Origin of the sequence: Blastococcus saxobsidens (assembly GCF_002938435.1) — a bacterium.
In the GTDB taxonomy this organism is placed as follows: Bacteria; Actinomycetota; Actinomycetes; order Mycobacteriales; family Geodermatophilaceae; genus Blastococcus; species Blastococcus saxobsidens.
Genome location: NZ_POQT01000012.1, coordinates 1 through 57671, shown reverse-complemented (window position 1 = coordinate 57671; position 57671 = coordinate 1). Strand labels below are relative to the sequence as shown.

At 73.7% G+C, this 57671-nt stretch carries 46 protein-coding genes (1 of these 46 running past the window's edge); 27 read left to right on the top strand and 19 right to left on the bottom strand.

What is annotated here, in order from left to right; genetic code table 11:
* Positions 1-1096: the 3' portion of a 3-hydroxyacyl-CoA dehydrogenase family protein gene (locus C5507_RS09630; protein ID WP_104528304.1), read on the top strand. 686 nt of this gene lie to the left of the window's left edge; only the last 1096 of its 1782 coding nucleotides appear in the window; its start codon lies beyond the left edge, outside the window; the stop codon is at positions 1094-1096.
* A gap of 99 nt (positions 1097-1195) precedes the next feature.
* The gene (locus C5507_RS09625; RefSeq protein ID WP_242611130.1) at positions 1196-1405 is read left to right on the top strand and encodes a hypothetical protein; all 210 of its coding nucleotides are present in this window, start codon (positions 1196-1198) and stop codon (positions 1403-1405) included.
* 57 nt (positions 1406-1462) lie between these two features.
* Here C5507_RS09625 and C5507_RS09620 read toward each other — a convergent pair whose 3' ends face one another.
* The 6 genes from C5507_RS09620 to mce form a co-directional block, all read right to left on the bottom strand.
* A complete protein-coding gene (locus tag C5507_RS09620) occupies positions 1463-2104 on the bottom strand; it encodes a class F sortase (RefSeq protein ID WP_104528302.1) in 642 nt (213 codons plus the stop codon).
* Between the two features lie 10 nt (positions 2105-2114).
* Positions 2115-2954 (bottom strand): DUF4397 domain-containing protein, encoded by an 840-nt coding sequence (locus tag C5507_RS09615; RefSeq protein WP_242611378.1) that lies wholly within the window; start codon positions 2952-2954, stop codon positions 2115-2117.
* 103 nt (positions 2955-3057) lie between these two features.
* Complete coding sequence (locus C5507_RS09610) at positions 3058-3864, bottom strand: hypothetical protein (RefSeq protein ID WP_158657553.1); 807 nt, start codon at positions 3862-3864, stop codon at positions 3058-3060.
* Between the two features lie 186 nt (positions 3865-4050).
* Complete coding sequence (locus C5507_RS09605) at positions 4051-5301, bottom strand: coiled-coil domain-containing protein (protein WP_104528300.1); 1251 nt, start codon at positions 5299-5301, stop codon at positions 4051-4053.
* A 150-nt stretch (positions 5302-5451) separates the two neighbouring features.
* On the bottom strand, positions 5452-6783 hold the full coding sequence (gene ccrA, locus C5507_RS09600; protein ID WP_104528299.1) for a crotonyl-CoA carboxylase/reductase: 1332 nt from the start codon (positions 6781-6783) through the stop codon (positions 5452-5454).
* 98 nt (positions 6784-6881) lie between these two features.
* Positions 6882-7358: a methylmalonyl-CoA epimerase gene (gene mce / locus C5507_RS09595; RefSeq protein WP_104528298.1), complete on the bottom strand. Its 477-nt coding sequence runs from the start codon at positions 7356-7358 to the stop codon at positions 6882-6884.
* Between the two features lie 230 nt (positions 7359-7588).
* Here mce and C5507_RS09590 point away from each other — a divergent pair, with 230 nt between their 5' ends.
* A complete protein-coding gene (locus C5507_RS09590; RefSeq protein WP_104528297.1) occupies positions 7589-8773 on the top strand; it encodes an acetyl-CoA C-acetyltransferase in 1185 nt (394 codons plus the stop codon).
* Positions 8770-9792, top strand: a complete 1023-nt coding sequence (gene meaB / locus C5507_RS09585; RefSeq protein ID WP_211295510.1) for a methylmalonyl Co-A mutase-associated GTPase MeaB — start codon at positions 8770-8772, stop codon at positions 9790-9792. The genes C5507_RS09590 and meaB overlap by 4 nt, the downstream gene beginning before the upstream one ends.
* Here meaB and C5507_RS09580 read toward each other — a convergent pair.
* The gene (locus C5507_RS09580) at positions 9779-10669 is read right to left on the bottom strand and encodes an HTTM domain-containing protein (RefSeq protein WP_104528296.1); all 891 of its coding nucleotides are present in this window, start codon (positions 10667-10669) and stop codon (positions 9779-9781) included. The genes meaB and C5507_RS09580 overlap by 14 nt on opposite strands.
* Positions 10666-11151, bottom strand: coding sequence for a hypothetical protein (locus C5507_RS09575; RefSeq protein WP_104528295.1), 486 nt, complete (start codon positions 11149-11151; stop codon positions 10666-10668). The genes C5507_RS09580 and C5507_RS09575 overlap by 4 nt, the downstream gene beginning before the upstream one ends.
* Positions 11152-11310: 159 nt before the next feature.
* On the opposite strand from C5507_RS09575, the gene C5507_RS09570 reads away from it, so the two are divergent.
* Positions 11311-12795, top strand: coding sequence for a phytoene desaturase family protein (locus tag C5507_RS09570; RefSeq protein WP_242611129.1), 1485 nt, complete (start codon positions 11311-11313; stop codon positions 12793-12795).
* A gap of 60 nt (positions 12796-12855) precedes the next feature.
* Here the strand turns inward: C5507_RS09570 and C5507_RS09565 are convergent, their stop codons facing one another.
* Positions 12856-13746 carry a PDDEXK family nuclease gene (locus C5507_RS09565; protein WP_104528294.1) on the bottom strand — a complete coding sequence of 297 codons (891 nt, stop codon included), beginning with the start codon at positions 13744-13746 and terminating at the stop codon, positions 12856-12858.
* A 204-nt stretch (positions 13747-13950) separates the two neighbouring features.
* On the opposite strand from C5507_RS09565, the gene C5507_RS09560 reads away from it, so the two are divergent.
* The 3 genes from C5507_RS09560 to C5507_RS09550 all read left to right on the top strand — a co-directional run bounded on the left by C5507_RS09560 (position 13951) and on the right by C5507_RS09550 (position 17375).
* Positions 13951-14475, top strand: a complete 525-nt coding sequence (locus tag C5507_RS09560) for a MarR family winged helix-turn-helix transcriptional regulator (RefSeq protein ID WP_104528293.1) — start codon at positions 13951-13953, stop codon at positions 14473-14475.
* A gap of 40 nt (positions 14476-14515) precedes the next feature.
* Entirely contained in the window at positions 14516-16195 is a 1680-nt protein-coding gene (icmA, locus tag C5507_RS09555; protein ID WP_104528292.1) for a coenzyme B12-dependent isobutyryl-CoA mutase large subunit, read from the top strand.
* 226 nt (positions 16196-16421) lie between these two features.
* A complete protein-coding gene (locus tag C5507_RS09550) occupies positions 16422-17375 on the top strand; it encodes a tetratricopeptide repeat protein (RefSeq protein ID WP_242611128.1) in 954 nt (317 codons plus the stop codon).
* Positions 17376-17526: 151 nt separating this feature from the next.
* On the opposite strand, the gene C5507_RS09545 is transcribed toward C5507_RS09550, so the two are convergent.
* The 5 genes from C5507_RS09545 to C5507_RS09525 form a co-directional block, all read right to left on the bottom strand.
* On the bottom strand, positions 17527-18918 hold the full coding sequence (locus C5507_RS09545; protein WP_242611127.1) for a neutral zinc metallopeptidase: 1392 nt from the start codon (positions 18916-18918) through the stop codon (positions 17527-17529).
* Between the two features lie 142 nt (positions 18919-19060).
* Positions 19061-21943, bottom strand: coding sequence for a 1,4-alpha-glucan branching protein GlgB (gene glgB, locus C5507_RS09540; protein ID WP_104528291.1), 2883 nt, complete (start codon positions 21941-21943; stop codon positions 19061-19063).
* 53 nt (positions 21944-21996) lie between these two features.
* The gene (locus C5507_RS09535) at positions 21997-23364 is read right to left on the bottom strand and encodes a maltokinase N-terminal cap-like domain-containing protein (RefSeq protein ID WP_104528290.1); all 1368 of its coding nucleotides are present in this window, start codon (positions 23362-23364) and stop codon (positions 21997-21999) included.
* On the bottom strand, positions 23361-25181 hold the full coding sequence (gene treS, locus C5507_RS09530; RefSeq protein WP_104528289.1) for a maltose alpha-D-glucosyltransferase: 1821 nt from the start codon (positions 25179-25181) through the stop codon (positions 23361-23363). The genes C5507_RS09535 and treS overlap by 4 nt, the downstream gene beginning before the upstream one ends.
* Positions 25182-25282: 101 nt before the next feature.
* Positions 25283-27316: an alpha-1,4-glucan--maltose-1-phosphate maltosyltransferase gene (locus C5507_RS09525; protein WP_104528288.1), complete on the bottom strand. Its 2034-nt coding sequence runs from the start codon at positions 27314-27316 to the stop codon at positions 25283-25285.
* Positions 27317-27474: 158 nt separating this feature from the next.
* On the opposite strand from C5507_RS09525, the gene glgP reads away from it, so the two are divergent.
* Both glgP and C5507_RS09515 read left to right on the top strand, forming a co-directional pair.
* Positions 27475-30024: an alpha-glucan family phosphorylase gene (glgP, locus tag C5507_RS09520; protein ID WP_104528287.1), complete on the top strand. Its 2550-nt coding sequence runs from the start codon at positions 27475-27477 to the stop codon at positions 30022-30024.
* 123 nt (positions 30025-30147) lie between these two features.
* Positions 30148-31110 (top strand): FHA domain-containing protein, encoded by a 963-nt coding sequence (locus C5507_RS09515; RefSeq protein WP_104528286.1) that lies wholly within the window; start codon positions 30148-30150, stop codon positions 31108-31110.
* A gap of 84 nt (positions 31111-31194) precedes the next feature.
* Here the strand turns inward: C5507_RS09515 and glgX are convergent, their stop codons facing one another.
* Positions 31195-33369 (bottom strand): glycogen debranching protein GlgX, encoded by a 2175-nt coding sequence (glgX, locus tag C5507_RS09510; protein ID WP_242611126.1) that lies wholly within the window; start codon positions 33367-33369, stop codon positions 31195-31197.
* A gap of 71 nt (positions 33370-33440) precedes the next feature.
* Between glgX and C5507_RS09505 the strand changes: the two genes are divergently transcribed.
* The 12 genes from C5507_RS09505 (at position 33441) to ligA (ending at position 48186) form a co-directional block, all read left to right on the top strand.
* Positions 33441-34244, top strand: a complete 804-nt coding sequence (locus tag C5507_RS09505; RefSeq protein ID WP_242611125.1) for an ABC transporter ATP-binding protein — start codon at positions 33441-33443, stop codon at positions 34242-34244.
* Positions 34245-34683: 439 nt separating this feature from the next.
* A complete protein-coding gene (locus tag C5507_RS09495) occupies positions 34684-35472 on the top strand; it encodes an enoyl-CoA hydratase/isomerase family protein (protein WP_104528282.1) in 789 nt (262 codons plus the stop codon).
* Between the two features lie 117 nt (positions 35473-35589).
* On the top strand, positions 35590-35763 hold the full coding sequence (locus C5507_RS22670; RefSeq protein ID WP_165400457.1) for an RGCVC family protein: 174 nt from the start codon (positions 35590-35592) through the stop codon (positions 35761-35763).
* Between the two features lie 28 nt (positions 35764-35791).
* A complete protein-coding gene (gene cds1, locus C5507_RS09490) occupies positions 35792-36922 on the top strand; it encodes an L-cysteine desulfhydrase Cds1 (RefSeq protein WP_104528281.1) in 1131 nt (376 codons plus the stop codon).
* Positions 36923-37039: 117 nt separating this feature from the next.
* Complete coding sequence (locus C5507_RS09485) at positions 37040-37819, top strand: electron transfer flavoprotein subunit beta/FixA family protein (protein ID WP_104528280.1); 780 nt, start codon at positions 37040-37042, stop codon at positions 37817-37819.
* A gap of 46 nt (positions 37820-37865) precedes the next feature.
* On the top strand, positions 37866-38828 hold the full coding sequence (locus tag C5507_RS09480; RefSeq protein WP_104528279.1) for an electron transfer flavoprotein subunit alpha/FixB family protein: 963 nt from the start codon (positions 37866-37868) through the stop codon (positions 38826-38828).
* A 167-nt stretch (positions 38829-38995) separates the two neighbouring features.
* Complete coding sequence (locus C5507_RS09475; protein ID WP_242611124.1) at positions 38996-40384, top strand: MFS transporter; 1389 nt, start codon at positions 38996-38998, stop codon at positions 40382-40384.
* Entirely contained in the window at positions 40381-41568 is a 1188-nt protein-coding gene (locus C5507_RS09470) for a cysteine desulfurase family protein (RefSeq protein WP_104528278.1), read from the top strand. The genes C5507_RS09475 and C5507_RS09470 overlap by 4 nt, the downstream gene beginning before the upstream one ends.
* Positions 41565-42662, top strand: a complete 1098-nt coding sequence (gene mnmA / locus C5507_RS09465) for a tRNA 2-thiouridine(34) synthase MnmA (protein WP_207225799.1) — start codon at positions 41565-41567, stop codon at positions 42660-42662. The genes C5507_RS09470 and mnmA overlap by 4 nt, the downstream gene beginning before the upstream one ends.
* Before the next feature lie 25 nt (positions 42663-42687).
* Complete coding sequence (locus C5507_RS09460; RefSeq protein ID WP_104528277.1) at positions 42688-43698, top strand: methionine synthase; 1011 nt, start codon at positions 42688-42690, stop codon at positions 43696-43698.
* Positions 43699-43760: 62 nt separating this feature from the next.
* On the top strand, positions 43761-45983 hold the full coding sequence (locus C5507_RS09455) for a peptidase M16 family protein (protein ID WP_104528276.1): 2223 nt from the start codon (positions 43761-43763) through the stop codon (positions 45981-45983).
* A 40-nt stretch (positions 45984-46023) separates the two neighbouring features.
* Positions 46024-48186, top strand: coding sequence for an NAD-dependent DNA ligase LigA (ligA, locus tag C5507_RS09450; RefSeq protein WP_104528339.1), 2163 nt, complete (start codon positions 46024-46026; stop codon positions 48184-48186).
* Here the strand turns inward: ligA and C5507_RS09445 are convergent.
* The gene (locus C5507_RS09445) at positions 48180-49886 is read right to left on the bottom strand and encodes a DUF222 domain-containing protein (protein WP_278044321.1); all 1707 of its coding nucleotides are present in this window, start codon (positions 49884-49886) and stop codon (positions 48180-48182) included. The two genes, ligA and C5507_RS09445, sit on opposite strands and share 7 nt — an antisense overlap.
* A 394-nt stretch (positions 49887-50280) precedes the next feature.
* A complete protein-coding gene (locus C5507_RS09440; RefSeq protein WP_104528275.1) occupies positions 50281-50955 on the bottom strand; it encodes an ACT domain-containing protein in 675 nt (224 codons plus the stop codon).
* 172 nt (positions 50956-51127) lie between these two features.
* On the opposite strand from C5507_RS09440, the gene gatC reads away from it, so the two are divergent.
* The 5 genes from gatC (at position 51128) to C5507_RS22210 (ending at position 55048) form a co-directional block, all read left to right on the top strand.
* Complete coding sequence (gatC, locus tag C5507_RS09435; protein ID WP_104528338.1) at positions 51128-51445, top strand: Asp-tRNA(Asn)/Glu-tRNA(Gln) amidotransferase subunit GatC; 318 nt, start codon at positions 51128-51130, stop codon at positions 51443-51445.
* A complete protein-coding gene (gatA, locus tag C5507_RS09430) occupies positions 51442-52971 on the top strand; it encodes an Asp-tRNA(Asn)/Glu-tRNA(Gln) amidotransferase subunit GatA (RefSeq protein WP_104528274.1) in 1530 nt (509 codons plus the stop codon). The genes gatC and gatA overlap by 4 nt, the downstream gene beginning before the upstream one ends.
* On the top strand, positions 52968-54467 hold the full coding sequence (gene gatB, locus C5507_RS09425) for an Asp-tRNA(Asn)/Glu-tRNA(Gln) amidotransferase subunit GatB (protein ID WP_104528273.1): 1500 nt from the start codon (positions 52968-52970) through the stop codon (positions 54465-54467). The genes gatA and gatB overlap by 4 nt, the downstream gene beginning before the upstream one ends.
* A 9-nt stretch (positions 54468-54476) precedes the next feature.
* Positions 54477-54575, top strand: a complete 99-nt coding sequence (locus tag C5507_RS23100) for a GNAT family N-acetyltransferase (RefSeq protein WP_242611122.1) — start codon at positions 54477-54479, stop codon at positions 54573-54575.
* A gap of 104 nt (positions 54576-54679) precedes the next feature.
* Entirely contained in the window at positions 54680-55048 is a 369-nt protein-coding gene (locus C5507_RS22210; RefSeq protein WP_158657552.1) for a GNAT family N-acetyltransferase, read from the top strand.
* 10 nt (positions 55049-55058) lie between these two features.
* On the opposite strand, the gene C5507_RS09415 is transcribed toward C5507_RS22210, so the two are convergent.
* Both C5507_RS09415 and C5507_RS09410 read right to left on the bottom strand, forming a co-directional pair.
* On the bottom strand, positions 55059-56186 hold the full coding sequence (locus C5507_RS09415) for a PQQ-dependent sugar dehydrogenase (RefSeq protein ID WP_104528337.1): 1128 nt from the start codon (positions 56184-56186) through the stop codon (positions 55059-55061).
* A 165-nt stretch (positions 56187-56351) separates the two neighbouring features.
* On the bottom strand, positions 56352-56987 hold the full coding sequence (locus tag C5507_RS09410; protein WP_130504247.1) for a hypothetical protein: 636 nt from the start codon (positions 56985-56987) through the stop codon (positions 56352-56354).
* Positions 56988-57671: the final 684 nt, after the last annotated feature.

Genomic DNA, 57671 nt, shown 5'->3' with positions numbered 1-57671 from the left:
CCCGCTCGCGCTGATGGACCTCATCGGCATCGACACCGCCTACGAGATCCTCGACACGATGTACAAGCAGTCGCGCAACCGGCTGCACGCGCCCAGCCCGGTCATCAAGCAGATGATGACCGCCGGGTTGCTCGGCCGGAAGTCCGGCCGCGGGTTCTACAGCTACGCCGAGCCCGGCTCGGCCGAGGTCGTCGCCGACGAGCGGACCCCCACCCCCGGCGGCGCCGCCGAGGGTGCCCGCGACGTGCGGACCGTCGGCGTCGTGGGCTCGGGCACCATGGCCACCGGCATCATCGAGGTCGTGGCCAAGGGCGGCTACGACGTCGTCTTCGTCGCCCGCGCGACCGAGAAGGTCGAGGCCGTGCAGAAGGCGCTGGCCAAGTCGCTGGACAAGCAGGTGGTCCGCGGCCGGCTCGAGGAGTCGGCCCGCGAGGAGATCCTCGGCCGGGTCAACGGCACCACCTCGCTGGACGACCTGGCTGACCGCGACCTGGTCATCGAGGCCGTCGTCGAGTCGCTGCCGGTCAAGGAGGCGCTGTTCGCCAACCTCGGCGAGATCGCCAAGCCCGGCGCCGTGCTCGCGACGACGACGTCCAGCCTGCCGGTCATCGAGTGCGCCACGGCCAGCGGCCGCCCGGCCGACGTCGTGGGCATGCACTTCTTCAACCCGGCCCAGGTCATGAAGCTGGTGGAGGTCGTCTCCACGATCTCCACCGCCCCCGACGTCGCCGCCACGATCCACGCGGTGTCGGCGAAGCTCGGCAAGCACGCGGTCTCCTGCACCGACCGCGCCGGCTTCATCGTCAACGCGCTGCTCTTCCCGTACCTGAACGACGCGGTGAAGATGCTGGAGGCGCACTACGCGACCGCCGACGACATCGACGCCGCCATGAAGGTCGGCTGCGGCTACCCGATGGGGCCGTTCGAGCTGCTCGACGTCGTCGGCCTCGACGTCTCCCTCGCCATCGAGCGGGAGCTCTACACCGAGTTCCGCGAGCCCGGCTTCGCGCCCGCTCCGCTGCTGGAGCACCTGGTGACCGCCGGTTACCTCGGCCGCAAGACCGGTCGCGGGTTCCGGGACTACGCCAGCCGCTGACCGGTGCCCCGTCGCCGCCCTCGGCCGGGCGCACGACCTGCCGGTCGTGCGCCCGGCCGTCGCGTCGACCCGGTCGAGGAGGCGGCGGACGGCGACTGGGTGGTCCGGACGCTCACCGGCTCGGCCACGGGGAAGACCTACCGCTGCCCGGGCTGCGACCAGGAGATCCGGCCGGGGACGCCGCACGTGGTGACCTGGCCGGCCTACGCCCGGGACTCCGACCTGGAACCCTGGGACGTCGACTCCGCGGCCGACTGGCGGCGGCACTGGCACACCACCTGCTGGCGCTCCCGCGATCGGCGCCGGTGACGGAGCACCGTCCCTCCCGGGCGCCGGCTCCCGCTGCCCGGGAGGGGGGCCGGTCCCTCAGCCCACCAGGACAGCGGTCACCACGACGTTGTCCCGGTAGCTGCGCCGGTCGCGGTCGAACTCCCCGCCGCAGGTGATGAGCCGCAGCTCGGCCCGGGGGGTCGGGCCGTAGACCGCCTGGGTCGGGAACCGGGTCTTCGGGAAGCGCTCGGCGCCGGTGACGGTGAACCGGACGGTCGTCCCGTCGGCCCGGTCGATGAGCACCTCGTCGCCGGGCGCGAGGTCGTCCAGCCGGAAGAACACCGCTGGGCCGTCCGAGGAATCCACGTGTCCGGCGATCACGGAGGGCCCGACGGCGCCCGGGACCGGACTCCCCGAGAACCAGCCGGCACGGTCGAAGTCGGCGGGGGGCACCAGGGCGCCGTCGCCGTCGGTGCCGAGTTCGACCAGCGGGCTGTCCACGCCGATCGCCGGCAGCCGTACCCGTACCGGGAACGCCGCCAGGCTGACGTCGCCGCGCTCGGTCACCACGGGGACCGGCGCGGTGGTGCCGGCCGCCGTGCCGGTCACGCCCGCCTGCGCCGCCGTGACGTCCTGGCCGGGGGAGACCAGGGCGACCGCGCCGGCGGCCACCGCGAGGCCGGCGAGCAGCCCCCGCAGCGGCCACCACGAGGGCTGCGGCCGACGGTGGCGGCTCACCGGGCGCACCTCAGGACCGGGCTGCGTGCCGCGCCGGACGTCGGCGGGACCGGGATGCCAGAAGCAGGCCGGTGAGGGCGGTCAGGCCGAGTGCGCCGCCCACGAGGGCCGGGTCCGGCCCGCCGGCCGCCGTGCCGCCGGCGCCGGTTTCCACGCCGCCGGTCGGCACCACGCCCGAGCCCGCGGCGTCCAGGACGGTGCGCACGGTCACCCCGCCCTCCGGCCGGTCCAGGACGAAGAGGCTGTAGACGGAGCCTGCCGCCAGGTGCAGCGGCGCCTCGGTGGGCCTGCCCTCCACCGTGACCGTCAGCGAGCCGGCGTCGCCGGGCACGGTGGCGTAGTCGCCGGCCTCGCCGAAGGCCAGGCCGGTGGCCAGGTCGGTGCCGCCGGCGGCAGCGTCCAGGGTCGGCGCCGTGGCGGCGGCGGAGACGACCCGCACGCGGGCCTGGCCGGACGGTGCGAGCGTGAGGTCGTCCTCGAGCACCTCCAGGCCCAGGTCGGCGAAGCTGCCCACGCCGGCGACGGTGCGGGCGTCCCCGGTGCCGACCTCCAGGGTGGTCGACAGCACCGGCGGCGCGGACGGGTCGGCGCCGGCCTGCCGCATGCTCACCGTGTAGACCCCCGTCGGCACGACCTGGTAGCCGGAGATGGTGCCGTAACCGACGCCGGGCACGGTGAGCAGGGCCGTCCCGTCGCCCGGGTCGGCGACGGAGTCGACGTACACGTCGACCGAGGGGGTGTCCGGGGAGAGGTGGGCCAGGCGCAGCAACCCGTCGCCCTCGGCGGCGGCGCCCGTGCCGGAGGGGGCGATGAGCAGGAAGCCGGCACCCAGCGCGGCGGTGGACAACACACGGATCAACCGGTGCACGGTTCCTCCAGCAGTTCGGGAGCAGACCGGGAAGTGGTCCTGACGTCCATTCGCCCACTCCACGCACCTCCTGTCCAACCGAGCGTCACGGGGATGCGTCGGCAACCAGCGCGTCGGGGTCCGACGCGTAGCGGTAGGACAGCAGCACGCCGTCGTCGGTGACCTCGACCCGGTCGGGCGCGAAGGGAGGGAGCTGCGCCTCCAGCCACGTCCCCAGCTCCTCGGTGGCTGCTTGGCCGGTGCCGACCGGAGCGCCCCCCACGGAGTCGAGCAACACGCTGCGCGCCGGCCCCTCGGCGCCCTCGGCCCGAGGGAAGGCGGCGACGCCCAGGCCCTGCCGGGCGGTGAGCACTGCCAGCAGGGACAGCAGCCGCATGTCGAGGTCGGCCGACCGCAGCACCGCGGCAGCCGGCTCCGGCGCGCGCGTCGTCGGGTTCGCCGCGATCGCCCCGGCCAGCGTGCGTCGTCGGTCGAGGAGCTCGACCGAGGGGCTGCCGGGGGAGGGGTCGCCCAGGACGAGGCCGTCGAAGCGGGCGACCACCCGGCTGCCGGGCTCGGTGGAGCCGTCGGTCACCGTGAGGACGAGGTCGTCGGGCCCGGTGGGCTCGTCGGTCGCCACGAGGTCGTCGGGTGCCCCCGCGGCGAGCAGGTCCTCGCGGGAGTCCTCGTCGGCGCGCAGCCGCGTCCCGGGGGGCAGTTCACGCTCGGCCCACTCCAGGAGGGCCGCCGCGGCCGGGGTGGCGGCTCGGGTGGCGGCGCCGGTCCCGGAAGGGCTGCCGGGATCCGTGCTCGTGGCCGGGGCCGCGGACCCGGTGCCGGCGCCGGAGCGGGCCCCCTCCTCCGAACCCCCCAGTGCGATCGCCGCCGCGGTCAGTGCCGCGACGAGGGTCACCGCGAGGACGAGCGGCCCGCGCCGGCTGGAGCGTGGGCCTCCGGCGCGGTGCCGGGGACCGTGCCGTGCGCTGCGGGTCGGCACCGCACCTCCTCCCCGGCGTGGGTGGTCGGCTCCGCCCGCGGGACGCCGGTCGGCCGCGGGGTGTGCAGGAGTTCGCTACCGCGGCTGGTCGGCCACCGGGTATCAGCCCTGGCGCACCGGCTGGTCGATCTCCTGCGTGCTGCCGGACTGCGGCTCGGCCGTGGAGCCGTTCCGCGAGGGGAGGGGGAGCTGGCGGGTGGTCGGCTCGCCGGTGCGCTCGGGGGTCGGCGCCGGGAACGTGGCGGTCACCGGGTCGGGGCGGGTGGGCTGGCGGGCCGCGGCGGCCTCGCTCTCCCCACGGTTCGCCTGCACCGCCGGCTGCTGCCCCGTCTGGGGACCGGCGATCTGTGCCGGCGACTGGCCGGTGGCCGGCTGGGCGGTGGCGGGCTGGGCGGTGGCGGGCTGGGCGGCGGGCGCCGGCGTGGGCCGGGTCACCTGAGCCGCCTGGGGGGGCGTTGCCGGCACCGCCGGCGCGGGCTCGCCGGCCGGGGTGGGAGCGGCAGCAGCCGCGTGGGTGCGGCGGTCGGTGTCGGCGTCGTCCCGGGCCTGCTGCGCGCGGTCGCTGAGGTCGGGCAGGTTGTCGAGCAGGCGGCGGGCCTGGACCAGCCGGCTGGTCAGCTCGTCGCGGACCTCGCGGATGGCCTCGGCGCGGGCCTCGCCCTCGGCGATCAGCTGGGCGGCGTGCTGCTCGGCGGCGGCGATGCGCTGACGGGCGGCCTGCGTGGAGACGCGCTCGCGCTCCTCCTCGACCCGGGCGGCCTCCGCGCGGCGGGCGCGCTGCGCGATGTCGAAGTCCTCCTCGACCTTGGCGCGGCGGGCCTGCGACTCGGCGTCCAGGCGGGCGACGCGCTCCTGCGCCTTGGCCACCAGCTCGTCGGCGCGGATCTGGGCCTTCTGGGCGATCTGCTCGGCGGTCTGCCGCGCCTCGGCGATCATCCGCTCGACCTCGGCCTGGCCGGCGGCGTGGCGCTCGAGCAGCGCCCGCTCCTCGGCGGCGGTCTGCTCGCGGACGGCCATGGCGTCGGCCTCGGCGGCGCGGCGGATCTCGCCCGCCTCCTCCTCGGCCAGCTGCAGCATGTGCTGGATGCGCTCGCTGATGTTCTCGAACGTGGGGGCGGCGGCGGTCGCGGCCTTGCGGCGCAGCGACTCGATCTCGCCGTGCAGGGCCGACAGCTGGCCCGCCATGTCGGCGGTGCGGGCGACGGCGGCGTCGCGGTCGGCCAGCGCGATGCGGAAGTCGGCCTCGAGCCGTTCGATGGTGTCGGCCACCTGGCTGCGGTCGTACCCCCGCAGAACGACGTCGAACGAGTGCTGTGCCTCGTGCATCGGCAGATCGCGGCGGGGGTCGGTCATGCGTCCATCCTCGCAGAAGGGGGAGGGCGCGTCACCGTCCCGGGGCCGGTGGAAATCCCAGCAGTCCCGAGCGTCCCTGGTGACACGCGGGAGGGGCCGGGCCGCGATGCGACCCGGCCCCCGGTGACGTACTGGAAGGGTGGTCCTTCTTCAGACCCCGCGGAAGCGGTTGATCGCCTCGAGGTGCTTCTCGCGCTTCTCGGCGTCCTTGACGCCGAGGCCCTCCTCGGGGGCGAGGGTCAGGACGCCGACCTTGCCCTGGTGGGCGTTCTTGTGGACGTCGAGGGCGGCCTGGCCGACCTCCTCCATCGGGTACACCCTCGACAGGGTCGGGTGGATCAGGCCCTTGTCGATGAGCCGGTTGGCCTCCCACGCCTCCTTGTAGTTGGCGAAGTGCGAGCTGAGGATGTTCTTGAGGTTCATCCAGAGGTACCGGTTGTCGTAGGAGTGCATGTAGCCGGTGGTCGAGGCGCAGGTGACGATCGTGCCGCCCTTCTTGGCGACGTAGACGCTGGCGCCGAAGGTGTCGCGGCCGGGGTGCTCGAAGACGATGTCGACGTCCTCGCCGCCGGTCAGCTCGCGGATCTTCTTGCCCAGGCGCTGCCACTCCTTGGGGTCCTGGGTGTTCTCGTCCTTCCAGAACTGGTAGCCCTCGGCGGAGCGGTCGATGATCAGCTCGGCGCCCATCCTGCGGACGATCTCGGCCTTCTCCGGGCTGCTGACCACGCAGACGGGGATCGCGCCGCCGTTGAGCGCCATCTGGGTGGCGTAGGAACCCAGCCCGCCCGAGGCGCCCCAGATGAGCACGGTGTCGCCCTGCTTCATGTGGGCGCCGTTGCGGCTGACCAGCTGCCGGTAGGCGGTGGAGTTGACCAGGCCGGGGGCCGCGGCCTCCTCCCAGGACAGGTGCGCCGGCTTCGGCATCAGCTGGTTGCTCTTGACCAGCGCCAGCTCGGCCAGGCCGCCGAAGTTGGTCTCGAAGCCCCAGATGCGCTGCTGCGGGTCCATCATCGTGTCGTCGTGGCCGGCCGGGTCCTCGAGCTCCACCGAGAGGCAGTGCGCGACGACCTCGTCGCCCGGCCTCCACTTGTTCACGCCCGGACCCACGCGCAGCACGACGCCGGCGAGGTCGGAGCCCACGATGTGGTACGGCAGGTCGTGGCGCTTGGTCAGCTCCGAGACCCGGCCGTAGCGCTCCAGGAAGCCGAAGGTCGAGACCGGCTCGAAGATCGACGTCCACACGGTGTTGTAGTTCACCGAGGACGCCATGACGGCCACGATCGCCTCTCCCGGGCCCAGCTCCGGGGTCGCGACCTCCTGCACGTGCAGGGACTTGCGGGGGTCCTTCTCCTTGGTCGGGATCCCTTCGAACATGTTCTGCTCGTCCTTGCGCACCACCACGGCGCGGTAGGACTCCGGCACAGCCAGGCCGCCCAGCGCGTCCAGCTGGTCGGCGAGGATGGCGTCCCTGATCTCGTTCACGCGTACTCCCGGGTCGTCTGCGGCCGTCGTCGGCCGGGCTCGGAGGGCGGTGCGGATCCAGCGAGGTTACCGGTCGGTAACCAGGCCGGCGTGGCGGGTCAGTGCGAGGAGGAGGAAGCGGGCTCGACGAGCTCCACCAGGACGCCGCCGGCGTCCTTCGGGTGGATGAAGTTCACCCGGCTGTCGGAGGTGCCGCGCTTGGGGACGTCGTAGAGCAGCCGCAGGCCGCGCTCGCGCAGCGTCGCGCTCACCGCCTCGACGTCCTCGACCCGGAAGGCGAGCTGCTGCAGGCCCGGGCCCGAGCGCCCGATGAACTTCGCGATGGTCGACTCCGGGGTCAGCGGTGCCAGCAGCTGGATGCGCGTGTCCCCGTTCCCGACGGCGAGCATGGCCTCGCGGACGCCCTGCTCCTCGTTGGTCTCCTCGTGCACGGAGCGCACCCCGAAGGCCTGGGCGTAGAAGGCGATCGCCTCGTCCAGGTCGGGGACGGCGATGCCCACGTGGTCGATGGTGGTGAACAGGCCCGCGGGCAGTCCCGTCACCGCGTTGGCGGAATCGGCGTCGTTGGTGGTCACGCGGGCATCTTGCAGCCAAGACGTCTGAGACGACAGCTCGAAGTGGTGCGGGTCACGCCGCTGCATGACCGCGACCACAGTTCTCGGGCTGCCGCACGTCGGAGCGCCGTCCTATCCTTCCCGGCAAGGCCCGGCGCCGTGCCTGACCGTGACCTGCCTGGTCACGGCCGTTCGCGGTGCTTCGGAGACAACGTGGTCGCCACCGGCGGCGGCCCGGCACTGGAGGCAGCATGTCCCGTTCGGTCATCGTCAGCGGCGCCCGTACCCCGATGGGCCGGCTCCTCGGCTCCCTCAAGGACTTCTCGGCCGCCGACCTCGGCGGCGTCGCCATCAAGGCCGCGCTGGAGCGGGCCGGGATCTCCGGCGACCAGGTCGACTACGTGATCATGGGCCAGGTCATCCAGGCCGGTGCCGGCCAGAACCCCGCCCGCCCGGCCGCGGTCGCCGGCGGCATCCCGATGTCCGTGCCGTCGCTGACGATCAACAAGGTGTGCCTCTCGGGCCTGTCGGCCATCGCGATGGCCGACCAGCTCATCCGCGCCGGCGAGTACGACGTCGTCGTCGCCGGCGGCATGGAGTCCATGACCCAGGCGCCGCACCTGCTCGCCAACTCGCGCACCGGCACCAAGTACGGCGACACGACGCTCGTCGACTCGATGGCCCACGACGGGCTGTCGGACACCTTCGACCAGGTCGCCATGGGAGAGCTCACCGAGAAGGCGAACTCCCGCTACGACCTGACCCGGGAGGAGCAGGACGAGTTCGCCGCGGCCAGCCACCAGAAGGCCGCTCGCGCGCACAAGGACGGCATCTTCGCCGAGGCGATCACCCCGGTCCTCATCCCGCAGCGCAAGGGCGACCCGATCGAGTTCACCGACGACGAAGGCATCCGCCCGGACACCACCGCCTCGAGCCTGGCCAAGCTGAAGCCGGCGTTCGCCAAGGACGGCACGATCACCGCGGGCACGGCCTCGCAGATCTCCGACGGCGCCTGCGCGGTGGTGGTCATGAGCGCGGCGAAGGCCGCCGAACTGGGCATCACGCCGATCGCCGAGATCGGCGCGCACGGCGTCGTCGCCGGTCCCGACGCCACGCTGCAGAGCCAGCCGTCGCGGGCCATCCAGAAGGCCTGCGCTCGCGAGAGCATCGACCCGAAGGACCTCGACGTCGTCGAGCTCAACGAGGCGTTCGCCGCCGTCGGCATCGTGTCCACGCGCGAGCTGGGCATCGACCCGGAGAAGGTCAACCCCAACGGTGGCGCCATCGCGCTCGGCCACCCGGTCGGCATGAGCGGCGCCCGCGTGGTCCTCGACGTCGCGCTGGAGCTGCGCCGGCGGGGTGGCAAGGTCGGCGCCGCTGCGCTCTGCGGCGGTGGCGGTCAGGGCGACGCCCTGATCCTGCACGCGCCCGCGTGACGGACGGTACCGCCGTCCAGACCGACGCCCCCGCCGCCCCTCGGGGGAGGCGGGGGCGCCGCGCTGTCGACGTCCCGACGCTCGTCGAGCGCGCCCGCGAGGGGGACGCCCGCTCGGTGGCGCGGCTCATCTCGCTGGTGGAGGACGCCAGCCCGGCGCTGCGCGAGGTGGCGGCGGCGCTCGCCCCGCACACCGGCGGCGCCCAGGTCATCGGGCTGACCGGCGCGCCGGGCGTCGGGAAGTCGACGTCGACGACCGCCCTGGTGCGCGCCCTGCGGCAGGCCGGCAAGCGGGTCGGCGTGCTGGCCGTCGACCCGTCGTCGCCGTTCTCCGGCGGCGCGCTGCTGGGCGACCGCGTGCGCATGCAGGACCACGCCGGGGACAGCGGCGTCTTCATCCGGTCGATGGCCTCCCGCGGCCACCTCGGCGGGTTGTCCTGGGCCACGCCCCAGGCGCTGCGGGTGCTCGACGCCGCGGGGTGCGACGTCGTGCTGATCGAGACCGTCGGCGTCGGCCAGTCCGAGCTCGAGATCGCCTCGCTGGCCGACACCACGCTGGTGCTCGTCGCCCCCGGGATGGGCGACGGCATCCAGGCGGCCAAGGCGGGGATCCTCGAGGTCGCCGACGTCTTCGTGGTCAACAAGGCCGACCGCGACGGCGCCGACCAGACCGTGCGCGACCTGCGGTACATGCAGTCCCTCGGCGGCCGGCACTCCGAGGCCGGCAACTGGCGCCCGCCGATCTGCCGCACCGTGGCCTCGCGCGACACCGACAACGGCGTCGACGGTGTGCTGGAGAAGATCGAGGAGCACCGCCGGTGGCTGGAGTCCACCGGGGAGGGCCGCCGCCGGCGCAGCGAGCGGGCCGCCCGCGAGATCGAGGCGATCGCGCTGGCCGCCCTGCGCGAGCGCATGGGGGACGTCCGCGGGTCGGCGGCCCTGGAGACTCTCGCCGGCCAGGTCGTGGACGGCGGGACCGATCCCTACCGGGCCGCCGACGAGCTGCTCAGCCGGCTCTGACCGCCCGCGACGGCGCGGCGGCGGTCGTCCGGGGGAAGCGCCCGGCGAGCCGCTCCCACGGGAGGATCGACAGGATCGCCACGCAGTGCGGCAGGAAGATGATCGTCACGCCGGCGTAGACCATCAGGTGGAAGCCGAGCAGGAAGAGCACCAGGCCGATCCGCGCCCGGTCGCTGCGGACCAGCAGCATCAGCGGGGCCAGGAATTCCAGCACCAGCATCACCCACTGCGCCGTCCCCAGCAGCCACGGCAGCTCGAGGGTCCAGTCCGACAGGTCCGTGCCCCGGCGGAGCACGGCGCGGGTCAGCGTGGAGCCCGTCGGCCAGTCCCACCCGCCGAAGCGGATCTTGGCCCAGGCCGCGAGGAAGTACGTGAGCATGACCGTCACCAGGACGGCCGCCATCGCCCAGCCCGCGGCCTCGGACGGGCGCCGGTCCCGGAACCGGGCACGCCCGATCGTCGGCAGGACGGCGAGGGCGACGAGGAAGGCGATCCGGTCGTGGTCGACCTTGCCGTAGCTCATCGCGATCACCATCCACTCCCCGTAGAGGAGGAAGACGGCGGCGCCCAGGAGCCCGGGCGCCCGGCCGCTCGCGGCGGCGAGCGCGGCGAGCACCAGTGCCCACTGCACCACCACGACGAGGGTCTCGGTGGGGGTGGGCAGGTGCAGGAGGCGGGCGACGAGCAGCGGCTGGTACCACTCCGAGGGCACGTCGGCGTGCGCCCGCACCCACGCGGTGGTCAGGAAGACGTCGATCGGGATGAACAGGTAGGCGATCACCCGGAACACCGCGATCCGGGCCAGCGGCACCGGCCGGAACCACCAGTCCCCGGTCCGGCGGCCGGGAGCGGTCCGCTGCTGCTCGGTCGCGGTCATGACCCCGTCCCCGGCAGGACGTACTCGACGAGGACCCGGTCGGTCCAGTCCCCGGTCCGGCGCCCCTCGACCAGCTCGAACCGGCGCTGGACGACCTGCACCGACACCAGGTCCGGCGCCGAGGGGTCGGCCTCGGCGAAGGCGTCGGCGAGCAGCCCCAGCAGCTCGGGGTGCTCGGCGATCCGCGGGAGCTGGCCCTCGAACTCGGCGCGGCGCAGCCCCACCTCACCGCCGGACAGCCGCACCTCCTCGCCCGCCTCGGTCAGCCCGACGGTCCGGGTCGAGGTCACCGGCGCGTTCGGGTCGGCCCGGGTCGAGTACATCCGGAACGGGCCGAACGGGAACTCGTCGTCGTCCCCCCAGACGGTGCCGGCCAGCAGCAGGGCCAGCACGACGGCGGCCGCCAGCAGCCGCCAGAGGCGCCCGGTGGGCGTCAGGCGGAGCTCCTCGGTCAGCGGATCCGGGGCGGTCGGGAGCGGCACGGTGGCCAGGGTAGGTCGGGGGACCCGCCACCGGTGGCATCCGCGCACCGGATGCGGGCCGACCGCGTACCGCGGTGCCCACGGTCCCCAGCCGCCACACCGACGACCGCGGGACGCCGACGTCGCGCACCGTGGGAACCGGCGTGTGAGGATCGGCGGGTGAGTGGCTCGGGTGGACGACCGGACGCCGTCGTCGTCGGAGCGGGGCCCAACGGGCTGGCCGCGGCGTTGCGGCTGTCGGCCGCCGGCCTGCGGGTGCAGGTGGTCGACGCCGGGGACCGGCCCGGCGGAGGGATGCGCACCGAGGAGCTGATCCGCCCCGGGTTCCACCACGACGTGTGCTCGATCGTGCAGCCGATGGCCGCCGCGGCGCCGTTCTTCCGCGAGTTCGACCCGGAGAGCCGGGGCGTGCGCTTCGTGCACCCGGAGATCAGCTTCGCGCATCCCCTGGACGGCGGGCGGGCCGCGCTGTCCTACCGGTCCCTCGAGCAGACCGCGGCCGGGCTCGGGGCGGACGCCGAGGCCTACCGCCGGCTCTTCGGCCCGCTGGTCGAGCACGGCACCGACGTCGTCGACTTCTTCCTGGCCAGCCGGCTGCGCTCGCTGCCCACCAGGAGCGTCCCCCAGGTCGTGAAGTTCGCGCTGACGGGGCTGCCCAACGTGCGCTGGCTGTCGCACCGGTACTTCGAGACCGAGGAGGCGCGGGCGCTGCTGGGCGGTGCCGCGGCGCACGGCATGCTCGACCTGAGCCAGCCGCTCACCTCCGCGCTGGGCATGCTGCTCGCGATGCTGTCCCACCACGTCGGCTGGCCGCTGATCGAGGGCGGGTCGCAGAAGCTGGCCGACTCGATGGTGACCGCGCTGGAGCAGCAGGGCGGCGAGGTCGTCACCGGGCACCGCGTCACCGACCTGCGGGAGTTCGAGGGCGTGCCCGCCGTCCTCCTGGACACCACGCCCGAGGACTTCGTGACCATGGCGGGGGACCGGCTGAACGAGGGGTACCGCCGGTGGGTGCGCCGCTACAAGCACGGCCCCGGCGTGTTCAAGATCGACTGGATCCTGTCCGAGCCCGTGCCGTGGGCGAACCCGGACGCCCGCCGGGCGGGCACCCTGCACGTCGCCGGCGACCTGGACGAGACCATCGCGGGGGAGCGGGCGCCCAACGAGGGCCGGATCACCGACCGGCCCTACGTGCTGGCCGTGCAGCCGACGGTGCCCGACCCCACCCGCGCGCCGGCGGGCGGGCACATCTTCTGGGCCTACGTGCACGTGCCGCACGGCGCCGACGTCGACATGACCGAGGCCATCGAGAACCAGATCGAGCGGTTCGCGCCGGGGTTCAAGGACACCGTCGTCGAGCGGCACACGAAGAACGCCGTCCAGATGGAGCAGTGGAACCCCAGCTACCTGGGCGGTGACATCTCCAACGGGCAGGCGACGCTGCGGCAGATGCTGGCCCGGCCGGTGCCCCGCTGGAACACCTACCGGACACCGGTCAGGGGCGTGTACCTTGCCTCGTCCGCCACGCCGCCGGGGCCGGCCGTGCACGGCATGTGCGGCGACCTCGCGGCGCGGACGGCGTTGCGCGACGTGTTCGGCGTCCGGCACGCCCCACCGCTGCGCCCCGCGCCCGCCGCCTCCTGACCCTGGCCGTCTCCCGCCGACATGCGCGTGAACGCGGGTATCGCGCCCGCAGAAGCGCGTTCATGCGTATCGCGGCGCCTCGAGTGCGGCCCGGACGCGGGCGACCAGCGCGACCGGGTCGTGCAGATCAGCCGCCGTCACGAAGATCACCGTCCACCCGGCCGCGGTGAGCCGGTTCAGCCGCTGTCGGTCCTTGCCGACCTGCTGGGCCTCGCCGTGCCAGACGCCGTCGTACTCGAGGGCCACCCTCTGTTCGGGCCAGCCGAGATCGATCTGGGCCACGAACCGTCCGTCGGCGTCGTGCACCACGTGCTGGGCGAGCGGGCGGGGCAGCGTCGAGCGGTGCAGCAGGAGCCGCAGCCGGGTCTCCTGCGGCGACTGGGCCAGCCCGTCGGCCCGGTCGACCGCCCGACGGATCGCGCGGCACCCCGGCCCGGTCGTGGCCGCGGCGGCCGACCGCAGGCCGGCGAGCGTGATCAGCCCCGAGCGCAGGAACCGGTCCAGGTGCACGACGGCCTCGTCCGGCGGCTGGATGCGGGCGAGGTCCAGCCCCGTCCGCATCGGGGTCGTGACGAGGACGCCGTGCCGACGGACCATCTCGTCGTCGGGGAGGTGCCGGCGCGTCACGTGGACGCCCTGCACCGCGCCGGCCCGTCGGGTCGGAGACAGCGTGCACTCGACCGGATCGTCGCGCTCCGCGGCATCGACTCCCCACAGCACGGCCGCGCTCCGGCCGCTGAGGACCGCGCCGGGCAGGAGAAGCCGGGCCACCGCCCGCGCCCGCCGGTGGTGGGTGACGGGCGGCGTGGCGCAGGCGTAGACGTCCGGGAACAGCCGCCGCCACGCCGAACTGCGCAGCTGCCCGGGCGTCAGGATGCCGGCGCCGACCTGCTCGGAACCGCGGAAGAGCTTGCCGCGCAGCTGTGCCGGCCGGGTGGGAGTTCGGGTCACCGCGGCACTCTGCCTGCTCGCGCCACGAGATCGCGGGCGTCGTCCACAGGCCTCAGCTCGCCGGACGTGACCCGCGGGGTCGCGCGCATGCGCATGAACGGGGCTGTGCGGGCCCGCATGACCGCTTTCATGCGCATATCGGCGCGGGACCCCGGTGGTGACGGATGGCGGACGGCACCTGGCCCGGCCGGTAGCGTCGGCGGCATGGTGCGCGCGCTCGGGCTGCCGTTCGACCCGATCGAACGGGCCGGGGAGACGTGGGAGCAGCGCTTCGGTCCGGCGTCGGCCATGCGCGCGGCGACGTCGATCTTCCGGGTCCAGCAGATCCTGCTCGCCCGCTTCGACGAGGTGCTCAAGCCGCACGAGCTCACCTTCGCCCGCTACGAGGTGCTCGTCCTGCTGACCTTCAGCCGGCTCGGGGAGCTCCCGCTGAAGGTGATCGGCAGCCGCTTGATGGTGCACCCGACCAGCGTCACGAACGCGATCGACCGGCTGGTGGCGGCCGGTTACGTCGACCGCCGGCCCAATCCCGCCGACGGCCGGGGCGTGCTGGCCGCGATCACCGAGCAGGGGCGTGCCGCGGTGGAGACCACCACCGCTGCCCTGATGGACCTGGACTTCGGGCTGGCCGACCTCGGCGAGCAGGAGCGGTCGGAGCTGTTCGACCTGCTGCGCACGGTCCGGCTCGGGGCCGGCGACGTCGCCGAGGACGCCCAACACGCCGGGTGACCGTCGACACACGATAGTTGGACGTCCTACTATCTTGGGCATGACCCAGGACGCCCGGCAGCGGTGGCAGCAGCGGTACGACGCGGCGCTGGCCGCCGGGCGGGTGCGGGACGCGGACTTCACCACGCTCTCCGGCGTCGAGGTCGCCCCGGTCTACGGGCCGGCCGACGAGGCGGCGGTGCCGGGCTTCGAGCGGATCGGCTATCCCGGCGAGTTCCCCTTCACCCGGGGTCTGCACGCGACCGGCTACCGCGGGCGAGCGTGGACCATCCGGCAGTTCGCCGGCTTCGGCAACGCGAAGCAGACCAACGAGCGCTACCGGATGATCCTGGCCGAGGGCGGCGGCGGCCTGAGCGTCGCCTTCGACATGCCGACCCTGATGGGCCGCGACTCCGACGACCCGCGGGCGCTGGGCGAGGTCGGGCACTGCGGTGTCGCGATCGACACCGCGGCCGACATGGACGTGCTCTTCGACGGCATCGACCTCGAGGCCACGACGACGTCGATGACCATCAGCGGCCCCGCCGTCCCGGTGTTCTGCATGTACCTGGTGGCGGCCGAGCGCCAGGGCGCGGACATCGGCAGGCTCAACGGCACCCTGCAGACCGACATCTTCAAGGAGTACATCGCGCAGAAGGAGTGGCTGTTCGCCCCCGAGCCCCACCTGCGCCTCATCGGCGACCTGATGGAGTACTGCGCGGAGGAGATCCCCGCGTACAAGCCGATCAGCGTCTCCGGCTACCACATCCGCGAGGCCGGCTCGACCGCCGCGCAGGAGCTCGCCTACACGCTGGCCGACGGGTTCGCCTACGTGGAGCTCGGCCTCTCCCGCGGGCTGGACATCGAGACCTTCGCGCCCGGCCTGTCCTTCTTCTTCGACGCGCACGTCGACTTCTTCGAGGAGATCGCCAAGTTCCGCGCCGCCCGCCGCATCTGGGCCCGCTGGCTGCGCGACGTCTACGGCGCGCGGACGGAGAAGGCCCAGCAGCTGCGCTTCCACACCCAGACGGCCGGCGTCTCGCTCACCGCGCAGCAGCCGGACAACAACATCGTTCGGACGGCGGTGGAAGCGCTCGCGGCCGTCCTCGGCGGCACCCAGTCGCTGCACACCAACGCCCTGGACGAGGTGCTCGCGCTGCCCAGCGCCAAGGCCGCGCAGATCGCGCTGCGCACCCAGCAGGTCATCGCCGAGGAGACCGGCGTCATGAACGTCGCCGACCCGCTGGGCGGGTCGTGGTACGTGGAGGCGCTCACCGACGACATCGAGCGGCAGGCGGAGGAGATCTTCACCCGGATCCGCGACATGGGCTCCGACGGCACGATCACCGCCGGCATCCTGCGCGGCATCGAGGACGGGTACTTCACCGGCGAGATCGCCGAGGCGGCGTTCGTCCACCAGCGGGCGCTGGAGAAGGGCGACAAGAAGGTCGTCGGCGTGAACACGTTGACCGGCTCCGTCGACGCCCACGACAAGCTGGAGATCCTGCGCGTCAGCCACCAGGTGGAGATCGACCAGAAGGCCGAGCTCGCCGGGCGTCGCCAGCAGCGGGACGACGCCGCCGCCCGGGCGGCCGTCGTGCGGATGGTCGAGGTCGCGCGGACCGAGGAGAACATGGTCCCGGCGATGCTCGACGCCGTCCGGGCCGAGGCGACCCTCGGCGAGATCTGCGACGCGCTGCGCGCGGAGTGGGGCACCTACACCGAGCCCGCCCGCTTCTAGCGAGGACTCGTCGCGGGGCCCGGAGGGTCCCCGGCGAGGACTCGCTGGGAACGCGGCAGGTGGCCGGAGACGCCTCTCCGTCGCGGCACGGCAGGCGAGCCGCTCTGCGGCGGGTCGTGCCGCACGGCGGGGCCGGAGGTTCCCCGGGCGGTGCGGCGGAAGGGCTCCGGGCAGCCGGGGGACGCCCCCTGGCCGCGGTCGGAGCCCGGAGGGCGACAATGGATACATGACCCGTCCCGGACGTCCCGACCCGCGCGCGCAGGCCCAGCAGGCCCAGATGGCGGCCGCGATGGCCGGTGCGGTCGACCTCGCCGCCGTCAAGGCGCGCTCCGAGGCCGCCGCACGCGCCCAGGCCGCCCCGCCGCCGAGCGCCGCGGCACCGGCCGGGGCGCCGGGCGGTGCGGTCGTCGACGTCACCGAGGCGACGTTCCAGGCCGAGGTCCTGGACCGGTCGTTCCAGGTGCCGGTCGTGCTCGACCTGTGGGCCGAGTGGTGCGGGCCCTGCAAGCAGCTGTCCCCGGTGCTCGAGGCCCTGGCGGTCGAGGGCGGCGGCTCCTGGGTGTTGGCGAAGGTCGACGTGGAGGCCAATCCTGCGCTGGCCCAGGGGCTGCGGGTGCAGGGCATCCCGGCGGTCAAGGCCGTGTGGCAGGGCCAGTTGGTCGCCGAGTTCACCGGGGCCATCCCCGAGGAGCAGGCACGCCAGTTCGTCACCGAGCTGGTGCAGGCCACCACCGGCGGCGCGGTGCCGGGCGGGGCGCCCGAGGAGGTCGAGGACCCGCGGCTCGACGCCGCCGAGGCCGCGCTGGAGCGGGGCGACCTCGCCGCGGCCGAGGCGGCCTACCAGGCGATCCTGGCCGAGGACCCCGACCACCCCGACGCCGCGCTCGCGCTCCGGCAGGTGCAGCTGTTCCGCCGGGCCGAGGAGGCCGGGCCCGACGCCCTGGCCGCCGCCGACGCCGCGCCCGACGACGTCGCCGCCCAGGCCCGGGCGGCGGACTTCCTGCTCGGCACCGGCAACATCGAGGCGGCGTTCGACCGCCTCCTGGACCTGGTGCGACGCACGGCGGGCGAGGAACGCAACCAGGCCCGCCAGCACCTCGTGGAGCTCTTCGCCGTCGTGGGCGACCAGGACCCGCGGGTGGCCACCGCCCGCCGGCAGCTGACCGCCGCGCTCTTCTAGACGCCGAGTCGCAGGCGCGGGCGCCGTCGACGAGGCCACCCCGGAACACGTCGACCAGCTGGAAGCCCGACAGGTCGGCGGCGCCCGACAGCGCCGGCGCTGCATGGCTCGTGGATCGGCTCCGGAGCGCTCCGGCAAGCCCGGGTGCGCTTCAGCCGAGGCCGCAGCCCTCCGCGCCGTAGAGGAATCCGCTGCGGAACTCGCCCACCAGCTCGAAGCCGGACGCGTCGACGTCGGGGAGGACCTGGTCGTCGACGCCGTACTGCAGCAGGAACTGCACGGCCTCGTCGATGTCACCCGGGCTGATCTGCGCCGGCACCAGGTCGGCGAACGCGTCGGTGTACCACTGGGCCTCGTACCAGCCGGTGAGGCAGACCGCCGAGCGGGTGGCCGCGCCGTCGTCCACGGACAGGCCGGCCTGGTCGCGGACCGCCAGGGCGTAGGGCAGCGAGAGCGCCGTGGTCAGCGCGAAGTCGCCCACCTCGTCGTAGGCGGGCACCGCCAGCTCGGTCTCGTCCACGTACACGGTCGCCTCGTCGGCGCAGTAGCCGAGACGGCGGCCGTCGAGCCCGTCGCAGTCGGGGGCGCCGCCGCCGAACCCCTCGAGCGCCGGGGGTTCGAACTCCCCGCCGAACGTCTGCGGGAAGGCCTCCGCCCAGAAGGCCAGCAGCGTGGTGGCCACCCAGTCCACGATGTCGGCGAACGGTGCGTTGCCCTGGCTCAGCTCGTCGGTGGGGGTGAACGCGGCGGCCGTGAACAGCCGGTCCTCGCCGAACTCGTCACGGCAGACGGCGAGCCCGCCGTCGAAGCCGTCGGAGAAGGCCGACACCCGGTCGAAGAAGGAGCCGTGGGCCTCGGTGTCGTCGGGATCGCTGCCCACGTCGTCCCGGAGGAGGAGGAAGCCGCGGACGACGTCGTCGAGCTCCGGTTCGCGCAGGGTCACGTAGCGGGCCTGCCCGTCGGCGACCCAACGGGTCCAGGCGCCGGCGAGGCAGTCGGCCTGCGTCTCGTCCAGGATGCTGCGTCCGCTGGCCGCGAAGCCGAAGCGGCCCTGCATCGCATGGCCGAACTCGTGCGCCATCACGACGGGCGCCAGGAAGCGGCCGTAGTCGTCGGCGAGTTCCTGCAGCAGCGTGCGGTCGTAGGCGATGACGTCGCAGACGGGGTCGTAGAAGGCGTTGCCGGCGACGTCCTCGGGTGCCGTGGGCGAGCCCTCGCAGCCGATCCCGGTCTCGGGGTAGGCGCTCGCGTCGAGGTCCACCGAGTCCACGGAGAAGTAGCCGCCGGCCAGCGGTTGGTACTCCGCACCGAAGAACGCCGGGTAGGCCGTCTGCCAGAACGACTCCAGGTCGGCCAGCGCGTTGCGGGCGAACTGGTCGATGGGCTCGTCGCTCGCCCCGGTGACGGGGAACTCCTCGACGCCGATGTCGGTCGGCCCGCTGGTGCCCGGGGTGGCCTCACCGCGGACGACGTCGACGGCGCAACCGGCGACCAGGACTCCGGCGAGGAGGGCGGGCACGGCCCGGCGCAGGAGCTGCCTCATCGTCTGTGGTCGTCCCCCCGGAACCCGGCCGACGCCCGTCCGGCGGGGCGAGCCGTTCCAGCATGCCTGGTGACATGCTGGAACGGCCAGCCTTCAGGGACCCGCGCCGAGCTTGCGAGGCGTGGGGGGAAGGGTGGTCCTTCTACTCGTGCAGGAACCAGACGGTGCCCAGCGGCGGCGCGGAGATCGTCGCCGAGTACGGCTGGCCGTGCCACGGCTCGGCCAGGGCCTCGACGCCGCCGTAGTTGCCGACCCCGGAGCCGCCGTACCCCTCGGCGTCGCTGTTGAGCACCTCGCGCCACTGGCCGGCGCGCGGCAGGCCGATCCGGTACTCGGGGTGCGGGGCGCCGGAGAAGTTGACGACGCAGGCCAGCGCGGAGCCCTCCGTCGTACCGGCGGCGGCGCCGTCCTCGTCCGCGTCCGCCGCTGGGAGGGCGTCCTTCGGTGCCGCGCCGTACCGCAGGAACGACAGCACGTTGCCCGAGGCGTCGTTGGCGTCGATCCACTGGAAGCCGGCGGGGTCCACGTCCAGCGACCAGAGGGCGTCGAACTCCTTGTAGCGGCCGTTGAGGTCGGTGACCAGCTGCAGGATCCCGCGGTGCGCCGGGTCGTCGAGGTGCCACCAGTCCAGCGAGCGGCTCTCGGCCCACTCCGAGTCCTGGGCGAACTCCGACCCCATGAACAGCAGCTGCTTGCCGGGGTGCGCCCACATGTAGGCGAGGTAGGCCCGCAGGTTGGCCAGCTGCTGCCACCGGTCACCCGGCATCTTCCGCAGCATCGAGCCCTTGCCGTACACGACCTCGTCGTGGCTGATCGGCAGCACGAAGTTCTCGGTGTAGGCGTAGTGCATCGAGAACGTGAGCTGGCCGTGGTGGTAGCTGCGGTAGATCGGCTCGCGCTCGACGTAGGCCAGCGAGTCGTGCATCCAGCCCATGTTCCACTTGAAGCCGAAGCCCAGTCCCCCGAGGTGGGTGGGCCGGGTGACGCCCGGCCACGCGGTGGACTCCTCGGCGATGGTCATCACGCCGGGGACCTCGCGGTAGACGGTGGCGTTGAACTCCTGCAGGAAGGCCACCGCCTCGAGGTTCTCCCGGCCGCCGTACTTGTTGGGCAGCCACTCGGAGCGGGAGTAGTCCAGGTAGAGCATCGAGGCGACCGCGTCGACCCGGATGCCGTCGACGTGGAATTCCTTGCACCAGAACAGCGCGTTGGCGACCAGGAAGTTGCGGACCTCGGACCGGCCGAAGTCGAAGACGTAGGTGCCCCAGTCCAGCTGCTCGCCCCGGCGCGGGTCGCCGTGCTCGTACAGCGACGTGCCGTCGAAGCGGGCCAGCGCCCACTCGTCCTTGGGGAAGTGCGCCGGGACCCAGTCCACGATCACGCCGATGCCGGCCTGGTGGGCGCGGTCGATCAGGTAGCGGAGGTCGTCCGGGCTGCCGAAGCGCGACGTGGGCGCGTAGTAGGAGGTGACCTGGTAGCCCCAGGAGCCGCCGAAGGGGTGCTCGGCCAGCGGCATGAACTCGATGTGGGTGAAGCCGGCGGCGACGACGTAGTCGACCAGCTCGTCGGCGAGCTCGCGGTAGGACAGCCCCTGCCGCCACGAGCCGGCGTGCACCTCGTAGACGCTCATCGGCCGCTGGTGCCAGCCGGCCTCGGCGCGCGTGGCCAGCCACGCGTCGTCGCCCCACTCGTAGGTGGACTCCGTGACGACCGAGGCGTTGAGCGGGGGCACCTCGGTGGCGAAGGCGAGCGGGTCGGACTTCTCCCGCCAGGTGCCGTCGGCCCCGAGGACGTGGTAGCGGTAGCGGGTGCCCGCCTGGGCGCCCGGGATGAAGATCTCCCAGACCCCGGAGGAGCCGAGGTGGCGCATCGGGTAGGCGCGGGCCTCCCAGTAGTCGAAGTCGCCGGTGACCTTCACACCGCGGGCGCTGGGGGCCCAGACGGCGAAGGAGACGCCTTCGACGGTGCCCCGGGGCGTCTCGTAGCGGCGGACGTGCGCGCCGAGGACCTCCCACAGCCGCTCGTGACGGCCTTCGCGGATCAGGTGCTCGTCCAGCGGGCCCAGCGTGGGCAGCCAGCGGAACGGGTCGTCGACCGTGTGCGTGGTGGTGCCGCCCTCGCCGTCGCCGTAGGTGACCTCGATGCGGTAGTCACCTGGCTGGCGGGGGAGCGCCGCCTCGTAGATGCCCCCCTCGTGCAGCTGTCTCATCTCGTACCGGCTGCCGTCCTCGTCCAGGACGGCGACGGCGCGGGCGTCCGGGCGCAGCGTGCGCACAGCCCATCCACCTGCGGTGCGGTGCGCCCCGAGCACCCGGTGCGGGTCGCGGGACCAGCCCTCGACCACGGCCCGCAGGTCCTCGTCGGTGAACTCCTCGATCGCCTGGTCCTCGGCGGCCCCCGCGGTGGTGCCGCCGGCCTGCCCGCTGCCCGCGACCGCGACGTCCGAGGCCGGGGGAGCGGCGGCAGCCGGGGGAGCGGCGGCAGCCGGGGGAGCGGCGGCAGCCGCCGGTTCGGCAGCCCCCGGGGCGGCACCGCCGCTGTCCTGCGCGGGAGCCTCCGACGGCGCCTGCGGGGTGGGCGGCGTCGCCGGGTCGGGGTCGGGCGCGACCGGCTGGCCGGCCGGGGCGCCGGTGCCGTCCCCGGGCTCGGCGATCGGCGCGGGCGCGACCACGGGGTTGGCGGTGGTCTCGGTCTCCTCGCCACCGTGCTCCGGGGTCGCCTCGGTGGCGGTGGGCGCCGCGGCGACCTTCTTGGCCGTCGTGCGCTTGGCGGTCGTGGCCTTCTCCGCGGCGGCCTTCTTCGCCGGGGCCGCCTTCTTGGCGGCCGGGGCCTTCTTCGCGGCCGCCTTCTTGGCCGGCACCCTGTCGCCCACCGCCTTCTTCGCGGCGGTGCGCTTGGTCGTCCCGCCGGCCGCGGGGGCGTTCACCGGCGGCTCGCTGCCGGCGGCCGCCTCGGCCTGGGCGACCTTCTCCTCCACGGCACGCTGGAGGTCCTGCTTGCTCTGCGCGTGGTCGTCGGTCGTCATCGTTTCGCCGTCCTCGTCCGTTCTCGGTGCTCTGGTCCGTCGGTTCGCCTGCGTCAGTCGCGGTCGGCGATCCGGGACAACGACTGGAGCGGGATCATGAGCCAGTGCGGACGGTTCCTCGCCTCGTAGACGCATTCGTAAACCGCCTTGTCCGCCTCGAACGCCCGAAGGAGTGGTGACTCCCCGCACGGGTCGAGCCCGCTGGCCTCCGAGTAGCCCGCGCAGAAGGCGGCGCGATTGCGCGCCGCCCACTCCTGGGCGCGGTACTCGCGCTGGGTGTCCTCCGGCTGCTCCACCAGCAGGTGCCGGGCGGCGTAGTCGAAGCTGCGCAGCATGCCGGCGACGTCCCGCAGCGGGGTGTCCAGCTCCCGGCGGTCGGCCAGCGGGCGGGCCGGCTCGCCCTCGAAGTCGAGGATGATCCAGCCCGTCGCGGTCCGCAGCACCTGCCCCAGGTGGAGGTCGCCGTGCACCCGCTGGCGCACGACCCGCTCGTCGCTGTCGGCGACGGCGGCGTACAGCGCCCGCAGGCCGTCGGCGTGCTCGGCCAGCTGCGGCACGATCTCGATCGCCGCGTCCAGCCGCTCCGACATCTGCCGCGCCACGGTGGCGAACCAGTCGCGCGTCGCCTCCTCGGTCGGCAGGACGCGCGCCAGGTCGGCGTGCACGGAGGCGGTGGCCGCACCCAGCCGGCGGCTGTCGGCGGCGAAGTCCCCGCCCACCTCGTCGGCGTGCAGGTCGCCCTCGGCGTAGAGGTCCCGCACGCTCGCGGTGGCCAGCCGCCAGCCGTCGCTGGCGTTGGCCACGAAGGTCTGCAGCATCGCGACGGTGGCGGGCTCGCCGCCGGCCGCGTCGTCGATCTGGACGTGCCCCAGGAGCGGGGCGATGTGCTCGTTCTCCGTCCGGCGCAGCGCGGCGTGCACCTCGACGTCGGGGTTGAGCCCCGGTTCCAGCCGGCGGAACAGCTTGAGGATCGCCTCCTGGCCGTAGACCAGCGAGGTGTTGCTCTGCTCGGTGGAGACGATGTCGCCGGGCAGCCCCTCGGGGATGTGCCCCTCGTCGGCGGGGGAGAAGTGCATCGGGCCGATGGAGGACCCCTGGGCCAGGTGGATCAGCCACGGCGCGGTCGACTCGCGGTCGCGCATCGCGTCGTAGGCGTAGGTCTCGTTGCCCTCGCTGGCGACCGCGCCGACGAACGCCGACTCCAGGTCCTCGGCCTGCTGGTCCCGCCAGGAGAGCGGCACCAGGTAGGTGTCACGCCCGCCGTCGGTGTACTCGATCCGCACCCGGTGCACCGACAGCACCGGGTTGCCGCGGTCGAGGAAGAACCCGTCCTCGGTGACGTCGGCCCACTCCCGGCCCTTGCCGCCGAACCACCGCTGCTGCGGGATCCACTCGCGGAACAGGTCGGTCAGTGCCTTCATCGCGTGCCTCCGGACTCGTCGGTCGGGGTCTCCTCGGCGGCGCTGACCACCCCGGCGGCCAACAGCGAGTCGGCCACGGAGCTGGAGGTGGCGCTGGCCCAGTCCTCGGTCTCCTCGACGACCGGCTCGGTCGGCTTGGAGAGCTCGAACCAGTAGAAGCCGTGCCCGGCGAGGGTGAGCATGTAGGGCAGGACGCCGATCTGCGGGAACTCCACCCGGCCGGTCAGCTCCACGGGCGTGTAGCCCTCGAAGCGGCGCAGGTCGAGCTCCACCGGCTGCGGGAACCGCGACAGGTTGTTCACGCACAGCACGACGTCGTCGCCGAACTCGCGGACGAAGGACAGCACCGTGGGGTTGCGCGAGCCGATCTCGGCGTAGCTGCCGAGCCCGAACGTGGGGTGCTGGCCGCGGACCTGGATCATCCGGCGGAGCCACTGCAGCAGGGAGTTGGTGTTGCGCAGCTGCGACTCGACGTTGGTGACCTGGTAGCCGTACACGGGGTCGGCGTTCAGCGGCAGGTACATCCGCTGCGGGTCGGCGGTGGAGAAGCCGCCGTTGCGGTCCGGCGTCCACTGCATCGGGGTGCGGACGCCGTCACGGTCACCGAGCCAGATGTTGTCCCCCATGCCGATCTCGTCGCCGTAGTAGAGGACGGGCGAGCCGGGCAGCGACAGCAGCAGCGCGTTGAACAGCTCGAGGGTGTTGACGTCGTTGTCCAGCAGCGGGGCCAGCCGGCGACGGATGCCGATGTTGGCCTTCATGCGGGGGTCCTTGGCGTACTCGCCCCACATGTAGTCGCGCTCTTCGTCGGTGACCATCTCGAGCGTCAGCTCGTCGTGGTTGCGCAGGAAGACGCCCCACTGGCAGTTGTCCGGGATGTCCGGCGTCTGCGCCATGATCTCCGAGATCGGGAAGCGCTGCTCCCGGCGCACGGCCATGAACAGGCGCGGCATGACCGGGAAGTGGAAGGCCATCTGGCACTCGTCGCCGTTCTCGCCGAAGTACTCGACGACGTCGGCCGGCCACTGGTTGGCCTCGCACAGCAGCACCGTGTCCGGGTAGTTCGCGTCGACGACCTTGCGCACCTCCTTGAGGAACTCGTGGGTGCGCGGCAGGTTCTCGCAGTTGGTGCCCTCCTCCTCGAAGAGGTAGGGCACGGCGTCGAGCCGGAAGCCGTCGATGCCGAGGTCCAGCCAGAAGCGCAGCGCGTCGATGATCGCCTCGCGCACCTTCGGGTTCTCGAAGTTGAGGTCCGGCTGGTGGGAGAAGAAGCGGTGCCAGAAGTACTGCTTGCGCACCGGGTCGAACGTCCAGTTCGAGCTCTCGGTGTCGACGAAGATGATCCGGGCGTCGGCGTAGCCGGTGTCGTCGTCGGCCCATACATAAAAATCCCCGTAGTCGCCTTCCGGATCGCTGCGGGAGGCCTGGAACCACGGGTGCTGGTCCGAGGTGTGGTTCATGACGAAGTCGATGATCACGCGCATGCCGCGGGCGTGGGCCTCGTCGAGGAACTCGTGGAAGTCCTCGATGTTGCCGAACTCCGGCAGCACCGCGGTGTAGTCGCTGACGTCGTAGCCGCCGTCGCGCAGCGGTGAGGCGAAGAACGGCGGCAGCCACAGGCAGTCCACGCCGAGCCACTGCAGGTAGTCCAGCTTGTCGATCATGCCGCGGAGGTCGCCCACACCGTCGGCATTGCTGTCGGCGAACCCGCGGACCAGCACCTCGTAGAAGACGGCGCGCTTGTACCACTCGGGATCCGACCCGGGCGGGGGGAGCGCGGAGTGGGCGGCAGGGGAGTCGGGGACGGGAACGGTCATCGACGCGTATGCCTCGTTCAGGTAGTGGATGGGCGGTCGGTGGCCCGCGTGCAGGGGCCCGTCCCGAGCGTGCGAGCGATGGGGGGCAGGCGGGTCCTTTCTCAGTCGACCGGCGGCGGGAACTGCACGGGCCGCGGGAAGCTGATCCCGAAGACGTGCGCGGGCTCCCGGTAGGGGTCGAGCTCGACGTAGTTGAACTGGCCCCAGTCGTACCGGGCGCCGGTGAGCTCGTCGGTGACCGCGAAGCGCTCGTGCCAGTCCAGGCCGAGCGTCGGCAGATCCAGTGCCGTCGTCCCGATCTGGGTGTTGTGGCTCGAGAGGTTGACGACCACGAGGACGGCGTCGGCCGAACCAGGGTCGGTCTTGGTGAAGCAGAGCAGGTTCGGGTTGTCGACCTGGTGGAACCGCAGCGTGCGCAGCTGCTGCAGCGCGGGATGGGCGCGCCGGATCTCGTTGAGTCGCCGCAGGTAGGGGGCCAGGCTCCGGCCGCTGGCCTCGGCGCCGGCCCAGTCACGTGGGCGCAGCCGGTACTTCTCGCTGTCGAGGTACTCCTCGCTGCCCGGCTTGACCGCCACGTGCTCGAACAGCTCGAAGCCGGAGTAGACGCCCCAGGTGGGGCTGAGCATCGAGGCGAGCACCGCTCGGATCTTGAACATCGGCGGGCCGCCGAACTGCAGCGACTCGTGGAGGATGTCCGGGGTGTTCACGAAGAAGTTCGGCCGCATGTAGTGCGAGTTCGTGGCGAGCTCGCGCCCGTACTCCTCGATCTCGCCGCGCTCGGTCCGCCACGTGAAGTACGTGTAGGACTGCGTGAAGCCCAGCCGGGCCAGCTGGTGCATCATCGCCGGCCGGGTGAACGCCTCGGCGAGGAAGAGCACGTCCGGGTGGCTCTGCTTGACGTCCCAGATCAGCCAGTGCCAGAAGTTCAGCGGCTTGGTGTGCGGATTGTCGACCCGGAAGATCGTCACCCCGGCGTCGATCCACACCTGGATCACCCGCCGGCACTCGGCGTAGATGCCCTCGGGGTCGTTGTCGAAGTTGACCGGGTAGATGTCCTGGTACTTCTTCGGCGGGTTCTCCGCGTAGGCGATCGTGCCGTCGGGCTTGGTGGTGAACCACTCCGGGTGCGCCTCCACCCAGGGGTGGTCCGGGGCCGCCTGGAGCGCGAAGTCCAGCGCCACCTCCATGCCCAGCTCGCGGGTGCGCTCGACGAAGGCCTCGAAGTCCTCCATCGTGCCCAGTTGCGGGTGGACGGCGTCGTGACCGCCCTCGGCGCTGCCGATGGCCCAGGGCGAGCCGACGTCGTCGGGGCCGATCTCGTGCGGGTTGCCGCCGGGGAACTGGGCGGTGTTCGGGCCCTTGCGGTTCACCGTGCCGATCGGGTGGATCGGCGGCAGGTAGACGATGTCGAAGCCCATGTCGGCGACCGCCGGCAGGCGGTCGGCGGCGGTGGCGAACGTGCCGTGCGTCGGGATGCCGCCGACGACGGGGCCCTCCGAGCGCGGGAAGAACTCGTACCAGGAGCCGAACAGCGCCTCTCTGCGGTCCACCCACACCTCGTAGCGCGGTGAGGAGGTGAGCAGCTCGCGCACGGGGTGCTCGTAGAGGTAGCGCTGCAGACCCGCGGCCAGCGCCGGCGCGATGCGCACGGTGAGCTCCTGCGAGGTGTCGCGCAGCGCCTCGGCCGCGGCGGTGACCCGCCCGCGCCAGTCGTCGCCGGCCTCGGCGGCGACGCGCTCGAGCAGGCGTGCGCCCTCCTCGAGGTCGTTGGCCAGCTCCTCGGCGCCCTGGCCGGCCTCGACCTTGACCTCGACGGCGTGCCGCCAGGTGGCCAGCGGGTCGCTCCAGGCCTCGATCCGGAAGGACCAGCGACCCTCGCGGTCGGGCACGACGGTGGTGAGCCAGCGGTCGGGCTGCTCGCCGTACTTCTCGAGTCGGCGCAGCGGGCCGGCGTCGCCGTCCTCGCCGGGCGCCGACCAGACCACGTTCGCGGCGACGGCGTCGTGGCCCTCGCGGAAGATCGTGGCCGTGATCGGCACGTGTTCGCCGACGACCGCACGGGCCGAGAACGACCCGCAGGACACGACAGGGGCGACATCGGTGATGCCGAGGCGGAGATCAGCGCGGCCAGTCATCGCCCCAACGCTATCCACCTGCCGCCTCACCAGCATCTCGACCGGCGAACTGCCCCTCCCGCCTCACCCGTTGGAGGCTGCGGGCGCCGCGCCGTCGGGCTGCCCGGCGAGGACGCGGACATCCTGACGGGTGGCCCGGGTCTGGTTAGTCTCGACCGGTGCGAGCTCTTCGTCGGTTCACCGTCCGCGCGGCTCTGCCAGAACCGCTCCTCCCTCTCTCCCAGCTGGTGGTGAACCTCCGCTGGTCCTGGCACCCCGAGACCAGGGATCTCTTCGAGGCGCTCGATCCCGCCCTGTGGCAGAGCTGCGGGGGCGATCCGGTGCGCGCGCTGGGGGAGGTCTCGGCGCAGCGGCTGGCCCAGCTCGCCGGGGACCGGCGCTTCGTCCGCCGGCTGACCGACGCCGTCGACGACCTGGAGGAGTACCTCTCCACGCCCCGCTGGTACCAGTCGCTGGGCGCCGAGGCGCCGCAGACGATCGCCTACTTCTCCGCCGAGTTCGGCATCACCGAGGTGCTGCCGCAGTACTCCGGGGGGCTGGGCATCCTGGCCGGCGACCACCTGAAGGCCGCGTCCGACCTCGGCGTCCCGCTGATCGGGGTGGGGCTGCTCTACCGGGCCGGCTACTTCAGCCAGGGGCTGTCGGCCGACGGCTGGCAGCTGGAGCACTACCCGTCGCTGGACCCGCACGGCCTGCCGATCAAGCTGCTGCGCCAGGCCGACGGTTCGGCCGTCGTCATCACCGTCCCGCTGCCCGAGGGCCGGACCCTGCACGCGCACGTGTGGCGGGCGCAGGTCGGCCGGGTGTCGCTGCTGCTGCTGGACAGCGACATCGAGGAGAACGCGCCCGCCGAGCGCCTGGTCACCGACCGCCTCTACGGGGGCGACGAGGACCACCGCCTGCGCCAGGAGATGCTGCTCGGCATCGGCGGCGTCCGCGCCCTGCGCGCCTACTGCTCCCTGACCGGCACCGCGATGCCTGAGGTGTTCCACGCCAACGAGGGGCACGCCGGTTTCCAGGGCGTCGAGCGCATCCGCGAGCTGAGCGAGGCCCACGGGCTCAGCTTCACCGAGGCGCTGCAGGCGGTCCGCGCCGGCACGGTGTTCACCACGCACACGCCGGTGCCCGCCGGCATCGACCGGTTCCCGAAGGCGCTCATCGAGCGCTACTTCGCCGGCTTCGGCGTCCCACTGGAGCACCTCCTGCCGCTCGGCGCCGAGGAGGACCCGGCGAAGTTCAACATGGCGCACATGGGGCTGCGCCTCGGTCAGCGGGCAAACGGCGTGAGCCGGCTGCACGGCGAGGTCAGCCGGGGCATGTTCAGCCGCCTGTGGCCGGGCTTCGACCAGGGCGACGTCCCGATCGGGTCGATCACCAACGGTGTGCACGCACCCACCTGGACCGCCCGCGAGCTGGTCGACATGGGCACCCAGAGCTCGGCCCAGGGCGACCCGGTCGAGGTCGACGGCGACGTGCACTTCGACGGCGTGGACGGCATCGCGGCCGCGGACCTGTGGTCCGTCCGGCGCACGCTGCGCTCGCGGCTGGTCACCGAGGTGCGCCGCCGGATCCGGGAGACGGCGCTGTCGCGGGGCGCGACCGAGGCCGAGGTCGGCTGGACCGACACCGCCTTCGACCCCGACGTCCTCACCATCGGGTTCGCCCGCCGGGTCCCGTCCTACAAGCGGCTCACCCTGATGCTGCGCGACCCGGAGCGGCTCAAGGCGCTGCTGCTGGACCCCGAGCGGCCGATCCAGCTCGTCATCGCCGGCAAGAGCCACCCGGCCGACGACGGCGGCAAGAAGCTGATCCAGCAGATGGTCGCCTTCGCCGACGACCCGGAGATCCGGCACCGGATCGCGTTCCTGCCCGGCTACGACATCGGCATGGCGCGCTACCTGTACTGGGGTTGCGACGTCTGGCTGAACAACCCGCTGCGGCCGCTGGAGGCCTGCGGGACGTCCGGCATGAAGGCCGCGCTGAACGGCGGGCTGAACCTCTCCATCCGCGACGGCTGGTGGGACGAGTGGTTCGACGGCCAGAACGGCTGGGCCATCCCGACGGCCGACGGCGTCAGCGACGCCGACCGGCGCGACGAGGTGGAGGCGCGCGCCATCTACGACCTGCTGGACAACCAGGTCCTGCCGCGCTTCTACGAGCGCGACCGCGACGGGATCCCGGGGCGGTGGGTCGAGATGGTGCGGCACACGCTGCGCGAGACCGGCCCGAAGGTGCTGGCCACGCGGATGGTGCGCGACTACGTGCGCCGGCTCTACGTCCCGGCGGCGGGCTCGGCCCGGACCATGGCCGCGGACGGCTACGCCCCGGCCCGCACCGAGGCGGCCTGGCGGGCGCACCTGCTGCACAACTGGCACGACGTGCGGGTGGCGCACGTCGAGGCGACCGGCGCCAAGGACACCCCGGAGATCGGGTCGACGCTGGCGTTGCGCGCCGAGGTGGAGCTGCCGGGTCTGGAACCATCCGACGTCGAGGTGCAGGCGGCCTACGGACGCGTCGACGACGCCGACGGGCTGCACGACGTGACCTCGGTGGCGATGGCGCACGAGCAGACGGACGGGTCGCGGCACTGGTTCACCGCGACGGTCCCGCTCGAGCGGACCGGCGCGTTCGGCTACACCGTGCGAGTCCTCCCGCACTCGCAGTACCTGGCCGATCCGGCGGAGCTCGGCGTGGTGAGCACGGCGTGAACCGGACTCAGCGGACACTTGCTCCACACGGGTCCCAGCGACACCGTGTGACGTCGTGATGGCCCGGCGTGGCGCTGCTGACCGGGGCGCCGAGACCGCTCCGACATCACTAGGCTGACGCCCATGCCCGACCGCTGTGAAGTCCTCCCCGGAGACGCCGTCGTCGCCCGCAGTGGCGGCGGCCTGCTGTGGGTCGACGCACCCGGCTCGCCCGCCCTCGTGTCCGCCCTGCACGCCTGCCTCGGCGTTTCGGGGCCGGGCGCCGACCGCGTGCTGGCCGCCGTGGCCGGCCAGGTGAGCTCGCTCGCCTCGGGTGGCGCGTCCTTCGCCCTCGTCCTCGCGACCGACACCGGCTCCGGTGTCGCGCTGTGGGGCGGCAAGGGCCAGCCGGCCGTCGACGGCGTCCCCGTGTCCGGTTCGTCGGTGGAGGGCGGCACGCTGGCCTCCGGCTTCGCGCTGGGCCAGACCCTCTACGTCGGCCCCGGCCAGTCCGCGCCGCGCACGCCGCCCGGTGTCAGCTTCGACCTCGTCGAGGGCACCGTGCCCGGCGGCGGGGCCACGCTGCACCTGGCCGCGCCGGCACCCTCGGCCGCCACGGCCACGTCGGCCGCGCCGGCGCAGTCGCCGTTCTCGGCGCCGTCGGACGCCGGCTTCGGCGCCTCCCGCGGGTCGTCGGCGGCGTCGTCCGCCCGTCCGGAGTCCGGCGAGCAGACGGCGTTCTGGCGGCCCGACGCCGACTCCGCCGTGCCGATCCTGCGGTTCGACGACGGCATGGTCGTCACGATCGACGAGGACCTGGTCCTCGGTCGTCGCCCCGACAACCACGAGATGGTCACCAGCGGCTCGGCCCGCGCGGTGCCCATCGCCGACACCCAGAACGTGCTGTCGTCGGCGCACGCCGCGCTGACCCGTTCCGGCCGCGAGGTGTCGCTGGTCGACCTCGGCTCGCTCAACGGCACGCACGTCGCCGGCCCCGAGGCCACCGAGTGGACGCAGCTGGAGCCGGGTGTGGCCCACCCGCTCTCCGACGGCGACCGCCTGCTGCTGGGCTGGACCGTCATCACCTTCGAGCAGCCGCAGGAGTAGCTCTCCGCACGGTTGAACGCACGAGGCCCAGAACCGCACCGGTTCTGGGCCTCGTGCGTTCAACCGCATCGGTCGACGCGTCGGTCAGGGACGGCGTTCGACGCGGAAGAGCCAGACGCAGCGACCGGGCATGACCAGCGGGCCGGGCGCCACGAAGGTCGGCTCGGGCGGCGCGCCGGTCGGGTACTCGGTGGACAGCACCAGCTCGTAGCCGTCGGCCCACGGCGGCCCGGGCAGCTCGACCGTCACGGGGTCGGGTCCGGCGTGCAGCTGCACCAGGTAGGAGTCGTCCACCAGCGGGTGGCCGTGCTCGTCGCGGTGCCGGATCCCGCGCCCGTCGAGGTACATGCCGATCGTCTGCAGCCCGGTGTCGAACCAGTCCCCGGTGCTCAGCTGGCCCCCACCGGGCGCGAACCAGGCCAGGTCGCGCGTGCCGCCGGTGCCCGGCAGCTCGTGGCCCTCGAAGAACGCCTCCTGGCGCAGCACCGGGGCGGCGCGGCGCAGCCGCACCAGCCGGGTGGTGAAGGCCAGCAGGTCGGAGTCGACGGCGTCCCAGTCCAGCCACGAGATCTCGTTGTCCTGGCAGTAGGCGTTGTTGTTGCCGCCCTGGGTGCGGCCCAGCTCGTCGCCGGCGGTCACCATCGGCACACCGGTGGACAGCAGCAGCGTCGTCAGCAGGTTGCGCACCTGGCGGCCCCGCAGCTCGAGGACGTCCGGGTCGTCGGTGGGGCCCTCGACGCCGCAGTTCCAGTTCCTGTTGTGGCTCTCGCCGTCCCGGTTGTCCTCGCCGTTGGCCTCGTTGAGCTTGTGCTCGTAGGTGACGAGGTCGGCCATGGGGAAGCCGTCGTGCGCGGTCACGAAGTTGATGCTCGCGAAGGGGCGTCGGCCGTCGGAGCGGTAGAGGTCCGAGGAGCCGGTGAGCCGGTAGGCGAGGTCGCGGACGCCGACCTTGGCGCCGGACCACACGTCGCGCACGGTGTCGCGGTACTTGCCGTTCCACTCCGTCCACGGCGGCGGGAAGTTGCCCACCTGGTAACCGCCCTCGCCGACGTCCCACGGTTCGGCGATGAGCTTCACCTGGCTGACCACCGGGTCCTGGTGCACGACGTCGAAGAACGCCGACAGCCGGTCCACGTCGTGCATGGAGCGGGCCAGGGCCGAGGCCAGGTCGAACCGGAAACCGTCGACGTGCATCTCGGTGACCCAGTAGCGCAGCGAGTCCATGAGCAGCCCGAGCACGGCCGGACGGCGGACGTCGAGGGTGTTCCCGCAGCCGGTGTAGTCGGTGTAGCGGGCCCGGTTGCCGCCGTCGAGCCGGTAGTAGCCGGCGTTGTCGATGCCCCTGAACGACAGGGTCGGGCCGCTGTGGTCGCCCTCGGCGGTGTGGTTGTAGACGACGTCGAGGATCACCTCGATGCCGGCGGCGTGCAGCTCGCGCACCATCGTCTTGAACTCGGTGACCTGCTGGCCGCCGCTGCCTGCGGAGCTGAAGCCGGCGTGCGGGGCGAAGTATCCGAGGGTGTTGTAGCCCCAGAAGTTGGTCAGCCCGCGGCGCAGCAGGTGCGGCTCGCTGACGAAGTGGTGCACCGGCAGCAGCTCGACCGCGGTGACGCCGAGGGAGAGCAGGTGGTCGATGAAGGCCGGGTGCGCCAGCCCCGCGTAGGTGCCGCGCAGGTGCGGCGGCACGTCGGGGTGCCGCGCGGTCGCGCCCTTGACGTGGACCTCGTAGATGACGGTGTCGGACCACGAGCGGCGCAGCGGCCGGTCGCCGTCCCACGGGAAGGGGTCGTGGACGACGACGCCGCGCGGCACGTAGGGGGCGGAGTCCTGCTCGTCCGGGACGGCGGAGTCCACGGTCTCGTAGGGGTGGCCGAACAGCGCCGTGTGCAGCCGCAGCTCGCCGTCGACCGCGCGCGCGTACGGGTCCAGCAGGAGCTTGTGCGGGTTGTAGCGCAGCCCGCTGAACGGGTCGTAGCCGCCGTGCACCCGGTAGCCGTAGTGCTGCCCGGGGCCGACGCCGGGCATCCGCCCGTGCCACACCTGGTGGGTGGTCTCCTCCAGGCGGTGGCGGTGCTCGGTGCCGTCGGCGTCGAAGAGGCAGAGGTCCACGGCGGCCGCCCCTGCCGACCACAGCGCGAAGTTCGTCCCCCGCCCGTCCCACGTCGCTCCCAGCGGGGCCGGGGTGCCGGGTAGCAGGCCCGGGACCGGACCGTGGGCATGGCCGTGCGGGTGGTGTCCGGCGCGGTAGTTGTCGGTCACGGCGCGATCGTGCCCTCTCCGATCCCGGACGTGGCGCAACGCGGACCGGAGAAGGTTGATTGGATGGGGGCGTGTCTAGCTCAGGCGCCTCCGAGGGGGCCGTCGTACGGATGACCGGGGTGGACGTCGTCCGGGGGCAGAACCACCTGCTCAGGGGCGTCGACTGGCGGGTGGAGGCCGACCAGCGATGGGTCGTGCTCGGGCCCAACGGGGCGGGGAAGACGACGCTCATGCAGCTGGCCGGAGCACTGCTGCACCCCACGCGCGGTGAGGTCCGGCTGCTGGGGGAGACCCTCGGCGCCGTCGACGTCTTCGAGCTGCGGCCGCGGATCGGCCTGACCAGCGCCTCCCTGGCGCAGCGGATCTCCCCGTCGGAGAAGACCGGCGACATCGTGGTGTCCGCCGGGTACGCCGTCGTGGGCCGGTGGCGGGAGCGCTACGACGTCCACGACCTCACCCGCGCCGGCATCCTCATGCAGCAGTGGGGCGTCGCCCAGTACGCGCACCGTCCCTTCGGCACCCTGAGCGAGGGCGAGCGCAAGCGCACCCAGATCGCCCGCGCGCTGATGCCCGACCCCGAGCTCCTGCTGCTCGACGAGCCCGGGGCCGGCCTGGACCTCGGCGGCCGCGAGGACCTGGTCGCGCGCCTGTCGGACCTCGCCAGGTATCACTACGCGCCGGCGCAGGTGCTGGTCACCCACCACGTCGAGGAGATCCCGCCGGGCTACACCCACGCCCTGCTGCTGCGCGACGGCGACGTCGTCGCCTCGGGGGCCGCCGACGACGTCCTCACCTCCGCCGCCCTGTCGGACACCTTCGGGCTCGCCCTGTCGCTGACCCGCACCGACGGCCGCTTCACCGCCCGCCGCGCCTGACGTCCTGGTGCCCGTCGACTGCGCGAAGCTGTTCGCCCTCGGTCAGCGTTTCGGGCGAGATGGCTCCCTGGTGCTGGAGGACGTCGGCGCCGAGATCACTGACCGGGAGCTGCACCTGGGGACCTTCCGACCGGAGCAGCCGGTGGCGTTCCGGATCCAGGAGAAGCGGATGCTCGGCGACGTGGTGGGTCCCCGGGGCGCCGGCGATGCCGCACCGCAGGGGGTACTGCCCGGTGCCCGGCTCGTGGGACGGCAGCGACCTCCGCGTCCCGAAGGGCACGTACCGGACCTGCGTGACCTCCCAGATCCGGGGAGCGCTCGACGCCGCCCGGGTGCCGCGCTCTTGCGCACGAATGCGGCCACGGGGCGGCTGATTCCGACGTTCGTGCGCCTGCGGGCGGATCGGGCGCACTCGGACCTGCCTGGCTAGGGTGCGGCCATGTCTGGAGCGCCCGAGTTCGTGACCCTGCAAGTGGAGGACGGGGTGGGCACGATCCGCCTCGACCGGCCGAAGATGAACGCGATCGACGAGCAGCTGCACCTGGAGGTGCGCGCCGCCGCGACCGAGGCCGCCGGCCGGGACGACGTCCGCGCCGTGGTGGTCTACGGCGGCGAGCGGGTGTTCGCCGCCGGCGCCGACATCAAGGCGATGTCGCAGCTGGACGCCGCGTCGATGCAGTCCTGGGGCGCCGAGCTGCAGGAGTCGTTCCGGACCCTCGCCCGCCTGCCCAAGCCGGTGATCGCCGCGATCACCGGTTACGCGCTCGGCGGCGGCTACGAGCTGGCCCTGTGCGCCGACTTCCGGGTGCTCGGCGCCTCCGCCAAGATCGGCCAGCCGGAGATCCTGCTCGGGATCATCCCCGGCGCCGGCGGCACCCAGCGGCTGGCCCGCCTCGTCGGCCCGGCCAAGGCCAAGGACCTCGTCTTCACCGGCCGGCACGTCGGGGCCGAGGAGGCGCTGGAGATCGGGCTGGCCGACGCCGTCGTGCCCGACGACGAGGTGTACCCGACCGCGGTCGCCATGGCGAAGAAGTTCGCCGCCGGCCCGCCGTTGGCCCTGGCCGCCGCGAAGCAGGCCATCGACGGGGGCCTCGACGGTTCGCTCGACGAGGGGCTCGCCCTGGAGACCCGGCTGTTCGCCGGTCTCTTCGACAGCGAGGACCAGAAGACCGGCATGCGCTCGTTCCTCGAGAGCGGCCCCGGCAAGGCCACCTTCACCGGTAGCTGAACCGTGGCCGTGTCGAAGCGCGCCCCGGCGTAGCGTCGGGGTCGTTCTGGTTCACGTCGAGCGCCGGCCCCGCGCCGGCGCCGGACCGGGAGCACGAACGCAGAGTCAGGTCGTCCCATGGCATCCGCCCCGTCCGTCACCGACGTCCCCACCGGTACCGCGGTGACGTCGTGCCCGGTCTGCCCGCACGCACTGGCCGACCACGACCGCATCTCGCTGCGCTTCTGCCAGGCGACGCAGGTCCAGCTCAGCGCCGGGGCCGGGACCCACGGCTGCGTCTGCCCGTCCTGACCGGGGAGGGGTGCGCGATCATGCGCGGGTGACAGCACCCGATCGCGCGCCCTCCGTCGTCGACCGGTCCGACCCCGCCGGCCGGGCCTGGGTGGACCGGGCCGTCGCCGCGGTCGAGGCCGACGCCCGGCGCAGCGCCGACACCCACCTGCTGGTCTACCCCCTGCCGCCGGAGTGGGGTGTCGACCTCTACCTCAAGGACGAGTCGACCCATCCGACCGGCAGCCTCAAGCACCGGCTGGCCCGCTCGCTGTTCCTCTACGGGCTGTGCTCGGGGCAGATCACCGAGGGCAGCACCGTGGTCGAGGCCTCCAGCGGATCGACGGCGGTGAGCGAGGCCTACTTCGCCCGGATGCTGGGGCTGCCGTTCGTCGCGGTCATGCCGCGGTCGACCAGCCCGGAGAAGATCGCGCTCATCGAGTTCCACGGCGGGCGCTGCCACTTCGTCGACCGCGCGCCGGACATGTACGAGGAGGCCCGGCGGCTGGCCGCCGAGTGCGGTGGCCACTACCTCGACCAGTTCACCTACGCCGAGCGGGCCACCGACTGGCGGGGCAACAACAACATCGCCGAGTCGATCTTCGAGCAGCTGTCGGCGGAGCCGCACCCGGTGCCCGAGTGGGTCGTCGTCGGCGCGGGCACCGGCGGGACCAGTGCCACGATCGGCCGCTACATCCGCTTCCGCCGGCACCCCACCCGGCTGGCCGTCGTCGACCCGGAGAACTCGGCGTTCCTCCCGGGCTACGCCGCCGGCGACCCGGGCCGCACGACCGGGACGCCGTCGCGCATCGAGGGGATCGGCCGGCCCCGGGTGGAGCCCTCGTTCGTGCCCACGATCGTCGACCGCATGATCGGGGTGCCCGACGCCGCCTCGCTGGCCGCGGTGCGACACCTGGAGCGGGTCACCGGACGCCGGGCGGGTGGGTCGACCGGCACCAACCTGTGGGGCGCGTTCGGGCTGGTCGCCGAGATGGTCGCGGCCGGACGGCGGGGGAGCGTGGTCACGCTGCTGTGCGACGGCGGCGAGCGGTACGCCCACACCTACTACGACGACGAGTGGGTGGCCGACCAGGGGCTGGACCTCGCGCCGCACGCCGAGACGCTCCGGCGATTCGCCGCGACGGGGGAGTGGGCCGCCTCCCCGGGCGCCCCGGCGTGACGTGACTCACCTGCCCCTCCTGCCACGGCGGCGTTACTCACCAGTAGCCTCCATCATCGGAGCCAGGCGGGCCCCCGTGCCCGCATCCTGAACGCGTCCTGAGGAAGGTTCAGCGCGATGAACATCGTCGTTCTTGTCAAGCAGGTCCCGGACTCGGGAAGTGAGCGCAAGCTGGACCCGGCCGACAACACCGTCGCCCGTGCGTCCGCCGACAACGTGATCAACGAGATGGACGAGTACGCCATCGAGGAGGCGCTCACCATCAAGGAGGCGCAGGGCGGTGAGGTCACGGTGCTGACCGTCGGCCCCGACTCCGCCACCGACGCCATCCGCAAGGCGCTGTCCATGGGCGCCGACAAGGCCGTGCACGTCGTCGACGACGCCATCCACGGCTCGTGCGCGGTGCAGACCTCGGCGGTCATCGCCGCGGCCCTGCAGCAGATGGAGTACGACCTCGTGCTCTGCGGCGCGGAGGCCACCGACGCGCAGCTGTCGGTGATGCCCGCCCTGGTCGCCGAGCGCCTCGGCATCCCGCAGCTCTCCGGTGCCCGCAAGGTCACCATCGAGGGCGGCGCCGCCAAGGTGGAGCGGCAGACCGACGGCGGCTTCTGGGCCCTGGAGGCCCCGCTCCCGGCCATCATCTCGACCTGGGACACGATCAACGAGCCGCGCTACCCCTCCTTCAAGGGGATCATGGCCGCCAAGAAGAAGCCGGTGGAGACCAAGTCGCTGGCCGACCTCGGTGTCGACGCCGGCAGCGTGGGGCTGGCGACCGCCACCAGCAAGGTGCTCGACTTCGCCGGCCGCCCGCCCAAGGGCGAGGGCGTCAAGGTGACCGACGAGGGCGACGGCGCGAGCAAGTTCGTCGACTACCTCGCCAGCCAGAAGATCGTCTGAGCAAGGCCCGGGTCCGAAGACCGATCGCAGAGGAGACTAGTTAGCTATGGCAGAGGTCCTGGTCCTGGCCGAGCTCGACCCGGCCGGCGGCGGAGTCCGCAAGACCACCCTGGAAGCCCTGACCGCGGCGCGCGCGCTCGGTGAGCCGTCGGCCGTCGTCCTCGGCGCCCCCGGCACCGCGTCCGGCGTCCGCGACCAGCTCGCGGAGTACGGCGCCGCCACCGTCTACGTCGCGGAGTCCGAGGACGTCGACGCGTACCTGGTGGCCCCCAAGGCCGAGGTCCTGGCGCAGCTGGTGAGCGAGAAGTCGCCCGCCGCCGTCGTCATCCCCTCCTCCCCGGAGGGCAAGGAGATCGCCGCCCGCCTGGCGATCAAGACCGGCAGCGGCTTCCTCACCGACGTCACCGAGATCGCCTCCGACGGCACCGCCACCCAGGTGGCGTTCGCCGGGGCGACGATCGTGCACTCGCAGGTGACGGTCGGCACCCCGATCTACACCCTGCGGGGCAACTCGGTCACCCCCGAGCCCGCTCCGGCCGCGGGCACGGAGCAGTCCGTGGCGGTGTCGATCAGCGATGCGGCCAAGCAGGTCCGGGTCGTGGAGCGCGTGGTGGAGCAGAAGAGCAACCGCCCCGAGCTCACCGAGGCCTCGATCGTCGTCTCCGGTGGCCGCGGTGTGGCCAGCGCCGAGAACTTCTCGATCATCGAGGGCCTGGCCGACTCGCTCGGTGCGGCCGTGGGTGCCTCGCGCGCCGCGGTGGACTCCGGCTTCTACCCCCACAGCTTCCAGGTGGGTCAGACCGGCAAGACCGTGTCGCCGAACCTCTACGTCGCCGTCGGGATCTCCGGTGCGATCCAGCACCGCGCCGGCATGCAGACCTCGAAGACCATCGTCGCCATCAACAAGGACCCCGAGGCGCCGATCTTCGAGCTGGCCGACTTCGGCGTCATCGGCGACCTGAACACGGTCGTACCGGCCGCCACCGAGCAGATCAACGCCCGCAAGTGAAGGACCTCGCTGTCCCCCACGCCTCGCTCCGCTCGGCGCGGGCCCCTGCAGCGAGGCCGTTCCAGTAGGTCGCCTGTCGAGCGCCGGTCCCCGCGGGGGCCGGCGCTCGACGCCGTTCCGGGCTCGGGAACGGGAAGCACGGGCAGCGACGCGGGGTTGGGCGGGACGTGGACGGTCGGGTCGAGGAGAGCATCTGGGACGCCGGCCACCGGCGCACGACGACCGGGCTGCTGACCCTCGTCACGCTCATCGCCTTCGAGGCGATGGCGGTCGGGACGGCGATGCCCAGCGCGGTGGCCGAGCTCGATGCGGTCGCCTGGTACGCGTGGCCGTTCAGCGCCTTCCTCGTCACCTCGGTCGTCGGCATGGTCGTCGGCGGGGAGGTGGGGGACCGGCGAGCACCCGGCCCCGGCGTCCTGGCCGGCGTGCTGGTGTTCGCGGCCGGCCTGGTGATCGCCGGGATCGCCCAGCACATGGCCGTGCTCGTGCTCGGCCGCGCCGTCCAGGGGCTCGGCGCCGGGGTGGTCATCGTGCTGCTCTACGTCATCGCCGGGCAGGCGTACTCCCCGCGGCTGCGACCGCGGCTGTTCGGCGCGTTCGCAGCCGGGTGGGTGCTGCCCGCGCTGATCGGGCCGCTGGCCGCCGGGCTGGTGACCACCCACGTCGGCTGGCGCGGCGTCTTCCTCGGGCTGGTGCCGTTGGTCGCGGCCGGCCTCGCGCTGCTGCTCACCGCCGGCCCGGGCGAGGAACCGGCCGGTGCCGGCACGCCGCGGCGCGGCAGGGCCGCCTGGGCCCTGCTGGCGGGTGCGGGCATCGCGGCGCTGCAGTACGCCGGCCAGCGCCTGGACCTCGCCGCCGTCGCCCTCGCGGTCGCGGGGGTCCTCGCCCTGGGTCTGGGCTTGCGGCGCCTGCTGCCCCGCGGCACCGTGCGGGCCCGCGCCGGGATCCCTGCGGTCGTCGCCTCCCGGGGGCTGTTGGCCGGCGCCTTCTTCGGCATGGACGCGCTGATCCCGTTCGTCCTGACCGAGCAGCACGGCTGGAGCGCCGCCACCGCCGGGCTCCCGCTGACCGCGGGTGCGGTCGGCTGGGTGGTCGCCGCCCAGCTCCAGGGTCGGCGGCCCGACGTCCCCCGCCAGCGGGTCCTGCGGACGGGCTGCCTCGTGCTCGCCACCGGTCTGGCCGCCACCGCCACGATCGCCGTCCCCGGGCTCGGCGGCTGGCCGGCGTACGTCACGTGGGGGCTGGCCGGCGTCGGCATGGGGCTGGGCATGCCCAGCGTCGGCGTGCTCCTGCTGGACCAGTCGCCGGAGGCCGAGCGCGGTTCGAACTCCGCGGCGCTGCAGATCTCCGACGTCACGGCCTCGGCCCTCCTCGTCGGCGCCGCCGGGGTGCTGGTGGCCGGGGCCGCCGACGGCGGCGGCCCGCTGTGGCCCGCCGTGCTCGTCGCGGTCGCCGTGCTGACCCTTCCCGCGCTGCTGGGCGCGGGGATCGCCGGCCGCACCGCAGCGCCTGGCCGAGGCGCCCTGGAGGGCGCGACTACATTGGCTGCGTCATGACGTATCTCGACCACGCGGCGACCACGCCGGTGCTGCCGGAGGTCGTGGCCGCGATGGCCGAGCAGCTGGGCCGGGTCGGCAACGCCTCGTCGTTGCACGCCAGCGGCCGGTCCGCCCGCCGCGCCGCCGAGCAGGCCCGCGAGCGGCTGGCCGAGGCGGTCGGCGCACGCCCCTCGGAGGTCCTCTTCACCAGCGGGGGGACCGAGAGCGACAACCTCGCCGTCAAGGGGCTCTTCTGGGCCCGCCGGGAGGCCGACTCCCGCCGGCGCCGCATCGTCGTGAGCCCGGCCGAGCACCACGCGGTCCTGGACAGCGTGGAATGGCTGGCCAAGCACGAGGGCGCCGAGGTCACCTGGCTGCAGGTGGAGCCGACGGGCCGGGTCACCCCCGAGGCGCTCGCCGCGGCGCTGGGCGACGGCACCGACGTCGCCGTCGCCAGCGTCATGTGGGCCAACAACGAGATCGGCACGGTCAGCGACATCGCCGAGCTGGCCGCCACGGCGCACGACGTCGGCGTCCCGCTGCACACCGACGCCGTGCAGGCCGTCGGGCAGGTGCTCGTCGACTTCGGGGCCAGCGGCGTCGACGCGCTGACGATGACCGGCCACAAGCTCGGTGGCCCCATGGGCGCCGGGGCGCTGCTGCTGCGCCGGGACGCCGAGTGCACCCCGCTGCTGCACGGCGGCGGCCAGGAGCGCGACGTGCGGTCCGGCACCCTCGACGTCGCGGCCATCGTCGGGCTGGCGGTGGCCACCGGAGCGGCCGTCGGCGGCCGGGTCGAGCGCGCCGCCGCGGTGAGCCGGCTGCGCGACCGGCTGGTGGCCGGCGTGGTGGAGCAGGTGCCCGACGCACAGCTGAACGGCGCCCCGCTCGACGACGTCGTGCGCTCGGGTCCCGGCCGGCTGCCGGGCAACGCCCACCTGTCGTTCCCCGGCGCGGAGGGCGACGCCCTGCTCATGCTGCTCGACGCCCGGGGCATCGAGTGCTCCACCGGATCGGCCTGCAGCGCCGGCGTGGCGCGGCCCAGCCACGTGCTGCTGGCCGTCGGTGCCGAGCCGGACCGGGCGCGCAGCTCGCTGCGGTTCAGCCTCGGGCACACCAGCACCGACGCGGACGTCGACGCCGTGCTCGAGGTCATCGCGCCCGTGGTCGAGCGGGCCCGACGGGCGGGTGGCCGGCGGTGAGGGTGCTGGCCGCGATGAGCGGGGGCGTGGACTCCGCGGTGGCCGCCGCGCTGGCCGTCGACGCCGGGCACGACGTCACCGGGGTGCACCTGGCGCTCTCACCCGACCGGCAGACGCTGCGCAGCGGCGCCCGCGGGTGCTGCAGCGTGGAGGACGCGCACGACGCGCGCCGGGTCGCCGACGAGCTCGGCATCCCCTTCTACGTGTGGGACCTCGCCGACCGCTTCCGCGAGGACGTCGTGGACGACTTCGTGGCCGAGTACGCGGCCGGGCGCACCCCCAACCCGTGCCTGCGGTGCAACGAGAAGATCAAGTTCACCGCGGTGCTCGACCGGGCGCGGGCGCTGGGCTTCGACGCCGTCGTCACCGGCCACCACGCCCGGCTGGCCGACGGCGAGCTGCGGCGGTCGGTGGACGCGGCCAAGGACCAGTCCTACGTGCTGGGCGTGCTGACCCCCGAGCAGCTGGCCGCGGCGATGTTCCCGCTGGGGGGCATGACCAAGGACCGGGTGCGCGAGATCGCCGCCGAGCGCGGCTTCGCCGTCGCCACCAAGGCCGACTCGCACGACATCTGCTTCATCCCCGACGGCGACACCCGAGGCTTCCTGGCCCGCACGCTCGGCAGCCGGCCCGGCCCGCTGGTCGACGCGGCCACCGGCGCCACGGTCGGCCGGCACGACGGCACCTACGGCTTCACCGTCGGCCAGCGCCGCGGGCTGGGCGTGAGCGTCGGTGACCAGCAGCCCCGCTACGTGCTGGGGATCGAGCCGGTGAGCCGCACGGTGACGATCGGAACCGCCGACCTCGCCGGCGTGGACGAGATCAGCACCGCCGCCGCCACCTGGACCGGCGCGGCGCCGCGGCTGCCGCTCCGGGCGCAGGTGCAGCTGCGCGCGCACGGGGAGCCGGTGCCGTGCGAGGTGCAGGCCGGGGACGACGGCGGGCTGGTGATCCGGGTCGACGCCGTGCAGCGCGGGGTGGCCGCCGGGCAGTCCGCCGTGCTGTACGAGCCGGACGCCGATCGCGGCGACCGGGTGCTCGGGCAAGCGGCCATCCGGGACTCCCGCCGACGACAGGGTGCGGGCAGCCGCTGAGTCCCGCCGGACTAGCGTCGCCGCCGTGAGCTCCGAGAACGACGACCCGACGCAGGCTCCTCCGACGTGGGGGCCGGCCTCCGGCGTCGGATCGCTGCCCGGCACCGATCCGGCGGAGGCGCTGCGCACGGTGGTGGGGGAGCTGCCCGGCTTCGCCCACCTGCCCGAGCTGCCCGGACGGGGCGCCGGCGCCGACATGCTCGGCCGCAGCGCCGCCCTCCTGGTCGACCTGGCGGTGGACCTGACCCCGGCCGGTTGGCGGCTCGTGCCCCGGCCGGGCATCGACCAGCAGCGGGCGGAGGAGTTCCTCGCCCGCGACCTCGACGCGCTGCACGACGTCGCCGAGCGCTGGACCGGCCCGTTCAAGGTGCAGGCCGCCGGTCCGTGGACGCTGGCCGCCGGGCTCGAGCGGACCCGCGGCGACCGCGCCGTCGTCGACGCCGGCGCGCGCCGCGACCTCGCCCAGTCGCTCGCCGAGGGGCTGGGCGCGCACGTGGCCGAGGTGCAGGCCCGGGTGCCCGGGGCGCAGGTCGTCGTCCAGCTCGACGAGCCGTCGGTCCCGGCGGTGCTCCAGGGCGGGCTGCCGACGATCACCGGCTTCGGCAAGCTGGCCGCCGTCGCCGCCGACGTGGTGGAGCAGGAGCTCGGTGCGGTGATCGGCGCGCTGCCGGGCGCCGTCGTCGTGCACTGCTGCGCGACGCGGATGCCGCTCGCGCTCTTCCGCGCCGCCGGTGCGGCAGGGCTGTCGTTCGACCTCGGGCTGGTCCAGGACCTGGACGCGGTGGGCGAGGCGGTCGACGCCGGGGTGCACCTGCTGCTGGGCGTCGTCCCGGGCACCGATGCCCGGCTGCCGGCGCCGAAGGCCACCGCCTCGCGGGTGCAGGCGTGGTGGAGCGAGCTGGGCTTCCCCGTCCAGCAGCTGGCCGACGCGGTGACGCTGACCCCCTCCTGCGGGCTGGCCGGCGCCACGCCGACCCACGCCCGTGCCGCCATGGCCCACGTGCGGGAAGCCGCGAAGTACCTGATTCCCGACTGAGCGTCACGACTCGCTCGTCGAGGATCTGGTCGACCGCGACCGGTCCGACCTACTCTGCCGCCGTGCGCACTGCTTCCGTCGACGGCGTCCCGGTCTTCCACGCCGAGGGGCCGCCGCCGCTGAGCGCCGGGCTGGTGTTCGGTGTCGGACGACGGGACGAGACGTTCGTCCGCGGCGGGCTCACCCACCTGGTCGAGCACCTGGCGATGAGCGCCGTCGGCCGGACGCCGTACGACTCCAACGCCTCGGTCGATCTCGTCCGGACCGAGTTCACCGCGTCGGGCACCCCCGACCAGGTGCGCGAGTTCCTGGACCGGATCTGCCGGGCACTCCGCGACCTCCCGGTCGACCGGCTGCGCGTGGAGGCCGACGTGCTCCGCACCGAGGGCGGTGCCGCCGCACCGCCCGCCGTCGGCAGCCTGCTCTCCGAGCGGTACGGGCTGGTCGGGCCCGGGCTCGCCGGTGTGCGTGAACCGGCGCTGACATCCCTGACGGCCGACGACGTGCGCGAGTGGGCCCGCACCCGCTTCACCCGGCAGAACGCCGCGCTGTGGGTGACCGGCCCCCTGCCGGAAGGGCTGGCGCTCCCGCTGGAGGAGGGGGCGCCGCCGGCGCGCCCGCCGCTGTGGCGCGCGGAGGTGACCACGCCGGGGTGGCTCGAGAGCGCGGCCGCGGGTGCCGTCTCCATCGGTGCGGAGCTGCCACCGGGGCTCGCCGGGTCGGTGACCCTCGAGATCCTGCGCCGCCGTGTCGAGGACGAGCTCCGGCACCGCCGCGGGGTGGCATACGCGGTGGGCGCCGACCGGCTGCCCCTCGACGCGGACACCCGCTTCGGCGTCGTCGTCACCGACGTGCGGCCGGGGCAGGAGAACCTCGCGGCCGCGGTGCTCTGGCGCGAGGTGCAGCGGCTGGTCGGCGAGGGCCCCGGCCCCGAGGAGCTCCAGCACGAACGCACGGCCCTCGGCGCCCTGCTCGACGACCCCCGGGCCCGGACCGAGGAGGTGGTCGCCCACGCCGAGGCCCGGGTGACCGGGGTGCCGGTGCACGACGTGGACGACATGCGGCGGGAGCTCGCCGCGCTGACCACGGAGGAGATCCGGGAGACCGCCGCCCGGCTGTGCGACGGAGCGCTCCTCGGCGTCCCCGAGCCCCTGGACCCGGTTCCGGCCGGGCTGACCCGGGTGCCGCCGTGGTCCGCGGAGGCCGTGCCGGGCCGGGTCTTCCAGCGGCGTCGGCTCACCGGCGTGCCGAAGGGGACGACGCTGGTCGTCGGGGACGACGGAGTCAGCGCCGTCCTCGAGCAGGGGACGATCACCGTGCGCTGGGCGGACGCGGTCGGGCTGGTCCGGCAGGGGCCGGGGGAGTTCCAGCTCGTGGGCCGCGACGGGTTCACCGTGCCGCTGTCGGTGTCGGACTGGCGGGACGGCGAGGAGGCCCTCGCCCTGGTCCGGGAGGCCGTGCCGGACGAGCTGCAGGTGGACGACGACGACGTCGACGAGCCCGCCGGGCTGCTGCTCTTCCGTGCTCCGGAGCACCGGGTGCGCGAGGCGATCGCGATGTCGAACCACGGGGCGACCGTGCTCGGGAACGACGAGTGGACGGCGGTCGTCGCCGACGACGCCCCGGACTTCGCGGTGCGGCTGGCGGAGCTGTCGGCACCGCTGGGGCGGCGCACGGTGGCGCTGACGCTGCGGCGGACCCACGCCGACCTGGAGTACGTGCTGTTCCGCGGGCGCAAGGAGGTCGCCCGCCACCGGTGGGGGATCGCTCCGGCGGATCCGCGGCCCCTGGCCGAGGCGGTGCTGCGCCCCGAGGAGTCGGTCGCCCGGCTGCACGACGCTGCCGGCACCATCCACGAGATCGCCGAGGAGGCGGTGGCGGCGCTCGGACTGCCGGCCCAGGTGCCGGCGCTCCTGGCCGGCGAGCCGGTGGTCGAGGGGCAGCGGATCGAGGGGACGGGCGCGTTCGGCGGGTTCCGGGCGTCGATGCGCGGGGACTTCGTACCTGGGCAGGGCAAGGGCACCCGGCTGGAGCGCTACCAGGAACTCGCGCGCCGGCGCCCCGGCTGGTTCCGGGCGGTGAACGTGGTCGCCGCGCTGGTCTACGGCGTTCTGCTGTGGCTGATCGTCAGCTACCGGGACGACCTCGGCTCGTGGCGTGCCGCGATCTTCGGCGTCCTCATGGGGCTGGGGTTGCTCAATGCGGTGTGGGACGCGCGGCCGCCGCGCCGGCCCGCTGCGCCCGATCCCGTCGCGGTGCCGGCGGACCGGACCCCGACCGGGTGAGCGGCGATTCGTCGTCGTACCGGCCGGATACCGTTCCTCCGTGACCAGCGAGGCCGGAGTCGAGGAACCCAGCATCGAGCAGCTGCCGGTCGGCGCACCGACCGAGCGCGAGGACCTCACCGAGGTGCCCGACGACGCCCGCACGCGGCACCGCGACCTGTCCGAGGAGCTCGACCGCTACGCCTTCGCGTACTACGTGCGCGACGAGCCGCTGATCAGCGACGGCCAGTACGACGAGCTGATGGGCGAGCTCGAGGCGATCGAGGCCGCGCACCCGGCGCTGGTCACGCCGGACTCGCCCAGCCAGAAGGTCAACGGGGGCTTCAGCGCCACCGCCACCTTCGCGCCGGTCGAGCACCTCGAGCGGATGCAGAGCCTGGACAACGCCTTCAGCAGCGACGAGCTGTCGGCCTGGGCGGCGCGGGTGGAGCGCGAGGGCGCGGCCGGCGCCGGCTACCTGTGCGAGCTGAAGGTCGACGGCGTCGCCGTCGACCTGGTCTACGAGTCCGGTCGCCTGGTCCGGGCCGCCACCCGTGGCGACGGGGTCACCGGGGAGGACGTCACGGCCAACGTCCGCACGATGGGCGACGTGCCGCAGCAGCTGACCGGCGAGGACGTGCCCGAGCTGCTCGAGGTGCGCGGCGAGATCTACTTCCCGATCGCCGGTTTCGCCGACGTGAACGCCGGCATGGTCGAGCAGGGCAAGCCGCCGTTCGCCAACCCGCGCAACGCCGCCGCCGGCTCGCTGCGGCAGAAGGACCCGAGGGTCACCGCCTCCCGCCCGCTGCGGCTGGTGGTGCACGGCCTCGGCGCGCGGACGGGCTTCGACGCCGACCGCCAGTCGGCGGCCTACGACCGCCTGCGGGCGCTGGGCCTGCCGGTCAGCGACCGGTTCGAGGTCGTCGACGACCTCGAGGGCGTGTGGGCCTACATCGAGCGGTACGGCGAGCAGCGGCACTCGGTCGAGCACGAGATCGACGGGGTCGTCGTGAAGGTCGACCAGGTGGCCCTGCAGCGCCGGCTGGGGAGCACGTCGCGGGCGCCGCGCTGGGCGATCGCGTTCAAGTACCCGCCCGAGGAGGCGACCACGAAGCTGCTCGACGTCCGGGTCAACGTGGGCCGCACCGGGCGGGTCACCCCGTTCGCCTACATGGAGCCGGTGAAGGTCGCGGGGTCGACGGTCCAGCTGGCGACGCTGCACAACGCCAGCGAGGTGAAGCGCAAGGGCGTGCTGATCGGCGACACCGTGGTCATCCGCAAGGCCGGCGACGTCATCCCCGAGGTGCTCGGCCCCGTGGTGGCGGCGCGCGACGGGTCCGAGCGCGAGTTCGTGATGCCCACGCACTGCCCCGAGTGCGGAACGGAGCTGCGGCCGGAGAAGGAGGGCGACGCCGACATCCGGTGCCCCAACTCCCGGTCGTGCCCGGCGCAGCTGCGGGAGCGGGTCTTCCACGTGGCCGGGCGCGGCGCCTTCGACATCGAGAACCTCGGGTACGAGGCCGCCGTCGCCCTGCTGCAGAGCGAGCTGCTGCAGGACGAGGGCGACATCTTCTTCCTCGACGAGGAGCAGCTGCAGCGGTCGTCGTTCTTCACGAAGAAGAACGGCGCGCTGTCGGCCAACGGCGCCAAGCTGCTCACCAACCTGCAGACCCGCAAGGACGTGCCGCTGTGGCGGGTGCTGGTCGCGCTCTCGATCCGGCACGTGGGTCCGACGGCCGCACAGGCGCTGGCGCGCGACTTCCGGTCGATGGACCGCATCGCCGAGGCGGGCGAGGAGGAGCTGGCCGCCGCCGACGGCGTCGGTCCCACGATCGCGAAGTCGATCCGGGACTGGTTCGCCGTGGACTGGCACCGCGACGTGGTGGAGAAGTGGCGGCAGGCCGGCGTCCGGATGGCCGACGAGGGCGAGGACGCCGGGCCCGGTCCGCTGACCGGCGTGACGGTCGTGGTCACCGGCTCGCTGCGCGACTACAGCCGGGACCAGGCGACCGCGGCCATCCAGGAGCGCGGCGGCAAGGTCACCGGATCGGTGTCGAAGAAGACCGGCTTCGTCGTCGTCGGCGCCGACCCGGGGAGCAAGTACGACAAGGCGGTGCAGGTGAAGGCGCCGATCCTCGACGACGACGGCTTCCGCGTCCTGCTCGAGGAGGGCCCCGACGCCGCGCGTGCCGTGGCGACCATCGGGGGCGGCACCGATCAGTAAGGCGGCGGGTCGGTGCTGGCCACCAGGCCGGTAGGAGTCGTGACCGTCAGCGTTCCGTCCGGGGCGAGGTCGTAGGTCCAGCCCGGCGCCTGGTGCCTGCCGCGGTGGTGGCCGGTGCAGAAGCCGGTCAGGTTCTCCGCAGCGGTCGGCCGGTCGGGGTAGGTCACGTTGTGGTCGAGCTCGCCGCCCCGCGGAACACGGCGACGGCAGCCGGGGAAGCGGCAGCGGTGGTCACGGGCGCGGAGGTACCGGTCGAGCGCGGCGGCGGGGCGGTACCCGTCCGTGGGCGGTGGCGGGCCGAGCCCGGGCAGGCCGCTCAGGTCGTGATCGCAGCAGGCGGGTCGGCGACGGCAGGCCGGACGGTCGCAGTGCGCGCGCCGGCGCAGCTCACCGCTGTCGGTGAGGGCGAGCAGGGCGCCGGTGAGCTGGTCGGCCACCGCGATGCGGGGACGGTCCGCCAGCGTCCCGCCGGCCGTCCGGTCCAGCAGCGATGCCAGTTCGGCGCGCTGATCGGCGGACAGGTCGGCCAGCGCCGCCAGATCGGAGGAGGCACCGTCGATGCGGCCGGCCGGACCACGCCGCCACTCCTCCTCGTCCTGGCGGTCGGCCAGCCAGGCCCGGCCGACCGCCGCCGAGGCGCTGCCGACCGCCCGGCCAAGGTGCAGCAGGGCGATCCCCGCCTCGTCGACCGCCGCATGCGCTGCCTTCCACGAACTGCTCGCAGCGTTCGCGTCCGGTCGCGGGTCCGCCGGCGCATCGGCGCGGCCGGGCGCCCGCCTCATGTCGTCGTCCACGGGTGCGGAGCGCCACGCGGTCTCCTCGTCCCACGGGGGTTCCTCGTTCCACCACCGGAGCTGCACGTCCGGTGGAGGGTCCTCCTGGCCGTGCCACACGCCCGCCAGGGCGCGCGCCTCCATCTCCGCCTCCCACCGCTGGTCGGCCTCGCGCAGCCAGTCCGGCCAGGTCTCCGGCGACGAGCCGGTGAGGTCCCACGGTGCAGGCGCAGGCGCGGGTGCGGGGACGGCGGCGGCATCGGGCAGCAGGCCGAGTGCGCGCGCCAGCGCCCGCACCATCTCCGCCGGCACCGGCTCACCGCCGATCTCGCCAGGGGCGTCGCCACCGGCGAGCGTGCGGACCCCGACCACGACGGTGAGCTGGGCCTGCACCGGCGGCAGGGCGTGCTGGCCCGGCCGCATGACCAGGTCGAGCAGGATGTCGGCCATCCGCTGCCCGCGGGTGCGGGAGTCGTCGGGGTCGTCCAGCTGGTCCGCGTACCGACCGAGCACGGCGACCATCGCCTGCGCCTCGGGAACGGTCAGCAACGACTCGACCACCGCCATCCCGTCCCGGCGGTCCGGTCGTACGGACACCCCGCGCTCGCGCAGCGCCTCCAGGAGCCGCTCGGCGTCCAGCCGGGCCAGCCCCATCCGGCGGGCCTTCGCGGCCAGCTGTGCCGGGGTGGTGACCCGTTGCGCCGCCCACGCCAGCAGTTTCCGCTCGATCCGAGCGCGCACCGCGTCGTCGGCGATGCAGCCCACCCGCTCGAGCATCGTCCAGAAGTGCCCGATGTGGAGGGCGCCCGCCTCCAACGCGGCCAGCGTGCCCGGCAGCCGGGCACCAGCGTCAGCGACCGAGTCAGCAGCTGCCCGGCCGCCTCTGTCGAGATCGACAGCGCGACCGACAGCTCCTGCGCGGCCCACTCGCTCACCTCGGCCAGCACCTGCGGCCGCGCGGCACGACGCTCGGCGCTCATCGCACCCGACTCACCGGGCTGCCGGTCCACCGACGCCGGTCGGGACGCGGCGAACTCCGCCACCGCCCGCGCCCTTGCGTGCCGTATGCCGGCCGATCTCCCGGTCGGCCGCCTGCACGGCACCCAGCGGCCCGGACGCCCAGCCCGCCGCAGGCGCAGCGCTACCTGCAGGCCGTGACGGAGTCCGGGTGCCCACGCGTTCGATCGTATGTTCGACCACCGACAGAACTGGGCTCCCCAGGTAGCCGGACGGGGAGCGGTTCACCGCCGTACGGCCGGTCCGCGAAGGGCCGAGATCTGGCCCGGTGGCGATGGCCCGGCGGTGCCGGCCTGCGTGGCCGTCAGACCGGCGGGAGGACGCCGACCGTCGAGGCGATGCCGGTGAGGTGCGCCAGCCGGAGCAGCTCCGACCGGCGGAAGGCAGGTCCGCCGGAGCGGCCGAGCACCAGCGCGCGGGCCGCCCCGAAGGGCACGGCCATCATCTCGATGGCCATCTCCTGCCAGCGGTCCGGTAGCCACGGGTCGTCGCTGGGCAGCAGTCGCGGCCCCGGCAGGGGCAGCCAGGGCAGGGTCAGCCCGGTGAACCCCGGCGCCGCCTCCGATGCCGCGAGCACCGCGCCCTCCGGCAGGGGAGCCGGCTGCCCGGCGCCGTCGAGCACGGCCGCCCATCCGCTGTGGAACACCCGGGGCAGCTCCGTGGCCAGCAGCTCCGTGGGGGCGCGGTCACCGCGCGACAGCGCCTCCAGCAGCTCCAGCTCGCGGTGGGTGTCCAGCGGCCCGGCGAAGGGTCGCAGCGACTCCACCTGCACGCCGGGCACGGTCCTCGCCACCGTGATGAGGCTGTCGGGCAGCCGGTCGGCCGGCAGGTCCACGACGATGTCGTCGACGGCGATGCCGTTGGCCCGCTCCAGCACGTCGAGCGAGACGATGTCGATGCCCGCCGTGCCCAGGGCGGTGGCGACGGCGCCCAGCACACCGGGGCGGTCGGGCACGACGAGACGCAGGAGATAGGACACGGTTCCTCCGGGGGAGTCCTCGCCGGGTTGCGGGCCGATCTCCGTCGATCGCGATCGGGGGCAGCCTCTCACGCTCCCCCGGCGGCCGGAGGGCCCCACGTACAGTGACCCGGTCACGTCCCGGCCCGAGAGCGGGCCGCCGGGCACCGCCGAAGTGGAGTTCCACCGCAGCATGAGCACCCCCTCCCCGAAGGGCCAGCTGACCCGCGACGAGGTGGCGCACCTGGCGCACCTGTCCCGGCTGGCCGTGAGCGACGAGGAGCTGGACCTGTTCGCCGGTCAGCTCGCCGCCGTGCTGGACGCCGTCGCCCAGGTGGGCAAGGCCGACGTCGCCGACGTCGCCCCCACCACGCACGCCGTGCCGATGACCAACGTCATGCGTGCCGACGTCGCCCGGCCGAGCCTGGCGCGCGATGTCGTCCTCGCCGGCGCCCCCGCCGCGGAGGACGGCCGCTTCCGCGTGCCGCGCATCCTGGGGGAGGAGCAGTGAGCGACGTGACCGCCACCGACATCACGGCCAGCACCGCCGCCGAGCTCAGCCGCGCCCTGCAGTCCGGGGAGGTGGGCTCGGTCGAGGTGACCCAGGCCTACCTCGACCGCATCGCCGCCCAGGACGGCACCATCGGCGCCTACCTGCACGTCGACGCCGACGCCGCGCTGGCGGCCGCAGGGGCGGTCGACGCCGCCCGCGCCAGGGGTGAGGAGCTCGGTCCCCTGGCCGGCGTCCCGCTGGCGCTCAAGGACGTCGTCGTCACCGAGGGCGTGCCCACGACCAGCGGCTCGAAGATCCTCGCGGGGTGGCGCCCGCCGTACGACGCCACCCTGGCCGCCCGGCTCAAGGCGGCCGGCACGGTGCTGCTCGGCAAGACCAACATGGACGAGTTCGCCATGGGGTCCTCCACCGAGAACTCCGCCTACCAGGTCACCCGCAACCCCTGGGACACCGACCGCATCCCCGGCGGCTCCTCGGGTGGTTCCTCGGCGGCCGTCGCCGCCGGCCTCGCACCCTGGGCCATCGGCACCGACACCGGTGGCTCGATCCGCCAGCCGGCCGCCGTCACCGGCCTGGTGGGCCACAAGCCCACCTACGGCTCCGTGTCCCGGTACGGGCTGATCGCGTTCTCCTCCAGCCTCGACCAGGCCGGCCCCATGACCCGCACGGTGCTCGACGCGGCCCTGCTGCACGAGGCCATCGCCGGTCACGACCCGCTGGACTCCACCAGCATCGACTCCCCGGTGCCGGTCCTCGCCGAGGCCGCCCGCCGCGGCGCCGGGGGCGACCTGTCCGGCCTCAAGGTCGGTGTCGTCACCGAGCTCGGCGGGGAGGGGCACGCCGACGGCTACGACCCCGGAGTGCTCGCCCGCTTCGCCGAGACCGTCGCGCTGCTGGAGAGCCTGGGCGCGGAGGTCCGCCAGGTCTCCTGCCCGGCCTTCGACCTGGCGCTGCCGGCCTACTACCTGATCGCGCCGAGCGAGGCGTCGTCCAACCTGGCCCGCTTCGACGGCGTCCGCTACGGCGTGCGCGTCGGCGACGACGGCGGCCGCGACCTCGACGAGGTCATGGCGCTCACCCGCGAGCAGGGCTTCGGTCCCGAGGTGAAGCGCCGGATCATCCTCGGCACGTACGCGCTGTCCAGCGGCTACTACGAGGCCTACTACGGGCAGGCGCAGAAGGTCCGCACGCTGATCACCCGGGACTTCACCACCGCGTGGGACGACGTCGATGTGCTGGTCAGCCCCACCAGCCCGACCGTCGCGTGGTCGATCGGCGCCCGCGTCGACGACCCGGTCGCCATGTACGCCGCCGACCTCTGCACGCTCCCGGCGAGCCTGGCCGGCGTCCCGGCGATCTCGGTGCCGTGCGGCCTGTCCGACGGCCTCCCCGTCGGCTTCCAGGTCATGGCGCCGGCGCTGGCCGACGACCGCTGCTACCGGGTGGCCGCCGCCCTGGAGGCGGCCCAGGACGCCGCCCGCGGTCACACGTTCCTCGCCGGGATGGAGAACCCCCACTCATGAGCGACACCCTGGTCGACTACGACGAGGTCCTCACCCGGTACGAGCCGGTCATCGGCCTGGAGACCCACGTCGAGCTGGGCACCGAGTCGAAGATGTTCTGCGGCTGCTCGACGACCTTCGGCGCCGAGCCCAACACCCAGACCTGCCCGGTCTGCCTGGGCCTGCCCGGCTCGCTGCCGGCGGCGAACGCGGTCGCCATCGAGTCCACGATCCGCATCGGCCTGGCGCTGGGCTGCCGGATCGCCTCCTGGTCGCGGTTCGCGCGGAAGAACTACTTCTACCCGGACATCCCCAAGGGGTTCCAGACCAGCCAGTACGACGAGCCGCTGTGCACCGCGGGGCACCTGGACGTCGAGGTCGACGGCGAGACCTACCGCGTGGAGATCGAGCGGGTGCACCTCGAGGAGGACACCGGCAAGAACCTGCACGTCGGTGGCTCCACCGGGCGCATCCACGGCGCCGACCACTCGCTGGTCGACTACAACCGCGCCGGCATCCCGCTGGTCGAGATCGTCACCCGCCCGATCCCCGGCGCCGGCGCGAAGGCGCCGGAGGTCGCGCGCGCCTACGTGACCGAGCTGCGCGAGATCCTGCTGGCCCTGGGCGTCTCCGAGGTCCGCATGGAGCAGGGCAACCTGCGCTGCGACGTCAACACCTCGCTCGCGCCCATCGGCAGCCTCGAGTGGGGGACCCGCACCGAGACCAAGAACGTGAACTCGCTGCGCTCGGTGGAGCGGTCGGTGCGCTTCGAGATGCGCCGCCAGGCCGCCGTCCTCGACGCCGGCGGGCGGGTCGTTCAGGAGACCCGGCACTTCCACGAGGACTCCGGCAGCACCTCCACCGGACGCAGCAAGGAGGAGGCCACCGACTACCGGTACTTCCCCGAGCCCGACCTGGTGCCGATCGCCCCCGACGAGGAGTGGGTCGAGAAGCTGCGCGCCGCGCTGCCGGAGCTGCCGGCCGCCCGCCGCGCCCGGCTCCGCGACGAGTGGGGCATCTCGCCGACGGAGATGGCCTGGCTGGTCAACGCCGGCGCCGTCGAGCTGGTCAGCGACACCGTGGCCGCGGGCGCCGACCCGGCCGACGCCCGGAAGTGGTGGCTCGGCGAGCTGGCCCGCCGCGCCAACGACGCCGGCACCGACCTCGGCGACCTGGCCGTCACCCCGGCGCAGGTCGCGGAGCTGATCGGCCTGGTCTCCGCCGGCACCATCAACGACCAGCTGGCCCGGCAGGCGCTGGACGGCGTGCTGGCCGGCGAGGGCGGCCCGGCCCAGGTGGTGGAGTCCCGCGGCCTGGCCGTCATGGGGGAGTCCGACGAGCTGGTCGCGGCCGTCGAGGCGGCGATCGAGGGCAACCCCGACGTGGCCGACAAGGTGCGCGGCGGCAAGGTGCAGGCGATCGGCGCGCTGGTCGGGGCGGTCATGAAGACCACCCGCGGCAAGGCCGACGCCGCCACCGTGAAGCGGATGCTCGAGGAGCGCCTGATCAGCTCCTAGCCTCGGTGCGTGGAGCTGCCCGAGGTGGTGCTGCGACCGCTGCGGCGGTCGGACTTCCCGATGCTGGCGCAGTGGCTCGCCGAGCCGCTGGTCGCCCGCTGGTGGTAGAAGGACCCTCCTGCTCCCCACCGCTCGCGAGCTCGCGACGGGCCCCTGCAGGAGGGCCGATTCGGTCTACATCCGGCCTGCACGAGGGGGAGCCGTTCGGGCTGGTGCAGGTCTACCGGTTCGACGACGAGCCGGAGTTGCTGGCCGAGCTGAGCACGGTGTGCCCGGTGCCGCCGGGAGCGCTGAGCATCGACTACCTGATCGGCGTGCCGGCTGCCCGCGGGCTCGGTCTGGGCGCCGCGCTCGTCGCGGCCGGGGTGGCCCGCGGCTTCGCCGACCACCCGGACGCGCGGGACGTGCTCGTGCCGGTGGCGCTGGGCAACGAGGCCTCGTGGCGCGCGCTGCGCCGGGCGGGCGCCACCTGGTACGCCGAGGGCGAGCTCACGCCGGACAACCCGCTGGACCCACGGGACCACGTCGTCCACCGGTTCGTGCGCGCCGAGCGGGCTCCGGCGGGGTCCGCGCAGGCGTGACGACGGGGGATCAGAGCGGGGACTGCGGCTGGCCGCCCGGGGGGCGGATCCGGAGCACCTTGTCGTCGCCCTCGCCCGGGGTGCCGACGCCGTCCTTGTTCGACGTGGTCACCCACAGCGCGCCCTCGGCGTCGAGGACGACGGTGCGCAGCCGGCCGTAGCGGCCCCCGAGCACCTCCTCCGTGGCGTCCTCCAGCGGCCTGCCCTCCTGGTCGAGGGTCACGACGTGCACCCGTTCGCCGTCCAGGGCGCCGAGGAACACCGTGCCGTTGGCGACGGCGCAGCCACCGAGACCGCCCTCCTCGGCCGGGACGGCGACCAGCGGGGGGGCCGCGGCGTCCCCGCCCTCGGGAACGACGTCGAACTCGTCGGGGCCCTGCTGCGCCTCGTCGGTGGCGTACAGGCGTTCCTCGTCCTGGCACAGCGCGGTGACGTCCCGGTGGCCCCGGCTGAACACCGGGCCATCGCCCACCGCACGGCCGAAGACGTCGACGCGCAGGACCTTGCCCGCCAGCGACGCCGGGTCCGCGGCCAGGGCGGGGTTCCCGGCGTCCCCGGTCCCCACGTAGAGGTTGCCGTCCAGCCCGGTCATCAGGGCGCCGCCGTTGCCCACCTCGCCCCGGGGGATGCCGGTGAGCACGGGGTTCGGCGTGCCACCGATGGGGAACCGCACCACCCGGTTGTCGGTCGCGGTGGAGATGTAGGCGAACAGCAGCCCGTCCTCGAGGAACGTGGGGGAGAGCGCCAGGCCCAGCAGCCCGCCGTCGCCGGCGGTGTCCACGCCCGGGACGACCATCAGCTCCTTGGCCGGGGAGCGGTCGGGGAACACCTGGAGCAGTCGCCCGGTCTCCCGCTCGCCGACGATGGCCGACCCGTCGGGGAGCAGCACCAGCCCGGTCGGCACGGTGAGCCCGGTGGCCACGACGTTCGGATCACCTCCCTCCTCGCCGGAGCCCGGCTGCGCGGAACCGGGCGGCAGGCTGGTCGGCGGCGGACCGACCTTCGGGGGCGCACCCTCGGGGAGCGGCCGGAACGGGCCGGAGGGCTCGTAGCCGCCGTCGCCGCAGGCGGAGAGCAGCAGGCCGGTCAGGACCACGGCGAGCCAAGGCGAGGCCCTGACCGCCGTCCGTCGCCCCACGTCGACCACAGTACGTGCGCTTGGGTGCGCATCGCCGCCCCCGAGCGCCCGAAACCATGCCCGGACGCAGGCCTGCCCGGGTGTCACTGGACACCCGGGCAGGTTCTGCGGCCGGATTCGGCCGTCGACGGGAATCTCCGATCAGTCGGAAACCCCCTCCGGACATCAGCCGAGCGTGAGCAGCCTGGTCAGGATGCCGGCGTCGCCGCCGTTGCCGGAGTCGGCGGAGGAGTTGGCGTCGTTGCCTCCGGTGTTGGCGTTGTTCTCACCCGAGTTGTCCTGGGTGGTGCCGCCGGCGGTGCCGCCGTCGGCGGAGCCGCCTGAGGCGTCGGCGTCGCCGTTGGCGTCACCGCCGCGACCGCCGGTGCCTTCGGCGTTGGCGTCCCCGGTCTCGGAGTTCGTGGTGGTGTCGCCACCGGAGTGGTGGTGGCCCTCCTCGGACTCCTGGGTGCTCTTCGAGCCGGACTCCTCGGTGCTGTTGTCCCCGGAGGTGGCGTTGCCGTCGCCGCCGTCGCCACCGTTGCCGGTGGTGGCGGTGCCGCCGTTGGCGGTACCGCCGTCAGCCGAGCCGCCGGTGCCGTTCTGGGTGGCGGTGTTGCTCTGCTCGCCGGTGTCGCCTGAGTCCGAGGTGGCACCCGAGGTGGCGTCGCTGTCCCCGCCGACGGCGAGCGACTGGGCGACCTGGGTGACCGGGGACCCGATGTTCGTGTCGGTGTCGGCGCTCGCCACGGCCTGTCCGAGCAGCCACATGCCGCTGGACATGGTCGCGATGGCGAGGCCATTGCGAAGGTTCTTTCTCATTGCAGATTGATCCCTTCCAGATTGGTGCAGGGCTTTGTTCTGGGCGCAGAGGAAATGCGCCGTACCGGTGCGCAAATGGCATGCGCATCGGGGAATGGGGCCGTCGAACGGCCGGACGAGGTGAGACGTTCGGCAATAGATCGCCGTGAATGCTGCGCAGCATCGGCTGCGGCAGGCCTCGTCAGTCGGGGGTCTGGGTGGGCTCGGGTATCGAACCCGCCTCGAGCTGCTCCGCCGGAGCCGTGGAGACGAGCCCGCCGGCGACGGGGCGGGGGGAGGACGGGAACGGGGCAGGATGGGTCGATGCGGACGCCGAGCCGCCGGCCGACGAGCCGGTAGTCGCGGGAGGGGACGCCGGTTGAGCGGGTGATCCATGGGCGGGGACCCGCGGAAGGTCGGTCGACCGGCGCTCGACAGCGCCGGCCGCGAGTGTCGGAGCCGGCTCGGAGGCCACGGCGGTGACGGTGACCGGCAGGGTGCCGGTGTCAGCGGGACTGGGTGGACCGATGTTCACCAGAACGGCGGTGTCCACGACCGGTGCCAGCACGGGCTCGGTCACGGTGTCCACGACCGGTGTCAGTACGGGCTCGGTCACGGTGTCCACGACCGGTGTCAGTACGGGCTCGGTCACGGTGTCCACGACCGGTGTCAGTACGGGCTCGGTCACGGTGTCCACGACCGGTG

Bases quoted from the DNA above. Each gene is read 5' to 3' on its own strand.
- C5507_RS09525 (WP_104528288.1), bottom strand. From the start codon at position 27,316: ATGACTGGCCGCGCTGATCTCCGCCTCGGCATCACCGATGTCGCCCCT.
- treS (WP_104528289.1), bottom strand. From the start codon at position 25,181: ATGACCGTTCCCGTCCCCGACTCCCCTGCCGCCCACTCCGCGCTCCCC.
- C5507_RS09545 (WP_242611127.1), bottom strand. From the start codon at position 18,918: ATGAGGCAGCTCCTGCGCCGGGCCGTGCCCGCCCTCCTCGCCGGAGTC.
- C5507_RS09535 (WP_104528290.1), bottom strand. From the start codon at position 23,364: ATGAAGGCACTGACCGACCTGTTCCGCGAGTGGATCCCGCAGCAGCGG.
- C5507_RS09605 (WP_104528300.1), bottom strand. From the start codon at position 5,301: ATGACCGACCCCCGCCGCGATCTGCCGATGCACGAGGCACAGCACTCG.
- C5507_RS09560 (WP_104528293.1), top strand. From the start codon at position 13,951: ATGGTGCGCGCGCTCGGGCTGCCGTTCGACCCGATCGAACGGGCCGGG.
- C5507_RS09495 (WP_104528282.1), top strand. From the start codon at position 34,684: ATGTCTGGAGCGCCCGAGTTCGTGACCCTGCAAGTGGAGGACGGGGTG.
- C5507_RS09515 (WP_104528286.1), top strand. From the start codon at position 30,148: ATGCCCGACCGCTGTGAAGTCCTCCCCGGAGACGCCGTCGTCGCCCGC.
- gatC (WP_104528338.1), top strand. From the start codon at position 51,128: ATGAGCACCCCCTCCCCGAAGGGCCAGCTGACCCGCGACGAGGTGGCG.
- C5507_RS09470 (WP_104528278.1), top strand. From the start codon at position 40,381: ATGACGTATCTCGACCACGCGGCGACCACGCCGGTGCTGCCGGAGGTC.
- glgB (WP_104528291.1), bottom strand. From the start codon at position 21,943: ATGACGACCGACGACCACGCGCAGAGCAAGCAGGACCTCCAGCGTGCC.
- gatB (WP_104528273.1), top strand. From the start codon at position 52,968: ATGAGCGACACCCTGGTCGACTACGACGAGGTCCTCACCCGGTACGAG.
- C5507_RS09580 (WP_104528296.1), bottom strand. From the start codon at position 10,669: ATGACCGCGACCGAGCAGCAGCGGACCGCTCCCGGCCGCCGGACCGGG.
- icmA (WP_104528292.1), top strand. From the start codon at position 14,516: ATGACCCAGGACGCCCGGCAGCGGTGGCAGCAGCGGTACGACGCGGCG.
- C5507_RS09480 (WP_104528279.1), top strand. From the start codon at position 37,866: ATGGCAGAGGTCCTGGTCCTGGCCGAGCTCGACCCGGCCGGCGGCGGA.
- C5507_RS09410 (WP_130504247.1), bottom strand. From the start codon at position 56,987: ATGAGAAAGAACCTTCGCAATGGCCTCGCCATCGCGACCATGTCCAGC.
- C5507_RS09485 (WP_104528280.1), top strand. From the start codon at position 37,040: ATGAACATCGTCGTTCTTGTCAAGCAGGTCCCGGACTCGGGAAGTGAG.
- C5507_RS09590 (WP_104528297.1), top strand. From the start codon at position 7,589: ATGTCCCGTTCGGTCATCGTCAGCGGCGCCCGTACCCCGATGGGCCGG.
- C5507_RS22670 (WP_165400457.1), top strand. From the start codon at position 35,590: ATGGCATCCGCCCCGTCCGTCACCGACGTCCCCACCGGTACCGCGGTG.
- C5507_RS09550 (WP_242611128.1), top strand. From the start codon at position 16,422: ATGACCCGTCCCGGACGTCCCGACCCGCGCGCGCAGGCCCAGCAGGCC.